The organism is Ktedonobacterales bacterium (assembly GCA_036557285.1).
Classification (GTDB): domain Bacteria; phylum Chloroflexota; class Ktedonobacteria; order Ktedonobacterales; family DATBGS01; genus DATBHW01.
The window spans coordinates 57672-114355 of the sequence record DATBHW010000081.1; the positions used below are offsets into that span (position 1 = coordinate 57672).

General features: G+C 59.1%; 55 protein-coding genes and 1 tRNA gene (1 of these 56 only partly in view). 32 read left to right on the forward strand and 24 right to left on the reverse strand.

Annotated features, from left to right (window positions below):
* From VH599_22035 to VH599_22045, 3 genes are all read left to right on the forward strand, one after another.
* Window positions 1–1393, forward strand: partial view of an SMC family ATPase gene (locus VH599_22035; GenBank protein HEY7351005.1) — the 3' end only. 1739 nt of this gene lie to the left of the window's left edge; only the last 1393 of its 3132 coding nucleotides appear in the window; its start codon lies off the left edge, out of view; the stop codon is at window positions 1391–1393.
* Window positions 1394–1414: 21 nt separating this feature from the next.
* Window positions 1415–2752 carry a DNA double-strand break repair nuclease NurA gene (locus VH599_22040; GenBank protein ID HEY7351006.1) on the forward strand — a complete coding sequence of 446 codons (1338 nt, stop codon included), beginning with the start codon at window positions 1415–1417 and terminating at the stop codon, window positions 2750–2752.
* A 153-nt stretch (window positions 2753–2905) separates the two neighbouring features.
* Entirely contained in the window at window positions 2906–4138 is a 1233-nt protein-coding gene (locus VH599_22045) for a tetratricopeptide repeat protein (GenBank protein HEY7351007.1), read from the forward strand.
* A 121-nt stretch (window positions 4139–4259) separates the two neighbouring features.
* Here VH599_22045 and VH599_22050 read toward each other — a convergent pair whose 3' ends face one another.
* Together VH599_22050 and VH599_22055 are read right to left on the reverse strand one after the other, a co-directional pair.
* Entirely contained in the window at window positions 4260–5591 is a 1332-nt protein-coding gene (locus VH599_22050) for an exonuclease SbcCD subunit D (GenBank protein HEY7351008.1), read from the reverse strand.
* 97 nt (window positions 5592–5688) lie between these two features.
* Entirely contained in the window at window positions 5689–6180 is a 492-nt protein-coding gene (locus tag VH599_22055; protein ID HEY7351009.1) for a hypothetical protein, read from the reverse strand.
* Between the two features lie 321 nt (window positions 6181–6501).
* On the opposite strand from VH599_22055, the gene VH599_22060 reads away from it, so the two are divergent.
* Both VH599_22060 and VH599_22065 read left to right on the forward strand, forming a co-directional pair.
* A complete protein-coding gene (locus VH599_22060; protein ID HEY7351010.1) occupies window positions 6502–8037 on the forward strand; it encodes a serine protease in 1536 nt (511 codons plus the stop codon).
* A gap of 160 nt (window positions 8038–8197) precedes the next feature.
* Window positions 8198–9175 (forward strand): hypothetical protein, encoded by a 978-nt coding sequence (locus VH599_22065; GenBank protein ID HEY7351011.1) that lies wholly within the window; start codon window positions 8198–8200, stop codon window positions 9173–9175.
* Here the strand turns inward: VH599_22065 and VH599_22070 are convergent.
* Both VH599_22070 and VH599_22075 read right to left on the reverse strand, forming a co-directional pair.
* Window positions 9172–9456 carry a YtxH domain-containing protein gene (locus tag VH599_22070; GenBank protein ID HEY7351012.1) on the reverse strand — a complete coding sequence of 95 codons (285 nt, stop codon included), beginning with the start codon at window positions 9454–9456 and terminating at the stop codon, window positions 9172–9174. The two genes, VH599_22065 and VH599_22070, sit on opposite strands and share 4 nt — an antisense overlap.
* A gap of 226 nt (window positions 9457–9682) precedes the next feature.
* Window positions 9683–10081 (reverse strand): response regulator, encoded by a 399-nt coding sequence (locus VH599_22075; protein ID HEY7351013.1) that lies wholly within the window; start codon window positions 10079–10081, stop codon window positions 9683–9685.
* Window positions 10082–10626: 545 nt separating this feature from the next.
* On the opposite strand from VH599_22075, the gene VH599_22080 reads away from it, so the two are divergent.
* The 3 genes from VH599_22080 (at window position 10627) to VH599_22090 (ending at window position 13689) form a co-directional block, all read left to right on the forward strand.
* Complete coding sequence (locus tag VH599_22080; protein ID HEY7351014.1) at window positions 10627–11289, forward strand: sigma-70 family RNA polymerase sigma factor; 663 nt, start codon at window positions 10627–10629, stop codon at window positions 11287–11289.
* Window positions 11261–12499: a hypothetical protein gene (locus VH599_22085; protein ID HEY7351015.1), complete on the forward strand. Its 1239-nt coding sequence runs from the start codon at window positions 11261–11263 to the stop codon at window positions 12497–12499. The genes VH599_22080 and VH599_22085 overlap by 29 nt, the downstream gene beginning before the upstream one ends.
* A 371-nt stretch (window positions 12500–12870) precedes the next feature.
* Entirely contained in the window at window positions 12871–13689 is an 819-nt protein-coding gene (locus VH599_22090) for an RNA methyltransferase (protein ID HEY7351016.1), read from the forward strand.
* Here VH599_22090 and VH599_22095 read toward each other — a convergent pair.
* From VH599_22095 to VH599_22105, 3 genes are all read right to left on the reverse strand, one after another.
* Window positions 13640–14791, reverse strand: coding sequence for a glycosyltransferase (locus tag VH599_22095; protein ID HEY7351017.1), 1152 nt, complete (start codon window positions 14789–14791; stop codon window positions 13640–13642). The genes VH599_22090 and VH599_22095 overlap by 50 nt on opposite strands.
* A 68-nt stretch (window positions 14792–14859) precedes the next feature.
* Window positions 14860–16407 carry a sugar transferase gene (locus tag VH599_22100; protein ID HEY7351018.1) on the reverse strand — a complete coding sequence of 516 codons (1548 nt, stop codon included), beginning with the start codon at window positions 16405–16407 and terminating at the stop codon, window positions 14860–14862.
* A gap of 38 nt (window positions 16408–16445) precedes the next feature.
* Entirely contained in the window at window positions 16446–17612 is a 1167-nt protein-coding gene (locus tag VH599_22105; protein ID HEY7351019.1) for a glycosyltransferase family 1 protein, read from the reverse strand.
* Window positions 17613–17849: 237 nt separating this feature from the next.
* Between VH599_22105 and VH599_22110 the strand changes: the two genes are divergently transcribed.
* The 3 genes from VH599_22110 to VH599_22120 all read left to right on the forward strand — a co-directional run bounded on the left by VH599_22110 (window position 17850) and on the right by VH599_22120 (window position 22685).
* Complete coding sequence (locus VH599_22110) at window positions 17850–20087, forward strand: Stp1/IreP family PP2C-type Ser/Thr phosphatase (GenBank protein ID HEY7351020.1); 2238 nt, start codon at window positions 17850–17852, stop codon at window positions 20085–20087.
* A 178-nt stretch (window positions 20088–20265) separates the two neighbouring features.
* On the forward strand, window positions 20266–22050 hold the full coding sequence (aspS, locus tag VH599_22115; protein HEY7351021.1) for an aspartate--tRNA ligase: 1785 nt from the start codon (window positions 20266–20268) through the stop codon (window positions 22048–22050).
* A gap of 350 nt (window positions 22051–22400) precedes the next feature.
* Window positions 22401–22685, forward strand: a complete 285-nt coding sequence (locus VH599_22120; protein HEY7351022.1) for a helix-turn-helix transcriptional regulator — start codon at window positions 22401–22403, stop codon at window positions 22683–22685.
* A 73-nt stretch (window positions 22686–22758) separates the two neighbouring features.
* On the opposite strand, the gene VH599_22125 is transcribed toward VH599_22120, so the two are convergent.
* Complete coding sequence (locus tag VH599_22125) at window positions 22759–24525, reverse strand: methyl-accepting chemotaxis protein (GenBank protein HEY7351023.1); 1767 nt, start codon at window positions 24523–24525, stop codon at window positions 22759–22761.
* 314 nt (window positions 24526–24839) lie between these two features.
* On the opposite strand from VH599_22125, the gene VH599_22130 reads away from it, so the two are divergent.
* Window positions 24840–25178 (forward strand): DUF5658 family protein, encoded by a 339-nt coding sequence (locus VH599_22130; protein HEY7351024.1) that lies wholly within the window; start codon window positions 24840–24842, stop codon window positions 25176–25178.
* Window positions 25179–25186: 8 nt separating this feature from the next.
* Here the strand turns inward: VH599_22130 and hflX are convergent, their stop codons facing one another.
* The gene (gene hflX, locus VH599_22135; protein HEY7351025.1) at window positions 25187–26497 is read right to left on the reverse strand and encodes a GTPase HflX; all 1311 of its coding nucleotides are present in this window, start codon (window positions 26495–26497) and stop codon (window positions 25187–25189) included.
* A 258-nt stretch (window positions 26498–26755) separates the two neighbouring features.
* Here hflX and VH599_22140 point away from each other — a divergent pair, with 258 nt between their 5' ends.
* On the forward strand, window positions 26756–27631 hold the full coding sequence (locus VH599_22140) for a hypothetical protein (GenBank protein ID HEY7351026.1): 876 nt from the start codon (window positions 26756–26758) through the stop codon (window positions 27629–27631).
* Window positions 27632–27759: 128 nt separating this feature from the next.
* A complete protein-coding gene (locus VH599_22145; protein HEY7351027.1) occupies window positions 27760–28503 on the forward strand; it encodes a class I SAM-dependent methyltransferase in 744 nt (247 codons plus the stop codon).
* 11 nt (window positions 28504–28514) lie between these two features.
* Here VH599_22145 and VH599_22150 read toward each other — a convergent pair.
* Window positions 28515–28600, reverse strand: a tRNA-Leu gene (locus tag VH599_22150).
* A gap of 564 nt (window positions 28601–29164) precedes the next feature.
* Here VH599_22150 and VH599_22155 point away from each other — a divergent pair.
* The 3 genes from VH599_22155 (at window position 29165) to VH599_22165 (ending at window position 32930) form a co-directional block, all read left to right on the forward strand.
* A complete protein-coding gene (locus tag VH599_22155; protein HEY7351028.1) occupies window positions 29165–31174 on the forward strand; it encodes a tRNA uridine-5-carboxymethylaminomethyl(34) synthesis enzyme MnmG in 2010 nt (669 codons plus the stop codon).
* A gap of 110 nt (window positions 31175–31284) precedes the next feature.
* Window positions 31285–32031: a response regulator transcription factor gene (locus VH599_22160; GenBank protein ID HEY7351029.1), complete on the forward strand. Its 747-nt coding sequence runs from the start codon at window positions 31285–31287 to the stop codon at window positions 32029–32031.
* Between the two features lie 98 nt (window positions 32032–32129).
* Window positions 32130–32930, forward strand: a complete 801-nt coding sequence (locus VH599_22165) for a HAMP domain-containing sensor histidine kinase (protein ID HEY7351030.1) — start codon at window positions 32130–32132, stop codon at window positions 32928–32930.
* Window positions 32931–32932: 2 nt separating this feature from the next.
* Here VH599_22165 and nfi read toward each other — a convergent pair whose 3' ends face one another.
* The 5 genes from nfi to VH599_22190 form a co-directional block, all read right to left on the reverse strand.
* Window positions 32933–33670, reverse strand: coding sequence for a deoxyribonuclease V (gene nfi / locus VH599_22170; GenBank protein HEY7351031.1), 738 nt, complete (start codon window positions 33668–33670; stop codon window positions 32933–32935).
* 91 nt (window positions 33671–33761) lie between these two features.
* The gene (locus VH599_22175) at window positions 33762–34529 is read right to left on the reverse strand and encodes a class I SAM-dependent methyltransferase (protein ID HEY7351032.1); all 768 of its coding nucleotides are present in this window, start codon (window positions 34527–34529) and stop codon (window positions 33762–33764) included.
* 136 nt (window positions 34530–34665) lie between these two features.
* The gene (locus VH599_22180) at window positions 34666–35055 is read right to left on the reverse strand and encodes a hypothetical protein (GenBank protein ID HEY7351033.1); all 390 of its coding nucleotides are present in this window, start codon (window positions 35053–35055) and stop codon (window positions 34666–34668) included.
* A 183-nt stretch (window positions 35056–35238) separates the two neighbouring features.
* Window positions 35239–35565 carry a hypothetical protein gene (locus VH599_22185; GenBank protein HEY7351034.1) on the reverse strand — a complete coding sequence of 109 codons (327 nt, stop codon included), beginning with the start codon at window positions 35563–35565 and terminating at the stop codon, window positions 35239–35241.
* A 613-nt stretch (window positions 35566–36178) separates the two neighbouring features.
* Window positions 36179–36442, reverse strand: coding sequence for a YtxH domain-containing protein (locus VH599_22190; GenBank protein HEY7351035.1), 264 nt, complete (start codon window positions 36440–36442; stop codon window positions 36179–36181).
* Window positions 36443–37070: 628 nt separating this feature from the next.
* On the opposite strand from VH599_22190, the gene VH599_22195 reads away from it, so the two are divergent.
* The 8 genes from VH599_22195 to VH599_22230 all read left to right on the forward strand — a co-directional run bounded on the left by VH599_22195 (window position 37071) and on the right by VH599_22230 (window position 43308).
* The gene (locus VH599_22195; GenBank protein HEY7351036.1) at window positions 37071–39416 is read left to right on the forward strand and encodes an AAA family ATPase; all 2346 of its coding nucleotides are present in this window, start codon (window positions 37071–37073) and stop codon (window positions 39414–39416) included.
* Window positions 39409–39576 (forward strand): hypothetical protein, encoded by a 168-nt coding sequence (locus VH599_22200; GenBank protein ID HEY7351037.1) that lies wholly within the window; start codon window positions 39409–39411, stop codon window positions 39574–39576. The genes VH599_22195 and VH599_22200 overlap by 8 nt, the downstream gene beginning before the upstream one ends.
* Before the next feature lie 16 nt (window positions 39577–39592).
* Window positions 39593–39856: a hypothetical protein gene (locus VH599_22205; protein HEY7351038.1), complete on the forward strand. Its 264-nt coding sequence runs from the start codon at window positions 39593–39595 to the stop codon at window positions 39854–39856.
* Between the two features lie 242 nt (window positions 39857–40098).
* Complete coding sequence (locus tag VH599_22210) at window positions 40099–40758, forward strand: hypothetical protein (GenBank protein HEY7351039.1); 660 nt, start codon at window positions 40099–40101, stop codon at window positions 40756–40758.
* Window positions 40739–40993: a hypothetical protein gene (locus VH599_22215; GenBank protein HEY7351040.1), complete on the forward strand. Its 255-nt coding sequence runs from the start codon at window positions 40739–40741 to the stop codon at window positions 40991–40993. Before VH599_22210 ends, VH599_22215 begins: the two co-directional genes overlap by 20 nt.
* A 196-nt stretch (window positions 40994–41189) precedes the next feature.
* Window positions 41190–41405 carry a hypothetical protein gene (locus VH599_22220; GenBank protein HEY7351041.1) on the forward strand — a complete coding sequence of 72 codons (216 nt, stop codon included), beginning with the start codon at window positions 41190–41192 and terminating at the stop codon, window positions 41403–41405.
* Between the two features lie 327 nt (window positions 41406–41732).
* Entirely contained in the window at window positions 41733–42167 is a 435-nt protein-coding gene (locus tag VH599_22225; protein ID HEY7351042.1) for a hypothetical protein, read from the forward strand.
* Window positions 42160–43308: a tyrosine-type recombinase/integrase gene (locus VH599_22230; protein HEY7351043.1), complete on the forward strand. Its 1149-nt coding sequence runs from the start codon at window positions 42160–42162 to the stop codon at window positions 43306–43308. Before VH599_22225 ends, VH599_22230 begins: the two co-directional genes overlap by 8 nt.
* 75 nt (window positions 43309–43383) lie before the next feature.
* Here VH599_22230 and hemL read toward each other — a convergent pair whose 3' ends face one another.
* Window positions 43384–44679: a glutamate-1-semialdehyde 2,1-aminomutase gene (gene hemL, locus VH599_22235; GenBank protein HEY7351044.1), complete on the reverse strand. Its 1296-nt coding sequence runs from the start codon at window positions 44677–44679 to the stop codon at window positions 43384–43386.
* A 168-nt stretch (window positions 44680–44847) separates the two neighbouring features.
* On the reverse strand, window positions 44848–45432 hold the full coding sequence (locus VH599_22240; GenBank protein HEY7351045.1) for a hypothetical protein: 585 nt from the start codon (window positions 45430–45432) through the stop codon (window positions 44848–44850).
* A 193-nt stretch (window positions 45433–45625) separates the two neighbouring features.
* Here VH599_22240 and VH599_22245 point away from each other — a divergent pair, with 193 nt between their 5' ends.
* The 4 genes from VH599_22245 to VH599_22260 all read left to right on the forward strand — a co-directional run bounded on the left by VH599_22245 (window position 45626) and on the right by VH599_22260 (window position 49819).
* Window positions 45626–47062, forward strand: a complete 1437-nt coding sequence (locus VH599_22245; protein HEY7351046.1) for an FAD-linked oxidase C-terminal domain-containing protein — start codon at window positions 45626–45628, stop codon at window positions 47060–47062.
* 194 nt (window positions 47063–47256) lie between these two features.
* Window positions 47257–48267, forward strand: coding sequence for a BON domain-containing protein (locus VH599_22250; protein HEY7351047.1), 1011 nt, complete (start codon window positions 47257–47259; stop codon window positions 48265–48267).
* 45 nt (window positions 48268–48312) lie between these two features.
* Window positions 48313–49296 (forward strand): hypothetical protein, encoded by a 984-nt coding sequence (locus VH599_22255; protein ID HEY7351048.1) that lies wholly within the window; start codon window positions 48313–48315, stop codon window positions 49294–49296.
* Between the two features lie 49 nt (window positions 49297–49345).
* Window positions 49346–49819: a GNAT family N-acetyltransferase gene (locus VH599_22260; protein ID HEY7351049.1), complete on the forward strand. Its 474-nt coding sequence runs from the start codon at window positions 49346–49348 to the stop codon at window positions 49817–49819.
* Window positions 49820–49857: 38 nt separating this feature from the next.
* On the opposite strand, the gene VH599_22265 is transcribed toward VH599_22260, so the two are convergent.
* Window positions 49858–50655: an alpha/beta fold hydrolase gene (locus VH599_22265; GenBank protein HEY7351050.1), complete on the reverse strand. Its 798-nt coding sequence runs from the start codon at window positions 50653–50655 to the stop codon at window positions 49858–49860.
* Window positions 50656–50718: 63 nt separating this feature from the next.
* Between VH599_22265 and VH599_22270 the strand changes: the two genes are divergently transcribed.
* Together VH599_22270 and VH599_22275 are read left to right on the forward strand one after the other, a co-directional pair.
* The gene (locus VH599_22270) at window positions 50719–51432 is read left to right on the forward strand and encodes a hypothetical protein (protein HEY7351051.1); all 714 of its coding nucleotides are present in this window, start codon (window positions 50719–50721) and stop codon (window positions 51430–51432) included.
* An 89-nt stretch (window positions 51433–51521) separates the two neighbouring features.
* A complete protein-coding gene (locus VH599_22275; protein ID HEY7351052.1) occupies window positions 51522–52301 on the forward strand; it encodes a recombinase family protein in 780 nt (259 codons plus the stop codon).
* Between the two features lie 129 nt (window positions 52302–52430).
* Here VH599_22275 and VH599_22280 read toward each other — a convergent pair whose 3' ends face one another.
* The 6 genes from VH599_22280 to VH599_22305 form a co-directional block, all read right to left on the reverse strand.
* The gene (locus VH599_22280) at window positions 52431–53462 is read right to left on the reverse strand and encodes a hypothetical protein (protein ID HEY7351053.1); all 1032 of its coding nucleotides are present in this window, start codon (window positions 53460–53462) and stop codon (window positions 52431–52433) included.
* Between the two features lie 55 nt (window positions 53463–53517).
* Window positions 53518–53811 carry a hypothetical protein gene (locus VH599_22285; GenBank protein ID HEY7351054.1) on the reverse strand — a complete coding sequence of 98 codons (294 nt, stop codon included), beginning with the start codon at window positions 53809–53811 and terminating at the stop codon, window positions 53518–53520.
* A gap of 230 nt (window positions 53812–54041) precedes the next feature.
* On the reverse strand, window positions 54042–54728 hold the full coding sequence (locus VH599_22290) for a hypothetical protein (protein ID HEY7351055.1): 687 nt from the start codon (window positions 54726–54728) through the stop codon (window positions 54042–54044).
* Window positions 54729–54761: 33 nt separating this feature from the next.
* Window positions 54762–54911, reverse strand: a complete 150-nt coding sequence (locus VH599_22295) for a hypothetical protein (GenBank protein ID HEY7351056.1) — start codon at window positions 54909–54911, stop codon at window positions 54762–54764.
* A 161-nt stretch (window positions 54912–55072) separates the two neighbouring features.
* Window positions 55073–55336: a hypothetical protein gene (locus tag VH599_22300; GenBank protein ID HEY7351057.1), complete on the reverse strand. Its 264-nt coding sequence runs from the start codon at window positions 55334–55336 to the stop codon at window positions 55073–55075.
* Between the two features lie 480 nt (window positions 55337–55816).
* Window positions 55817–56191 (reverse strand): hypothetical protein, encoded by a 375-nt coding sequence (locus VH599_22305; GenBank protein HEY7351058.1) that lies wholly within the window; start codon window positions 56189–56191, stop codon window positions 55817–55819.
* A gap of 244 nt (window positions 56192–56435) precedes the next feature.
* Between VH599_22305 and VH599_22310 the strand changes: the two genes are divergently transcribed.
* Window positions 56436–56684, forward strand: a 249-nt coding sequence (locus VH599_22310) for a transposase (GenBank protein ID HEY7351059.1), incomplete at its 3' end; no start/stop codon positions are given.

Consider the following 56684-nt stretch of genomic DNA (forward strand, 5'->3'; position numbering starts at 1 on the left):
ATATCGTCAGCATTTGCTCAATGCCCAGGACCAGCAAGCGCGCACACACAAGGAGGTTCAGCGCCTGGTGGCTCGTGAACGTGAACTGGCGGCGCTGCTCAAGGCGGCCAGCAAGAGCGCAGAGCGGTTGATCGAGCTACAGGCGCTCTGGAAGCGGAGCGATGAGGCTGATAAGCAGGTGCGCATGCTGGCGGGGCTGATCAGTCAGCAAGAAAGTCTGCAACGCCATCTGGACGAACAGACACGGAAGCTGGAGGCTCTGCGCACCGAGCAGGCTGCCCTGGCGGACGCTCCCACGAGCGAGATGGAAGCTGCCGGGAAGTTGAGCAAGTTGGGCGATCCACGCCGCGATTATGCTCAGCAGGAAGGGATTGCCGCGCAGGAGCAAGACACCAGGGACGCCTTGAACAAGGCGAGCCAGATGGTCACGCTGGCGGATGAGGCGCTGGCCGCGCTTGAGGCGCAGCTAGCGCCCTATGCCGGGCTGGACGAACGCATTGCGGGGCTGAACAGACAGGCTGAGCAGAGCCGCGCTGGCTATCACACCTATCTGGCGTATGAGCAGATGGCCGACAAAACTCCAGAGCGCCAGCGCGCCTATGACGCCGCGCTGGGGAGTGAGCGCCAGGCATACGAACAATATGCGCTGGCGGATCAGCGTTATGCCGAAAAGGCGGCGAACTATGATCCGCAGGCGCTGGCGGAGGTCCAGCAGCATTTAGATGACCTTCTTGAGGCGCAGGCCGGGTTGCGCGAGAAGCTGCGCGCTCTGCGCGAGGAAATTGGCAAGAAAGAGCAGCAGATCGCTCAGGCACAGGATAAGCTGGCCGAACTAGAAGCGGCGAAGGCTGAACATGCGGAGGTAGGCGAGACACGCGAAATGCTTCAGCAGTTCCGCGAGACGATCAGAGACGCTGGGCCGCACGTGATGAAGGAACTGCTCAAGCAGATTTCCAAAGGGGCCAACCGCATCTTTGGCGATATTCTGGGGGACCGCTCGGTGGAGCTTTCCTGGCAAGAAGACTACGAGATCGTGCTGCGCACACGCGGCCAGGAACGCAGTTTTGCCCAATTGAGCGGCGGCGAACAAATGAGCGCCGCGCTGGCGGTGCGGCTGGCGCTGCTGAAGACGCTGGCAAAATTGGATGTGGCTTTCTTTGACGAGCCAACGCAGAATATGGATGAGCTGCGGCGCGGCAATCTGGCCGAGCAGATTCGGCGGGTGCGCGGCTTTAACCAGTTGATCGTGATCAGCCATGATGATACCTTCGAGCAGGGGTTGGATAGCGTCATCTATCTGCAAAAGCGCGACGGCGAAACGGTGGTGAGCGATGGTGATCTGGCGCTGGCAGGCGCTTTCGCGGAGATTGGCTTCGATGGCGCGGGCGACTAAAGAACCGCAGGGGAGAATCTGATGCTCTACGCTTCCAAGGTGCTGGCGGCCCTGGCCGAGAAGCGCGAACATTTTCAGGGATTCGGCGCTGATTTTGGCAAGCAGATCAGCGGCTACCGTGAGGCGCTGCGTCAGCTTGGGCCGCGCTACCCCACCGCTGCGAGCATCAGCGCAAAGCTGGCTGGGCGGACGGATGCCGCGCCAGCGGGCGCTCTGCCGACGCAGGAGTATGATCGCTGGCGGGCGCTGGTGGGCGACCCTGCCGGGAGTCTGATACCCGCCATGAACTTTCGGGAGCAGTTCGAGCATCATCAGCAATCGCGCGCCTGGGCCGAAGGCATTCGCGGCATTACGACGCTGGCCGTTGATGGCAGCCAGCTTCCGCCCTGGCGCGATGCTTCCTTGCCGGTGGGACTGATCCAGGTGGGCCTTTTTGAGAACCCCCATGACCCGGCCCGCCCGTATGTGAAGGATGTGCTGGTTGAAGTCCTCTCGCCCGCCGATCTGGCCGAGGGCGAAAACCAGAGCCAGCGCGCCCCTGCGCAGGGGCAATCCTCCTCCGACCAGAATGGCGCAGGTACAGAAAGCGGGCAGAGCAGGCAGGCGCCAGGGCGCGCACATCATGAAAGCTTTGCGTACTCTGAGCAGATGGTGAACCTGCGCCGCTTTGAGTTGGAGACGCAGGCGCTGGTCAACTGGATGCGTCGCTATCAGGAGCGGCCAGCCGAGGCGCGCGGGGCGTTTCCGCTGGTCTTCTACGATGGCTCGCTGGTAGTTTCGTTTGCTTTGACGATGCCACCCTTCTATCGAGAGCGTTATGTTTCGGCGGCGCTGTCACTGCTGGATGCCTCGCAAAACTGCCACGTGCCGCTGATCGGCTATATTGATACGAGCTACGCGCGCGATGTGACGACGCTGCTGGGGCGGCTCTTCGATCAGTTACCTGAAACCAAGCATCTGCACGACGCCTTGCTCTGGCAAGGGGCGCTGGAATGGGGTGATCGCACTCCGGCCTTTATCTCGGCGCGCGGCGACGTGCTGGGCGGCTATGGGCGCTTTCACGAGCAGGTTGCGTTTGTGTATATGCAGACGGTGAGCCATCGCCCCCCGGCGCGGCTGGAGTTTCCGCGCTGGATGCTGGAAGAAGGTATACTCGACGCCGCGCTGGATGTCGTGCGCGCTGAAGTGATTATCGGCAATGGCTATCCCTACGCCATCGAGGCGGCTGACGCGGTGGCTGTGATCTCTCTGCGTGACCGCGAGGAGTTTTATCGCCTCTTCCAGGAGTTCGCGGCCCGCAACGATCTGGGACTCTCTTTCTCCTCGAAAGCCCTGAGCAAAAGCCGCCGACGGGTATAACCGCAGAGTCATAGGGATGCCGCGCGTGCTATAATAGGGCAGATTTTCCTGGGTCAGCATACGCTGACTCGTTTATCATACGTGGTCTATGTATCAACAGCACATGCCATTGAAACCTGAAGCCCTCGATGGCATGGCGCAGGGGTGAGGAATATGGCGCGAATTGCTGGACAATTCGGGGGCGGCGGAGCGATGCAGGGAGGCGGGGGCAACCCGGTGATGCGGGCGCGGCAGGCCCTTGGTGAAGGCCGATTTGATGAAGCCGAGCGGCTCTCTCGTCGTCGGCTGGAGCGTAAGCCCGATGATTTTATGGCGCGGCTGGTGCTGGCGCAGGCGTTATTACAATTGCAGCAGGCAGATGAGGCGGCTGAGCACGCGCAGCGGGCGGCGGATGCCCAGCCAAACAACGCTGACGCGCAGTTGACGCTCGCTGCGGCGCTTTCTCAGACCCAAAACCGGGCGGCGCTGGTACGCGCGGAAGCGGCGGCGCGTAAGGCGTGCGCCTTAAGGCCGCGCGATGCGAAACCACGAGTGCAGCTTGCCGAGGTGGCGATGGCGCAGCGTCACATGAAAGAGGCGAAGGCGGCTGCCGATGAAGCGATCAAGCTGGACCCGCGTCTGGCGGAAGCCCATCTGGTTCGCGGGCTAATCCTTTTGCAAGATGGCGACACCGAGGGCGCTGCGGAGGCTTCGCGCGCTGCTACCCGCGCGAAGCGAGACCTGGCCCCAGCCTATTTTACACTGGCGCTCTCGCTGAATAAGTTGAAACAGGCAGACGAGGCAGAGCAGGCGCTGGACAAAGCGCAAGAATTGAACGCGCCTATCCCTCCGGCTCAGTTGTATGGGCTGCGCGGCCAGATTTATCTGAAGCAGAACAGGTTTCGGCAATCGGCGGGCGCTTATGCGCTGGCACAGCGATCATCCGGGCGTCCAGGGTTTATCGCGTGGCCGCTGGGTGTAGTGATTACCTTTTTTAGTTTCTTCAGCAGGTTTGGCTCCTGGGGGCCGCCAGTGGCAATTGCGGTGGTGGCGCTGGCGATTCTCTTTGGCCTGAACGCTATCCCGGTAGCCGGACACTGGCTGGTGGCGGCAGTTCTGCTGGCGCTGGTCGGCTCGTTGATCTTTGGCTATGTGCGCGGCGTGCAATCGGGCGCGCTGGGCCTGGGGCGGTTCTTCAGCATCACCGGCGTGACGCTGATCAGCCTGATTATCGCGCTCGTTATGGGGGGCGCTGCGTTCCTGGCGGTCTTTATCCCGGCAGGCTCGTTGCAGGCGACAGGGTACCCTGACTGGGCAGTACCAGTCGGCCTGGCAGTGGGCGCGGCCTTTGGCTTGATTGCGGCGGGCCTTTCCGCGTGGCAGTTGCTCAAGATAGTTCGCTCCTAGCGAGGCGGCAGAAGGAGAAACGCAGGGGCGCTGGCTGAACACATCTCAGCCAGCGCCCCTGCGTTTCTCCGCTCTATCCCGCTGAACGCTGCACGCAACAACGATTCAACAGGATGTGGCATCAGCCGCGCCGCAAGAGCCGGGCGCGCGCTTCGCGCAGCCGCGTGGCGATGGCGGCGGGGTCTTCGCCTTGCAGGGCCAGTTGCTTGAGTTCAGAGAGGGTATTGGCCCAATCGTTGGCGGCAGGAAGATAGCGGGCATCGCGTGAGAGGATGTCCTGAAAGATTTTGTGTTCAAGTTGATGCCAGGTATCCCGGTTGCGCCCATCCAGGCCCTCATCATCGGGGTCAAAATCCACATCACGAGTCAGATTATGGACGCGCCTGACGAGCGGATGAAAATGAGTTTCGATGATCTCTTCGAGGCGCGCCAACTCTAATGAGCCAGCATCAAAATCAAGGATGCCGAGCAGCATGACATGGACAACGGGTTCCAGGCCATTGTCTGCTATCTTCTCGGCCTCCTGGCGACAAAACTCCTCGAAACGTTCTGCCAGCAGGTCAGGCTCACTGATACCATCAACACGGAAAGTGAAGCGCCAGAAGGGCCGCCGCTGATTAATCAGATGATGCGCCGTATGCTTCTGCCCTTCGGCTTCCTGGTCGCTCGCTGCTGCTCCCCCGGTGTCGATCTCGACATAGTAATAGCCGCGATCTTCCCAGGCGGCTTCTTCGGCGCTACAGGTCTCGATTGAGCCGGGGTTGTATATCCAGCCCGCGCGCTCGAAGGGCTTATGCACATGGCCCAGCGCCAGATAATCAACCAGACCATGCAGCGGCTCAAGCTGCGCCTGGGTGGGCAGGCCATGCAGTTGAGGCACAATGCCTTCGATGCCAGTATGCATCAGCACGGCGCGGTACTCGACACCTTGCTGGTCTTCATCGGCGCGGGCCTGTCTGAGACCAGCAGCGAGACCTTCAATGACGCGCGCTGTGCTGGCGCCAAACCAGGGCAGGCCATAGATGCGCAGGCGGCCATCGAGCAGATCGATATACGCGCCGCGCAGGGTGCTGGCGTCCCAGGGCGCAAGCTGAGGCGCGCCATCGCGCATGACAGGGTTGAGCAGGGAGAGGAGGTTCTGCCAGGCCAGAAACTGGAGCCAGGACCGGCCATCCCGATAATAGGAGCGGTCATGGTTGCCCTCGATGGCAATGACGGGGATGCGCTGCTTTTTCAGCTTCTGAAGGCAATCGTATGCCTGTATCAAGGTCTGCGCGTCAATGGCGCGCTTGTTGAAAAGATCGCCCGCAATCAGAACCGCATCAACGTTGCGCCGTATGGCGTCATCCAAAATATCCTGGAACGCCCTGGCAAAATCGTTGTAGCGAACTTTAGAGCCGTACTGGTCATAGCCGAGATGGACATCGGCCAGGTGAATAAAGCGTGCGCGCATCGTTGCCTCCGCTGGCGACAGACCACCAATACCCGATACTACGTACTTCTGGCGCGGCTTTCAGAAAATGGAAATGGACCTGCGCGGCTTCAAGCGGCTAGAACTGGAAGCCGCCGGTCAGAGCAGCCCGCACAGCCGCTGCCGCCACGACAAGCGCGGCGAAAGCCAGCATAAGCAAATCGCGCCGGATGTGTTCTGGTTTGCCGCTGAGGTAGATCAGGGCCGCTGGAATAGCGAACAGCACGACCAGGCCATAGACATAATGCAACTGATCTGGTGGGCGATTGCCGATGAGAAAGAGCGCGGCCCCGATGATAGCCTGAAGGAGCGCCAGCCCCGCTGTGACTCGCAGCGCGCTGCTAAAGATCGGGTTAATCAGGGGCTGGCGTGGCTGCGCAGGTGTCTCGGTAGCTGCTGGCGTGTTGCCAGCAGCGTCCTGCTGCTCGCTGGCGCTTGCGCCCTCTGGAGCCGCTTTCTTCATGGCCTGATTGCGAGCGATGAACAGTGCCAGACCCCAGATGGTACAGATGGTTCCGGCAACAACCAGGGCGAAGAACATGGTGATGTGAAGATTTATTAAAAATTGCATAGAGCCTCTCTTTGGAGCGCGTTATTCAAGCCTGATCTCCTTGTATTGGCAGTACTTTTGCTGGCGTGGGGAGATCGCGTTGCCTATTGGTTCTGTAACTATAGCGCGAGAATGCGCCCAGGCGCAAGGGCTGCAAAGAGGTGGCTCCGCCAATAAATTAGACGCTGGCAGGCGTCACTACGAAAACGAGCGGCCACCTGTTCCTGCCCCCGTTCCTGGGGATAATCTGCTTGAGGTTGGTACAGACAAGAGGAGCAGGAGATGATATGATAGGAGCGGCCTTTTTCTTAGACGTATGAACTGAAAAAGGGGATGAAGAGTATGAATGGCATGCGCATGCTGAAGCGCGCCCAACGCCGGGAATGGTTCTGCCGAATTGCAGTTAGCTTACTGCTGGGCGTTGGGGCGAGTGTGCTGACGTTTGGGGCGACGGTTCAGGCGGCGAGTTTCGTCGGCAACGGACTCTGCACAGCGGCCAGGCGCGGGGTCGCTCTGGCGCTCCCGGCGGTGGTGCGGATTGCCACCACCTATCAGGCGCAGCTATTCTATACGACTGCTGATGGCACTGGCGTGACCTTTCCCCAGGGAGGCGGCACGTATACGCTTTCGACGACGGCTTCAGGGGCATTCATCTCGGCCAATGGGGATGTGTTGACTGCCAATAGCGCGGTGAACGAGTCCCAGAACGCGCTTGACCTGTTACTGGCCGCGCGCGCGGCGCCCGACATTGCGCAGGCGCTCAATGATTCTAATCCGAGCCAGACCGTGACAGCCGCCGATGTTCTCAATCAACTGCTCACCGATTCTTTCATCTGGCGGCCCAGCATTGAGACACCTCGCTCAGTTCTCTACCTGAGCAGCCAGTACAGCGGCCCAACCGAGGCGAGTTCACCGCAAAACCTGCAAAGTTATCCGCTGACGATCCTGGCGCCAGGTTTGCCAAACCAGCAGGCCAATAACGACCTGGCACTTCTGCACGTTGATGGCTTGCGCGACCTGCCCACGATTCCGCTGGGCGATTCAAGTCAGATCTTTCAGGGTGATACCTTGACGATCATAGGCTATCCTGACAGCGCGGACCTGCCGCAGTCTAATGGCTTAATTGACCCGAACAATTTCCTAACGGCTTCAGTGAAAACGGTCATGGTGAGCGCCTTCAAGACCGCTCAAGATAGTTCGCAGCTTGTTCTGGTGGATGGGAACGTAGAGCAGGGCAATGGCGGCGCCCCGGCGCTGAACGCGGATGGACAGCTAGTAGGGGTGGTGAGCTTTGCTGCTGGAAATAGTAACGGCAGCGGGCAGGCTGGCTTATTGCAAATGGGGAATGCAGCGAAGAGCATGGCGCAGCAGGCGAAAGTGAGTCTGGCCCAGGATGCGTTTGATGAGCGGTGGGCGGCTGCCTATGATGCCTGCGCGAGCAGTGCGCCGGGCCACTGGCACGATGCCTATGCTCAATATACGCAGATCGCGCGTTTGTATCCCAATTTCAAGGGCGTCCAGCTCTATGTCAATTATACGAAGGCGCAGGCAGCCCACGAGCCTGCTCCTGGCAAGCTGCCAGGCTGGGGGATCGCGCTGATCGTGGCGCTGATTCTGGCTTTTGCTGTTGCTGGGTTTATACTGCTCAGGCGGCGCAGTTTGCGGGGGAGAGGCGCTTACGCGGGTTATGGTCCAGGACTCAATAAGGGTGCACCCTATAGTACTACTGACTATAGCATTGGAGCGCCGCCTTCAGGGCAGCAGTCGGGGCCTCCGGTGGCCTCAGAACAAATAGGCGTCACGGTTCCGGCAGGTGGCGATCTTTCGACGCCGCCCGATCCCGTGACGCCAGCAGCGCCCGATGCGCCGCCTGGCTGAGCGGCGCAACGCTGCCAGACGACTGACCTGTTCCGATGAGTACTATGGGGAGGCAGTGGAGCGATGCGATGATGTATAATTGGCGTGATTTGAATGCAAAGGGTTGTCTGGAGTAGATGTATTGCGTACAATGCTGTCCTTCATATAACCAGGGAAATACATGAGCATTGATCGGCAAGAGTCTTTGCGAAATCTAGGAGCGATGGTCGCTAGAATTCGCGCCACAGGGGGAAATGGCCGTCTGGCGTTGCGCAATACAGTGCGAATAGGAACGCTTCATCTCTATTTTGAGCAAGGTCAACTGGTGCATCTTGCAGGGAGCCGCGCCAGCATTGATGATGCTCTGGTCGATCTGGCTGGCTGGAGCGAGGGACTGGTCCGCTTCGATGCGGGGGTGTTGTCTGAACGCCAGACAGTCACAGCCGCGCAGCAGGATTTTTTCCACCGTACCCTCCTGCTGTTGCAACAACGCGGTGTGGTGGAGGCAGTACCACGGTTCACCTCGCAGATGCCTGCCCAGCCAGCGCCGCCTGCTCCATTGCCCCCTCGTTCGCGGTCTTTGTCTCCAGCAACGCCAGCGCGATTGCCCGTGATACCAACTTTGCCCCTACGAGCGCCAGATCAGCTTGATCCGAGGATTGGTGCGCTGCTCTCGTTAGGGGAAATCCAGCGGCCTGCGTATAGGCCGCCGCCGCCTCAGCGGAATTTTTCTGGCCCCATGCCAGCAAGCCCGCTCCCTGGTCCGGTGGTACCGGGTACGGCAGAGGTGCTGCTTGCGGCCAGGCAATGGGAGATGCTGGTGGAGGTGGTGAACGCAATGCTGGAAAGTGTCGGACACCTTTTTGGTCAGCGGCAGGCGCAGAATATCCTCCAGCATGTCCTGACGGAGCGAAGTAGAGAGTCGGATGTGCTGGGATTGCTCCAGGTGGATCGACAGGGATGGCTGCGCGAGCTGCGGCAACACGAGATGCTGACACAGTCAGTGCCGCAGGTGGCGTCGGCATTCGTCTTGCTCATCACCGATTTCGAGCGGCGCTGCGCGGCATTGCTGGGCGAAGAGAAGGCCCGGCAAATGATTGCGCGGGCCTTGTACCCCTATCATGATAGTCTGGCCGAGATCGGCATTGCGCTGAATTAGTATTCGCCGGTCTTGGCGCGGTTGTAGCGGGCGCTCAGATCCTCTTTGGTCTGACTATAGACCTCGCGCCCGGCAGCCACCGCTTTGTTAAAGCGATCTCTTGCCTGATCAGAGAGCTGGTCAATGGCGCCTTCAGTGCGCTTGCGCAGATCACCGCTTTGATCGAGAAGCAGGTTGCGCGTCTTTTCGCCTTCCTGCGGCGCGAACAGAATGGCAAGCGTTGCGCCAACCACAACCCCCAGCACCAGGCCAAGGAAGAAACCAGAACCGCGACGACTCATTAGTGATACATCCTTTCTGTTGATCTCCATGCAATATGACGGTACGATACGCTGTTGGTGCGTTGTTGTATCCAATAAGCAAGAACACAACAAACGGCGTCGGCAAGGAGCGCTTCCCTGCCGACGTGGTATAGTCAACCAGTTCTCATCTGTAGCCTGCGCTGCGCTGCGGCGCGGATTCTTGGAGCGGTTTCTTAAGAAAGACGGGCCAGGCGGGCGGCTCTGCTCAACAGAGATCACCCGCGCCCAACACTTCCTGCACCAACCCCAGCAGCGCGTCCAGTTCAAATGGCTTTTGCAGGACTCGGACGCCATGATAGCGCGACGGGTCGCTGGCGATGAGCTGCGAAACCTCTTCGGCCTCCAGAACAGCGGCTGTGTAGACGATAACCGGGATGTCCGCGGTGGCGCGATCAGCCTTGAGATCGCGGAGTATATCCAGACCCGATGAGTCAGCCAGTTTCAGGTCCAGGATCACCAGATCGGGCAAGCTTTCCTTCACACGATCAAAGGCTCCTCGGCCTTCCTGAAGGATAGAAACCTGATAGTGTTCATCCTCCAGAATCATGCGCATCAAGCGCAGCAGATGAGCTTTGTCGTCAACCACCAGAATTCGTTTGGTCACAGGGTATCCTCTGCAATCAAGGCGCCTCACGTCATTGGTAGCTGCCCTACGGATGGGCGCGCTGGCCCGCTGTGGCCGTCTCCGGCAGAAATGATGCGAGCGCGACATGGAATCAGCGAGATAGCCCCACGGGCACTTGCTGCACGATGGGATTGCTTGCTCCGAGCTTCCGCATATAGTGTACCATGTCCTCAGGAAACTGGCAACAAGACCTCTCTTTCATAGTACGGATGGTTTCAGCAAACCGGCAAGAACCCTCTTGACTTTTTGCTAGATTCAGGTAAGATGAGCTTGTACGACGCTCCCGTTAAAAAACCGAACCGGGTGTGAGTTTCTTTTTACTGATGACGTATATTCTAGTAGTTGCCGTCTTGTCAGTAGAAGAGGATGAAGGCGTCTTCTTCGCTGTCGGGCAGGCATAGGACACTGAGACGAGATCTGCACCAGGTCGGATGCACACAAGGAGAAACCGGCAGGCATGGCGCCTGACCACCAGCGCGAGGCAATGGCGCCTGGCGTCCCGGCGAAATTCCACAAGGAGAGGCATGGTGCAAGACGGTTGGTTGGATGAGCATAGACTCATTCAGGGGTTGCGCGCACGCAATCAGCGCATTCTGGAAACCCTGATTGCACAGTATTCCCATGAGCTTTTTTATTTCATTCGCCTGGTTTTAGAAGGAGTGGGTTCGATACAGGATGCCGAAGAGTGTGTGAATGACCTCTTCGTCACTGTTTGGCAAGATTTCGACTCCTTCGACCAGGCACGGGGTTCGCTGCGTACCTGGCTCACCATGCGCGCCAAGTATATTGCCCTGGATCGGCGCCGCCATCTCATGCGGCGAAACCCGTCCGGGTCGCTGGTGATGAGTCAACTGACCGATCAAAGCGCCAGCCAGGATCTCCCTGGTTTCGATGATCTGAACACCGAGAGAGCCAGTATGAACCAGCGAATAGATACCAGTCTTGATACGCTGCTGGAGGAGCGCGAACGCCGCGATGAAGTGCGCCGCGCTCTGGAGCGTTTGCCGGATCTTGATCGCTTGCTGGTCTATTTACGGTATTTCCAGCTCGCCAGCTTCGACGAGATCGCGCTGCGCACGGGCTTGTCCAAGCACGCGGTAGATACGCGGCTGTGGCGTGTGCGCAAGAGCCTCCGAGAGGTTCTTCGGGAGCAGGTTCATGGTACCCGGCTCAAAACAACCAAATGATTTTGACTTCTTCTCTGATGCCAACCAGGGACCAGAGGAGTCGGAGATGGAGTGGTATCTTTCGGCAGAGGCTGAAGATGATACCTTCTTGCTGGCTGACCAGATGGGCGCAGCAGACTCAGGTGGGGATCAACTGGTGACGGAGGGGGGGCAGCTATCGCCCGCCGATTTTTCTGCTGAGGAGCTGGCCCTTGCCCGCGATTTGCAGAGTCTTTTCCCCCTCGAAGAAGAGCAGTTGCCTCCGCGCTTTGTTCAGACCCTGACCACGCAGCCAGGGGATTGGATTGCTCCTAGCAATCTGACGCATCGTGTGACTTATCGCGTCCTGCGCCGCTTGCAACTGCCTCGGCGCCTGTTTGCTGGCGATGAGCCAGTTTTGACGCGCCGTCCGCGCGGCTTCCTTCCTCTGGGACGAGCGCCAAGGACGGCGGCGCTGGGTACGCTGCTGGCGGTAATGCTGCTCTCGCTGATTACTGTCGCTCCCTCCTTTGCTCAGGGGCTGCGCATTTTCTTGGGCCAGACCGGTGTCCAGGTCGCTCCGCGCTATCCACACCCCACCCTGTCCCCCCAGGAGCAGGTTCAGGAAATCTCTCTTCTGTCTGTACACCAGAATGTCCCCTTTGATGTTTTCTGGCTGGGGCCGACCCTGAACGGCTATGGGTTCCAGAGCATGGTTTTGCACATCGGCCAGCCCTGGGCCAATGGTCCCGTTGTTGAACTGCAATATAGTCGGCCTAACAGTATAGGCCGTGGAAGCCTGCTGGTGCGGGAGTTCCGCCCGGCCCCTGGAGCAACGGTGTTGCAGGTGGTGGCGCAGGGGGCGGCTCATCCCGCGCATGTTAGCGGCCAACCGGCACTTTATATTGATGGGCAATGGATGTATCGGCAGAAGGCGATTGTATGGCGCTATGGGACACAGGCGGAACTGCTCTATCAAGCCAATGGGTTGATTTTCTGGATTACCGCCGACCAGCGGGACGGGGTAGATCAGGCGGCGCTGGAGAACTGGGCGCAGCAGTTGGGGCAGTTGTATCTGGGGCAGTTGTTGCGCATGCAGCCAGACTCGTCGCAGCAAAGCAGCGCCCTGGTGGCAGCAGCCTTGAATTCAGATAGTCTAGGAGAAGTGGTTGCTTTGATTCCCGCCGGTATCGCCCCCGATACCGGGGCCGCTGTCTATATCGCCCTGGGCCACCCTCCTGAAGACCTTTAGGCGAAGCAGCCACCCGCGTATGTCACCCACCGAAGGCATGGGTCATCCCGGATTTTCTAGACCGTCTTGGTCAATGCTCCTGGCTGGTAGCTTCGCTGGCGGAAAGCCGCACCGTACCGAGCGGAGCGCCGCCGGGACGGCGGCTGAACGCCTCACTGGCGACCAGGGCTGCCCGTTCAGCGTTTCCACGTGCCAGCGTTTGGCCGCCGTCCCGGCGGCGCTACACAGGCGGCCTTCGCGCATCCTGCCAGCAAAACAACACAGCAGAGAGAATTCGGGATGACTCATGTTTGCTTGTCATCCCAACACGATATAATGAAGAATACCCTCCAAAGAGGGTAAGCCGCTATAAGAGAGGCAGGAGAAAGCCTATGCGCCCGGAGACACGTCGCTGGGAGGCGCGAGTGCGGCGTCTGGCAACACGCCGCTATCGAGAGCAGGAGGGCGTGTGCTATGTGGAAGGTATTCGCCCGGTGCTGGATGCGCTGGAAAGCGGGTTGAGTGTGGAGGCTCTGCTGGTCAGCCCCGAGTTGCTGCGCAGTGAAGTGGCTCAGCGGATGGTTCACGAGCAGCAAGGAGCAGGGACGCTGGTGGTGGAGTTTGCGCGGGCGAGCTTTGAGCAATTTTCAGACCGCGATAACCCGATGGGCCTGGCGGCGATTGTGCGCTGGTCGCCGCTGAGTCTGGAATCCCTGCCTGCCGGACCAGACGCATTGGTGGTGATGGCCGAAGAGATGCGCGACCCGGGCAATCTTGGGACACTGCTGCGCACGATGGATGCGATTGGCGGTACCGGTGTGGCGGTGGTTGGCTCCAGTACCGATCCGACCCACCCTAAATGCCTGAAAGCCAGTATGGGAACGATCTTTCGTGTACCCCTTGCCCGCGCTGCCAGCGTCGAAGCGTTTGTCCAGTGGGCAAAGGCGCGGCACATCTGGACGATTGCGACTACCGCCAGGCGCGGCGCCTCTTTCTGGTCGCTGGAGTACCGGCGGCCTCTGGCGCTGCTGCTGGGCAATGAGGGCGAGGGGCTGCGCCCGGAGACTATCCAGATGGCCGATGTGGTGGCGCGCATCCCGATGTGGGGTACGGCCAGTTCGCTCAATGTCAGTGTCGCAGCCGGGGCTTTGTTATATGAGATCAGGAGGCAGGAGACGGCAGGCGCGGAACGCTCACCTGGCGGGTGCTAACCTGCTGCGCTCGTGTGCCAGAACGGACCCTGGCGTCAATGAATTCGGTGATGCGCCGCTGAAAGCGAGCGATGTCAAAGTCTTCGGCGTGGCGACGAATCACCAGCGGATCAAACTGATCGGGCCGGAAGGCTGCTACTGCCTCGGCCAGCGCGCCAGGGCTGCGCTCATGAAAGAAGATGCCGGTGACGCCATCAAGCACGCTGGTCAGCGCGCCGCCCGCTCCATAGGCGATCACCGGGCGGCCACTTGCCTGGGCCTCCAGAGGGGTCAGGCCAAAATCTTCGGCGCCAGGATGGATGAGCGCCTGGCACTGCGCGAGATACTGCCGCGCCTGCTGATCGGGAAGCCAGCCAAGAAACTCGATGGTTGGTCCGGCAAAGCGTTCCAGCCGCGCCCGGTCGCGCCCGACGCCAATGATTTTGAGCGGGAGACGCAGGCGATTGAACGCCTCAATGGCGATGTCGATCCGTTTATAGGGCGCCAGCCGTGAGATCACGAGAAAATAGTCATCCTGGGTCGGCGAGATGCTGTAGCGCGCCGTTTCCACAGGCGGAGGGATGACAGTAGCATCGTGCCGATAGTAAGCGGCGATCCGCTGAGCTACCCCTGGCGAGTTGGCAATAAAATGGTCAACACGCCCGGCGGTGGCCTGGTCCCACTGGCGCAGGCGACGAATGAAGAAGGGGAGGAAGACGCGCGCCGGGGGGCAAAGTTTTTCGTGTTCGATATAGTCCTGGTAGGACCATGCCCAGCGCATCGGCGTATGGCAGTAGCAGATATGCAGCGCGTCGGGCCGCGAGACGACACCCTTGGCAAAGGCGCTGCTGCTGCTCAGGATCAGGTCATAGTCGCGCAGGTCGAGGCGCTCAAAGGCCAGGGGATAGAGCATGAGAAAGGATTGGTGATGTTTGCTGACGAAGGGGAGCCGCTGCATGAAGCTGCTGCGAATATCGAGCCGACGAAAAGCGGGATCGACGCGCTCAGGGTCATAGATCGAGGTGAAAATTGGCGCATGGGGATAGAGGCCATGCAGGGCCAGCAAGACTCTTTCGGCTCCGCCCATCTGGTTCAGGTAGTCGTGGACTAATGCAACTTTCATGGTGGCCTGTTTCTGATTGCCTGGCGCTCCCGGTTCCTTGCTCTCGCGTCCGTTAGCGTCGTGGCCTGTCAGTAGGCCCCACGGCTGAAGAGGACGGCGGGAATGGTTTGTAGTAAGATTTGTATATCCAGGCGCAAGGACCAGTTTTCAATATAATAGAGATCGAGCAGGACCATTTCGTCAAAGTCCAGTTCGCTGCGCCCGCGAACCTGCCAAAGCCCCGTCATTCCTGGCCGGACCTCCAGCCGCCCTTTTTCCCATTCCTCATACTGGGCGACTTCGCTGCCAAGCGGTGGGCGTGGGCCAACGAGACTCATGTCACCTTTTAATACGTTAAGCAGTTGCGGAATTTCGTCAATGCTAGTTTTGCGGATGAGCTTGCCTACGTGCGTCCTGCGGGGGTCGTCTTTTAACTTAAACATGGGGCCGCTGATTTGATTCTGTGGGCGCAGGCCCGCCATAGCTCTTTCGGCGCGGTTGTGCATGGAGCGAAACTTGTAGAGCATGAACGGCAACCCTTGATACCCCAGTCGCTCTTGCTTGAACAGGATCGGCCCCCTGGAGTCAAGCTTAATCGCCAGGGCAGTGAGCAGCCAGATGGGCGACCCAAGCAGCAGGATCAATCCGGCAATGCTGATGTCCATGCCGCGCTTGAGGGTATATTGCCACGGGCTAATGCCAGCACTTTTGATGCCGATGAGCGGAATGCCTTCGATGGTGTCTATATCAATGCGCGAGAGACTGAGTTCGTGCAGGTCGGGGATCAGTTTGAATTCAGCGCCCGCGCGCTCGCACAGGCGGACGCTGCGCACAATTTGTTGATGCTGGTTGGAAGGGAGCGCGATCAAGACCTCATCAATATGGTAGATGTGGATAATGCTCTCCAGGTCGCTGATGCTTCCCAGGGCCTTAAAGCGCCCGAAATGGGGCGTGGGCGTGTCCTCGACATCAATGTAGCCAATGATGTGATAGCCAAGGCGTGGGGTGGCGGCAATATGCTGCATCATCATTTTGCCCAGGCGGCCAGCGCCAATAACGATCAGGCGCGCCCGCCGCAAGCCATGACGATACGCAAACGCTAACCCCATGCTGACGAGTTGCCTCCCCAGGAAGAGCAAGAACGTCGTACCGATCCAGGTATAAAGAATCAACCCGCGCGAGGCCGAGTTGCTGCTGGAGAAGAGCAGATTCGACGATTTAGTAAAGAAGTATTCGTAGATGCTGAGTGTTACCAGGCCGGTGGTGGTCGCGCCAAGAATAGCCGAGAAATGACTCACCCAATGGCTGGTGAGGCGTATCTGGTAGATGCCTTTCAGCCAGAGAATCAAGAGCATGCCGAGCGTGATACCGATTTCAAGGGAGATGTAGTCCTGGTAGGGCGTGGGATAAAAATCGGGGCCTTCGCTGGTCAGATTGTAACGGATATAATAGGCGCTCAGAAACGCCAGGTTGATGAGGAGCGTGTCACCTATCAGGAAGAGGAACAGGGTGGCTGAACGCTGAGGCCGAGGACGCCTGCGCCCCGATGACCGCAGCGCGCGCAGCTGTAGTGTGGGTTGGTCTGGAATAGGTAATGTCACCGGCCTGCTGGTGGACTGTACTGGCTGTTTTTTCATATGCTCCCTCCCCTGGCTCAACTCCACTCCTTCGAGTGTCACGTAAAGTGCGTGGCATCCTGATAGGCTTGAATAATTTGTTGGACAATTAGACTGGGTGCGAAGCGCTGCACCCTCGCCAGACCACGCGCGCGGAATTGCTGGCGGAGGGCGTTGTCGCGCAATCCTTGCTGCATAGCGCGTGCCAAAGATTCAGTATCGGTTGGTTCTATCGTCAGCGCGGCGCGGGCGCCAAAGGCGCCATCATCCCCAACTACCTCCGGCAGACTGGATGCGTTTGAGGTGACGACTGGCACACCACAGGCCATCGCTTCAGCGACCGGCAGACCAAACCCTTCATAGAGACTGGGGTAGACGAAAAGGTCAGCGGCATGATACCAGAGCGTTTTTTCTGCTTCGGGTACATAGCCAACAAAGCGCACGTCGTTTTGAATACCCAGTGAGTATATCTGCTGCTCCAGCGTTTGTACAGACCAGCCTTTCGCCCCGGCAAGCACCAATGTATGGGGCAGGTTGGTTTCGCGCTTGAGCAGCCGAAAGGCATCAAGCAGGCGCGAGACGTTCTTGCGCGGCTCCAGGGTGGCAAGAAAGAGGATCAGGTGTTCGGGGAGCCGCCGCCGCTGCCGCAATGCCTGGACGGCTTCGGCTGAACAGGGGAGCGAAAATCGCTCTTCTAGCATGGGATAGATGACGCGGATGCGCTCTTCTGGAACCTTCAGGAGTTCGATCATATCGCGGCGCGTATGCTCAGAGATAGCAATAATGAGCGCGGCGCGCCGGGCGCTGCGGCGCGTAAACCAGTGTTGATAAGCGCGCCGGGGGGGCCGGAAGAAATCGGGGAAGCGCAGAAAGGCGAGGTCGTGGATGGTGACGATGCCAGGACAGGGCAGGCGCAGGGGTAAAATATTCATGGGAGCGTGCAGCAGTTGCAGGCCATGTCGGCGTATCTCGCCAGCCAATTGCAGGTGCTCCCACAGAACTCTGCCAGCAGGATGTGTGGCGCCCCAGCCTACCAGGACGGCAGTGCTGCTGGCTGTGGAGGGCCATTGCTCGGCTACCGCGCGTTCGCTGACAAACACAGTGTATTCATGGTCGCCGTCAAGAGTGCCCAGCGCGTTCAGCAGATTGAGCGTATAGCGGCTGACCCCGGCGTTGCGATAAGACTGCGCCGCTGAAGTGAGCAGCGCGTTGATTCCAATGCGCATCGATCTGGCAGACGCCCCCTCTTCCTGGTAAAGACGATTGAGCATGCGGCGGGTAACGGTACTTTTAAGCCCTGCTCTTGCTCAGAAAGGGGCGCGCTGGATGGGACATTCGGCTGGAAAGGGTCCGGGTTCGTTGCGTTTTTCAACATGCTAGTGTATCATACTACCCGAATATAAAGACCTTCCTGTCCCCGCCAAGGAGATCCTATTACCCGGCAAGAGTTGAGGAGCATGGTGTTGTCCAAACAACTCCGTCTGGAAGTTGCGGAATTAAGCGATGTTGGTCGCAGGCGCGATTCTAACGAAGATAGTATGACCCGCCTGGTCCCCAAAGACCCCAAAGTTATGGAACGCAAGGGGGCTATTTTTGTGGTGGCCGATGGCATGGGCGGGCATGCCGCTGGCGAAGTCGCCAGCGAGATCGCTGTCGAGACGATCCGGGAAGAATACTATGAAGCAGCATCGGATGAGGTGTTGGAGGTGCTCGCGCAGGCGATCAGACAGGCTAATCAGGTTATCTATGATCGCGCTATCGAGCAAGCCACTCGCGCCGGAATGGGGACGACCTGTGTGGCGGTGGTGGTGCGCGGCGCGTTGGTCTATGTCGCCAATGTGGGCGACAGCCGGGTCTATCTGATCCGCGAAGGGCAGATTCGCCAGCTAACCTACGATCACTCCTGGGTGGCCGAGCAGGTGCGCGCGGGGATGTTGACCGATGACCAGGCGCGCACCCACGCGCATCGCAATGTGATTACGCGCGCCCTGGGGACTCAGCAGGAGGTCGAGCCAGACCTGTTTGTCGAGCAGCTTCAGGATGACGATCTGCTGCTGCTTTGTTCGGATGGTCTTTCTGGCCCGGTCTCCGATGAGGAGATGAGTCAGATTGTTACTTCTTCCCCGCCCCAGGAAGCGGTGCGGGAGTTGATTGCCCAGGCCAATGAGCAGGGTGGGCCAGATAATATTACGGCGGTGCTGGTGCATGTGGCGGAGGCGCCAACGCTTGAGCCAGAGATGCAAGAACAACTGGCAACGCTGGCTGACGCATCGGCTCAGCAAACAGCGCGGCTAAAGCCCGTGAAAAAGCCGCCCAGGCGGCTCTCGCCGGTCTCGATTGCCCTGCGCGTGTTTGCGGCGGTGGCGATCTTATTTCTCTCGCTGGCGATCTGGGATTATGGATTTGGCCCCATCGCCTGGACCCGCAACGCTCATAACCAGCTCAGTGCTGATCTGGGGCGCGTTCAGCCGCTGATAGCGCAGGCAAAAAAAGAAGCGCCTCAACAGGCGATCAATACGCTGGCAGCGGCGCAGCATCCGCTGCTCAACGATCTACGTGATCGCTGGCTGAGCAGCGATGACCGCCAGCAGGCGATAACGACTCTACAACGGGATCTGGGTTCGGCGATTCGCCAGACGCTGCAAGCCTATAATGCGGCGGCGCGAGTCCAGCCACTTGATGCCCTGCATCCACAGCAGTTCTCGGTTTCCTGTAGCCCTGCCCCTGGCGGGCGGCTCGATCATCTGGTTGCGGTACAGGGCAATGCGCCGGGCGCGGGGCTGCCAGCCCTCTTTGCCCGCGCGGCGGCTCAGAGCGCCTCGCCCGCCTATGCGCTCAACCTCGATCCGTCGGGCACATCGCTCACCTGCGGTGCGGTCATTGATCCGGCAGTGGTTGACCTGACCACTGATGGCTCGCAGCTTTATCTGTTGCATAAAGAGAGCGAATCGAGTTTTACGGTTGAGCAACTGGCGGCAACCCCTGACGCGAAACCAGAGCGGCTGCTGACCTTGCCGCCGAACTCCGCTGGCGCATTCCCCGCGCTGCTGGCTGTTCATAACTCGCAGGTGTACATCATCTATCGCGGAACGAATGACGCCATTTCCGTCTGCTCAATAAGATCCTCCAGCCCCTGTAAACCCTTTGGGCCTTCACCGCTGCCTTCCCAGGCGCATAGTATGACGGTTGCGCCCAACGGCACGATCTACTTGCTGCTTGTGGATGGCAGCATCGGAGTATTGACGCCAGCCGGGGCGCTGCACCCGGCTAACCTTGCCTCACTCTTGCCCGCGCTGCCCGTAGCCGATCCTTCCTCGTTCAATCCGCTGACTGCGCTGCCGACGGTTCCAGTGACCCCGACTTTTTCGGCGACTCCAACGCCACCTCCGGCGAATGGGACGCCGACGCAAACGCCTGACGGGAATGCTCCGTACTCGCCAACGGGCGTGAAGCTTGCCAATGCAACGGTCCTGGTGAGCGATCAGCGAGATCACCTCTTTATCGGCGATGGCGCTGATCACCGGATCGTGCAGTTGGATACGCCAGAGACGGGGAACGGTGATCCTGCTCCGGGGCAGCAATATGCAGCGGCCTCCACACTGGATAGTTTGCAGAGTGTCAGCGCGGTGGCTCATGGGGATCAGGGCTTTTCGCTCTATGTGCTGGGCGGCCACTCGCTGCTAGTGATTAGCTCGCCATAATTACTTCGCCATAAGAAGTTGCTGGCAAGCGGCCCACTGACGATCAAGAAACTCCTGAAAGTCTGCTGCTGATGGCACCCTGTCTATGCAAGCGGGGCTGCCCCTGGCGCTTCTGCTCTTTTCCGATAGAATGTGCTAAACTTCAGCATCACGTTGTTTGAGACGAGGGGTAGAAACGATGGGTTTGGAGACGACGCTGCGGACGGTGACCTGCGGCGAACTGACGGCGGCCAATGTAGGCCAGCAGGTGACGCTGACCGGCTGGGTCAATCGGCGGCGCGATCATGGTAAATTGATCTTTCTTGATCTGCGGGACCGCTACGGCGTGACCCAGCTTATTTTTGACCCCGAACGTGGCCCTGGGGCGAGCGAGGCGCACGCGATTGCCGAGTCGGTGCGTCTGGAATACGTGCTGCGGGTACAGGGGAAGGTGGAAAGACGCCTGCCCGGCTCGGAGAATCCCGACCTTCCTACGGGAGAGATTGAGGTAGTGCCCAGCGCGGTAGAGGTGCTGAACCCGGCTCGCTCGACGCCTTTTGTCATCAGTGATCAGGCGTCTGCGGATGAGCCGCTGCGTCTGAAATACCGTTATCTGGACCTGCGGCGGCCCTCGGTACGCGAGAATATCGTGCTGCGCCATCGGGTGGTGAAGCGGATTCGAGACTATCTGGATGCGCGCAGCTTTTTGGAGGTGGAGACACCGATTCTCACGAAGAGTACGCCGGAAGGCGCACGCGATTATCTGGTGCCGAGCCGCCTGTATGCGGGCAAGTTCTACGCGCTGCCTCAAGCGCCGCAGCAGTTCAAGCAGTTGCTCATGGTTGCGGGGCTGGACCGCTATTTCCAGATTGCGCGCTGTTTCCGCGATGAAGACCAACGCTCTGACCGCCAGCCAGAGTTCACCCAGTTGGACGTAGAGATGTCGTTTGTCAGCGAAGAGGATGTGATGGGGCTGATCGAGGGGCTGCTAATCGATCTGGTGCAAGCCCTGACCCAGAAGCGCATCCAGCAGCAGCCATTCCCGCGTCTGACCTTTGCAGAGGTGGTGGATCGCTATGGTACCGATCACCCCGATATTCGCTTTGGGCTGCCGCTGGTGGAGATCAGCGATCTGGCGGCGACGAGCGATTTTCGGGTGTTTGCCGAGGCGGTGCGCGCGGGTGGTATGGTCAAGGGCTTGCGGCTGCCCGGCGCAGCGAGCTATTCGCGCAAAGAAATTGATGAATTGGGCGAGCAGGCGCGTGTGCTGGGCGCAAAAGGGCTGGTGACGGTGGCGCTGGGCGCCGATGGCGTTCGCTCGCCGTTGACCAAAGCCATGAGTGAGGCGCAGCTTGGGGCGATCATCACCAGGATGGAGGCGCAGACTGGCGATCTGCTGCTCTTCGTGGCCGACAGCGCCAAGGTTTGCAACGATGTCCTGTCACGCATGCGCGCGCGGCTGGGCGAGCGCCTGGGGCTGATCCCCAATGAGGTGATGGGCCTCTGCTGGGTGGTGGATTTTCCGCTGCTTGAATGGAATGAAGACGAGCGGCGCTATCAGGCGGAACATAACCCCTTCTCCGGTATGCAGGCTGGCGATGAGGCGCTGCTGGAGAGTGATCCGTTGAGGGTGCGGGCGCGCCAATATGATGTGATCTGCAACGGCTATGAGATCGGCGGGGGCAGTATTCGTATCAACCAGGCTGAGTTGCAGCGGCGCGTTTTCCGGCTGCTGGGGCTGTCGGACGAACAGATTCAGGAGCAGTTTGGGCATATGCTGGAGGCGTTTGAGTATGGGGCGCCGCCGCATGGCGGCATTGCGCTGGGCCTGGACCGCCTGGTGATGCTGCTGGCGGATGAGGAGAGCATCCGCGAGGTGATCGCTTTCCCGAAGACGCAGAGCGCGCAAGACCTGTTGATGCAGGCCCCTTCGTCGGTTGCGCCGGAGCAACTGCGCGAACTGCGTCTGCGTGTGCAAGAGTAAATGGGGCAGGAATAAATGGCAAGGGATTATGCTGGCGGGCAGCGTGGAAACCAGTTCCACCACCTATCGGGGGTTGCCACTTGTAGCGCCGCCATCTTGGCGGCTCAACGCTGGCCTGCTGGTGTGTTGGCCCGCAGGGCAAACGCTCGCCCTGGCGCAGCGGTGGCCGCCTGGAAGGCGGCGCTACCAGTACCATGCCTCGCTTGCCACCACCTCATTTTTGCTAGAACCGTGGAAACCATAGGACTGGACGAGCAGGTTCTGAGATGGTATTATGGAAATACAGGTAGTGCTTCAACGAGGCAACGGGGCCTTGTTGAAAAGAGCCGCCTCAATGCGGAGGATTGGTTATGAAGCTACGGGGCCTGCGACTGGCGCGCCAGCGCCAGGGACTGAGTATCAGCCAGCTCGCCGAGATGACCGGCTTGCGTCGGGAAAGCGTTAGCCGCTTTGAACACGGACAGGAAGAGCCACAACCATATGCGCTGCGGCGACTCTCGACCGTGCTGGAAACCTCTCCGGCGGAACTTTGTGGGGTGGCGCCTGTTGATGAGGTAAACACCTATTCCACTCTCGCCAGCAGGCGTGGCTGGGTGTTGGAAGATCTCCCTTCTTCAACGCCGGTGAGGCGCTGAGATACCTGAGAGCGCATCTCGGAATAGGCTGCTCCCCTAACCGTTGAAAGTGATTTCAGCAGTTAGGGGAGTATTATTTCTCGCGGGCCGCGCCTTCCTCTCGAAATTCGAAAGAGTGCAGTTCCCCGGTCTGCCTGGCAAACGATGGGTTGCTGATCGTTCCAGATGTTTTTCCTGTGATGCTTTCGCGCTTGGAGGTATCTTCTTCGGAAAGCTGGAAGACCCCAACGCGCTTTTGCAGCGATTCGGCCAGTTCGGTGAGGCGGCTCATTGAGGCGTGCATCTGGTCAATGTTGCGGGCGGTGTAGACGGTGATCTGGGCAATGTCGCCCATCGAACGCGCCACAAAACCGCCAGCGCGTGCCTGCTGGGCAGCCGCGCTGCTGATCCCCTCGATGTGCTGCACAATGCGCTGCATGACTGCATCCATCGCCTGAAGTGCTGATCCGGCATGCGCGGCCAGGTCCGATTGAATCACGACCTGCTGTGTGCTTTGCTCCATGCTGACGACGACGGCGTTTGTCTCGTTCTGAATGCCTTTGATCTTCGCGGCAACCTGTTTGGTGGCTTCGGCGCTGGAAGTGGCGAGGTTGCGAATCTCCTGGGCGACGGCAGAGAAGCCGCGACCATGTTCGCCTGCGCGTACCGCCTCGATGGAGGCATTGAGGGCGAGCAGGTTCGTCTTGCTGGCAAAATCAGAGATAAGCTGGACAATTTCTCCGATCTCCTGACTACTTTCGCCCAGCCGTTTGATCTTTTTGGCGGATTGCAGCACCATCTCGCGCACCGCATTCATGCCCTGGACGGCGCGCTCTACTCCCTGACGGCCCTCGTTGGTGATTTCCAGCGCCTGATGCGTTACGCCAGCAGCAGTAACGGCATTATCTGAGACCTGCTGCACCGAGGCAGCCATCTCTCGGATCGCTTTGAAGATGTCGTTAACCTGGCGCTCCTGCTGCTGAGCGCCGGTTGCCAGCCGCCTGGCGGCGATCTGCAAATCGGCGGCGCTCTTGCTGACTACGTTCGTGGCCTGGCGTACTTCCGACAAGACCGTGTTGAGGGCGCGGAGCATTTCGTTCAGTGAATCGGCTACAGCGCCCAGGCTGGTCTCGCTGATGCGGGCGCGCACGGTCAGATTCCCCTGCCGGGCTTGCTCCACTTCTTCCAGAAGGTCGAAGATGGCTAGTTCAAGCGCCTGACGCTCTTGTTCGCGCTGCTGGAAAACACGGGCGTTATCAATGCCTAGCGCCGCCTGATTGGTGAATAGCTCGATGACCTCGATGGTCTCAAGCGAAGGTTGCAGCCCGTCTTCGGGATCGTCAATGGAGAGGATACCCAACAATTTGTTCTCGCGCGGGCTGACCAGAGGAACCAGCAGTATATCCTGGGGGTGCCAGGTATTCTCCCCGTGCCAGGTGATGGTTTTGGTGGTGACAACCTCCATCCCTCTGGTCAGATGCGAATGCTCGTGGGGAATGAAGTAGGATTGGCTCATGCGAAATTCGGGGCGCATCATCGCCAGCAATTGGTTGAGTGCTGGTGGTGATGCGCGCATACGCTGCTCGTCTTCCTGACTGATGCCGACAAAGGCTGCGCATTCCAACTCAGGGGGATCACCATGCACCAGATTGAGAATAGCTACGCGGAAGCCAATACAGGTGCTGATGGCCTCGACGATCTGCCGCAGGAGGATTTCTAGCTGGAGTTCTGCGCGCATGGCGTTGCCCAGACGCAGCACTTCTTTAATTTGCCTGGCGCGGCGCGCTGCCTCGAACTCCTGCATAGCAGATAGTGATTTTGCGTTTAATTGATTGGAAGTCTGAGAGAAGATACGCCTCATCAGTTTGCTATCCTTCTCGCGCTCCTCTGATGCGGTATGCAGAAGAGTACAACATGCCCAAGAGCAGGCTTTTTCCATAGCCCAGCATAACACATCTCGACGCCGGTTACAATTGTGTTCTGGCTGGAGAAACACAGGACGGGCTTGTCTCTGGCTGCTCTGACGATGCCCCTGAGTTCGTTGCCTGGCATGATTTGTGTATACCCCTTTCGAGAGAGAGCAGGCGCCTGGAGGGTTGGCGGCTGGTCCGCCAGATTGATTGACGCTCCTCCAACGGCCTTGCCTGTCTGCTGTGAAAGGATTGTCTGGCTGCGATGATGTTGCGTTCGGCTCCTCGCCAGTCACGGCGCGCGCGCTTTTCGACGCCGTTCTGGCTGGCATTCTTTGCTGTTCTGAATGCGTTTGACCTGATTACAACCTATGTTGATCTCCAGGCGGGCATGCGTGAAGGTAATCCGCTCATGCGGGCGCTGCTCGACCAGGCGGGATTTAGCGCGCTGATTGTCTATAAGGCGCTGATGATCCTGGCTGTCTCTGCCGGGATTCTGATACTCAGCCGCAGCTATCGTGGTCTGGCGCGCCTCGCGCTTGTTATATGTAATGTGTTGGTGTTGGTGGTTGTGCTCTCCAACTTTATCCAGTACCAGTGGTAGCCAGGAGGTTAACTGTGGCGCTGCAACTGAAACGGCTCAAAGAGCGGGTGCAGGGCTTGCGGCAGGCTGCCTTCGATGATGGCGCCTTTGTCGGTGTGGCGCTCGCGCAGCACGCGCCCGCGACGATGAAAGAGTTCGACCATATGACCGGCTTCATAAGGGATGCGCACCCGCACCGGCTTCATTTCTGCCGCGACGACCTGCCCCACCTTTTGCAGCAAGGCATCCAGCCCGCGACCTTCGCGCGCTGAGATAGGTACGGCGTTTGGGAAGAGGCTGAGATCAAGCTGCGCCACATCTTCTAGCAGGTCAATTTTGTTGAGGGCCGTGACACGCGGCTTCTCGCTGGCCCCCAATTCAGCCAGGACTTCATTGACGGTCTGGCTTTGTTCAATCGCGTTTTCGTGGCTGATGTCAACGACTTCGATCAAAAGATCGGCTTCGCTGACTTCCTCCAGCGTGGCGCGAAAGGCGGCCACCAGATCGGTGGGCAACTTCTGGATAAAGCCGACGGTATCGCTCAGCAAAATCTCCTGGTGGCTGGGCAGCACGAGATGGCGGGTAGTCGGATCGAGCGTGGCAAAGAGCTTGTTTTCGACCAGCACTTCGGCCAGGGCCAGGGCGTTGAACAGGGTGGATTTGCCGGCGTTCGTATAGCCAACAATGGAGACCACCGGCATGGCCTGTTCCAGACGCTCGCGCCGCTGCTGGGTGCGCTGTCTGCGCACGCCCTCTAATTCGTGGCGCAGATCGCTGATGCGCTTGCGAATGCGCCTGCGGTCCACTTCCAGTTTTGTTTCGCCGGGTCCGCGCACGCCGATAGCGCCCCCCAGGCCGCCTCCGCCCGCGCCGCGCGAGCCACCGCCCACGCGCGAGAGGGCTGTGCCGCGTCCGGTGAGCCGGGGCAGGCGATACTCTAACTGAGCCAGTTCGACCTGCAATTTGCCTTCGCGGGTGTGGGCATGCTGGGCGAAGATGTCCAGAATCAAGGCGGTGCGATCAATGACGCGGGCGTTGACTTCGCCCTCCAGGTTGCGCTGCTGTGAGGGCGAGAGTTCGTCATCAAAGATGACCAGATCAAAGCCCAGTTCTTGCTGAAGCTGCTTCAGTTCGGCGGTGCGCCCTTTGCCCAGATAATAGCGCATGTCCGGCGCTCGCAGCCGCTGGATCATGCTCCCCACCACTTCGGCTCCGGCGGTGCGCGCCAGCGCGGCCAGTTCTTCCAGCGAATCCTCGGTACTCCAGAGGCTTTCGCTGCTCGCCACCTCTACCCCGGCCAGGAATGCCTTTTCTGCGGCCCCTTCTTGCAGATCGATCAACCGCGAGTTTTTACTCGTAAGCGCCTCCTGAATATATCTACTTGCTCTTTATCGCGCCAGCCAGGGACGTTTCCAGAGAGCTTTGTCTTCGGCAGTATCTCACTCCATACTCTACATGTCAAGCTGACGGTAAAGTATGGAGGCCCGAAAGTTGCTTATCATCTGGCGCGGCAGTGTGATCTATTCCCTTGACGCAGGCTTAGCAGCGACTTACACTGATTTGGAGAATGATAGTTTTCAGAAGAGGAGAAGCCCGGTATGCTCTGCCAGCGCTGCGGCACCGTTAACAACGGGGGAGATCAGTTTTGTGGGAATTGTGGCGCGGTGTTGCCGACGGCCAGCCAGCCAGCTAGTTACCCGGTGAATGCAGCGCCTGCCTGGCCTTCGGCGCCCTATGGAAGTTCGATGGACGCGCCAACGGTGGATCACCCGCTGTATGGTGGTCAGCCGACCCAGTATGTGCCGCCCGCGCAAAGCCCTGCCGCTGGCTGGGCCACGCAGCGGGATGGTTATGCTCCTCCTCCGCAGATGACCTGGGCTGGCGCGCCAACGGCCCAGTCGGTCTTTCCTGCGTCGCCAGCGGGGGCGCAGGCGCTGCCGACGAAGCGACGGCGGCGCTGGCCCTGGTATCTGCTGCTTTTTCTGGTGATCTTTGGGCTGGTGGTCGCTGGAGGCTGGGTCTTGCTGATACGCCCGGCTGTGCATCAGTCGGTGGACGCGGAGATTCGCCAGGGGTTGCAACGAGCTATCGATCAGGTTCCTGCTCTGCCACCGGAGGCGCCAGCAGGCGCTTCTTTCCCGGTGACGGAGGGGCAGATCAACGATTATCTTGATAGGAATAGCACTCAGCTTGCGCCGATCACACATATGCAGGTTGCCCTTCAGCCGGGCGTGATGGTGGTGACGTTCCAGGCGTATGGGTTTGGCAGTATGGTGCGTCTGGGGCTGGCTGTGGAAGGCGGCACGCTGGTGGCACGGAATGTGGATGTGTCGGGCTTGCTCTGGTGGGTTGAATCTGACGATGATTTGACGGCGCGCTTGAATGATGCGCTGAGCCAGATTCCTGACAAGCTGGGGCATCAGCTAGCTTCGGTTGCCATTGAAGATGGAATGCTTCAGCTTACCTTAGCCTAGCTGGCGTCTTCTTGGGCTTCTTCGGAGTTGGTTTTGCGGCTTAGAACTGGTGATAGGTTGGAGAAGCCCTTGTCTGCTTAATAGCGGTGCTTCAGGTGTCCCTCGTCCTCCAGGAAGGAGGCATAGATTTGGACCATAGAGCTTCGTCGGTGGAGTCGCGCGCCCTCAATCGGCAGGAGTTTTATCGCCGCGCCTATCAACGCCTGGCGTCAGGATGGAGAGATAGCCTGGTCCTGTACTGCGAGGCGATTGACGCGCATGTCCAGCCGGATACGCATGTGCTGGATATTGGCTGTGGACACGCGGACTTTCTGGCGTCTGTCTACGCGAAGACGCCTTATACCTATGGCATTGATCCCGATGCCGAGGCGCTTAGCAAAAACACGACGATTACGCACGCGGTGGTGGGGACGGTGGATCATCTGCCGTTTGAGGATAATTCGTTTGATTTGATTGTGGCGGCGTGGGTCTTCGAGCATCTGGAGCGGCCCGAACGGGCCTGCCAGGAAATCTATCGCGCCTTGAAGCCAGGGGGCAGGCTCATTTTCTTAACGCCCAATAGCTGGAATTACAACGTCTGGATCATTCGCCTGATCCCCCACCACTTTCATGATTTCTTCACCCGCAGGCTCTATCAGCGTCAGGAGCATGATACCTATCGCGTCCAGTACAAAATCAATTCACCCCGGCGGATACCGGGCATCCTTTTGCCTATCGGCTTCAAGGAAGAACAGGTTATCTTGAACGGCGACCCCTCCTACATCAGCTTCAACAAGCCGCTGTTTATGTTCGCCTGCCTTATGGAGCGGCTGCTCGATACCAGGCCCCTCCGGGGCACCAGAGTGCATATCATCGGGGTGTATCAGAAATAGGGGTCTGTGTCTGGTAGGGCGGGTGGGACTCGAACCCACACGGGAGTTACCCCAGAGGATTTTAAGTCCCCTGCGTCTGCCATTTCGCCACCGCCCCGTACTTCCTTCAGCATATCATATGTTGGGCCTGGGTTGCAATCAGTCCGGCTGGCCGAGTTCCACCACCTATCGGGGGTTGCCACTTGTAGCGCCGCCCCCCTTCGGGAAGGGCTTCGCCAGAGCCGCTTGACCGCGCTGGGCGCGGCCATGCTCGCTCCCGTTGGTCGCTCGCGCGTCTCTGTCGCTTGCCTCCCCCTGCGGGGAGCGGCCCTTGCGGGAACCGGGCCTGCGGCCTGGGCTGCTTGCCTCGGCTGGTGCCCCGTCCTCTCGCTCCCGGTGGTCGCTCGCGCGTCCCTCTTGGCGGCGCAACGCTGGCCTGCTGGCGCCGTGGCCCGGAGGGCGAACGCTCGCCCTGGCGCAGCGGTGGCCGCCTGGAAGGCGGCGCTACAAGTACCATGCCTCGCTTGCCACCACCTCATTTTTGCTAGAACCGGCTGGCTGGATTGACAGCGACTCAGGCGGTACGCGATAATACAACGGTTATGATGTGTAGTCACAGACGCGTAGACGATGACGCTGCTGGCGGGGGCCAGCGCACAAGGGCGAGGGAGACATGGCTGAGATGGCTGATCGGGAGAGAGCGTTGGGCGATGGCGCGCGGCTAGCGGGCGCAAGCTATGACGTGATTGTGGTGGGAGCGGGACACGCGGGCTGCGAGGCGGCGCTGGCGGCGGCGCGGATGGGCTGCTCGACGCTGTTAATTACGATGAATCTGGATAGTATCGCGCTGATGCCGTGCAATCCGTCAATGGGCGGGCCTGCCAAAGGGCATCTGCTGCGCGAGATTGACGCATTGGGCGGCGAGGCGCCGCGCAACACTGACCGCACGTTTATTCAGATTCGCATGCTTAATACCGGCAAAGGACCAGCCGTACAGGCGCTTCGCGCGCAGTGCGATAAGCAGGCGTACCGGCTGGCGATGAAGTTTGCGCTGGAGGCGCAGCCGAACCTCGATCTGAAGCAGGCATCGATCACGCACTTTATCGCTGAGGCCGGGCCGGATGGTCGCCCGGTGATGCGCGGCGTTATCACGGCCCAGGGCTGGGAGTATCGCGCCAAAGCGGTAGTAATGACGACCGGTACGTTTATTAACGGGCGGCTGGTGGTTGGTGAAAAGACGCAGCCTGGCGGGCGCGCGGGCGAAGGTCCGGCGCTGGTCATCTCCGATTCGCTGCAACAGCTTGGCCTGGCGATGGGGCGACTGAAGACGGGAACGCCGCCGCGCATTGATGCGCGCACGATTGATTTTAGCAAGACGATCCCACAGCCAGGCAGCCCGAAGCCCCTCTATTTCTCGGCTGATCGCGCGGCGCGTGAAGAAGTGCTGCTGCCGCCTGGCCGCCCCAATCCGCTCTATCCTATTCCAGCAGAGATGCAGACGACCTGGCGGCCACAGCTTCCCTGCTATCTCGCGCACACCACTCCTGAAACGCACGCGGTTATCCGCGCCAATCTGCATCGCTCGCCGCTCTACAGCGGGCTGATCGAGGGGGTTGGGCCGCGCTACTGTCCCTCTATCGAGGATAAGGTGGTGCGCTTCGCGCAGAAGGAGATGCATCAGGTCTTTCTGGAGCCGGAAGGCTGGAAGACTGGCGAAGTTTATGTGCAGGGGATGAATACCAGCCTGCCAGAAGATGTGCAGCTTGCCATGCTGCGCACCATTCCGGCGCTGGAACATGTGGAGATGATGCGCGTCGGCTATGCCGTCGAATATGATTTTGTGCCTTCCGATCAGATTACGCTCGCGCTGGAGGCAAAGCCGGTGGAGCGGCTCTTCCTGGCGGGCCAGATTAACGGTACATCGGGGTACGAGGAGGCGGCGGCCCAGGGTTTGATCGCGGGCATCAACGCGGCGCTCAAAGCGCAGGGCAAGGCGCCATTTATTCTGGCGCGCCACGAAGCCTATATGGGCGTCTTGCTGGATGATCTGGTGACACAGCCTATGAAAGAGCCATATCGGTTGCATACGTCGCGGGCTGAGCATCGTTTGCTGCTGCGCCAGGATAACGCTGATTTGCGGCTGAGTCAGTACGGACGGCAATTAGGGCTGCTGGATGACGCGCGCTGGGAAGCGGCTGAGCGCAAGCGCCAGGCGCTTGAGGAGGCGATGGAGGGATTGGATATGGTGGCCTTCAATGCGAATCAGGCCCAGGAGGACCGGGCGCGCGAGGTGGGGCTGGCGCCGCTGGGGCAGCGGCTGACCGGGCGGGAATTGCTGCGGCGGCCAGAGTCACGCTACTGGCAGGTGGCGGCGCTGGATAGTCGGCTGCCGACGTTGGAAGAGGATGTGGCGGCGGAGGTGGAGGTGCAGGTGAAGTATGAAGGCTATGTGCGCAAGCAAGAGCGGGCGGTGGAGCGGGTGCGTCGCTTTGAGGAACTGCTGATTCCCGAAGCAACCGATTACGCGGCGGTGCCTAATCTGCGAACCGAGGCGCGTGAGAAATTGGCGCGAGTCCGTCCCTATACGCTGGGGCAGGCGGGACGGGTCGGCGGAGTGACGGCGGCGGATATTGCGGTGCTGCTCGTCTATCTAGAGCGCCAGCGCCGCCAGCAAAGCGCGTTACCCGCTTGAGCAGGTTGACAGCGCGTTTCGCGCTGAGTAGTATAGGCGCACACATCATGAGGCGTTGATGGGCGCTTGCCGAACCGCAGCGCAGCATCTAAGCCAACGCGCAAGGAGGGATGCGGCTTCCCTTTTTCCCGATTCTGCGGACACAGGGCTTCTACCGCGCAGCAGCTATGAGGATTTTAGTCGTTGATGATGAACCTATCAGTACCAAGCTCGTGCATTTTATTCTGAGTGAAGAAGGCTACGATGTGACCTCGGTTGATAGCCCGCGCGGCGCGATGGCGATGATTCAGCGACAGTTACCAGACCTGATTCTGCTGGATGTGAACATGCCGCAGATGAACGGTTTTGTGTTCCATAAGCACCTGCGCGAAAACGACTATGATATTCCGGTCATCTTCGTGACCGCGAAAGGAGAGCTGGAGGACAAACTCAATGGGCTGCGCCAGGGGGCCGATGATTATATTGTCAAGCCCTTCGATCCGGCTGAGCTGCTGGCGCGTGTACAGGCGGTCCTGCGCCGCTATCGTAAAGCAACCGCCCAGGCGAGCGAGAAGATTTTGCGGGCAGGCGAATTCGAGTTGAACATGGCTGATCTCCAGATGTGCCTCCCTGATAAACGTACCGTTCTGCTGACGCCCAGGGAGATGAAAATCATGCTGATTCTGGCTGGACGGGTCGGCCAGATTCTGCGGCGGGAAGAACTGCTTGATGCCATCTGGGGCGAAAATTATCCAGGAGAGAGCAATATTGTTGATGTCTATATCCGGCGTCTCCGGCGCAAGATTGAGCATGACCCAGCCAACCCTCAGTATATTCAATCGGCGCGCGGGGTTGGCTACAAATTCGTTGGCAAGTGACCTCATTGGATGGAGCATCTGGATGTCGCCTCGCAGTGATCAGTACGCAGCGAGGGATGTGCCAGGCGTCTGAAGAGGAGAGGGGAGGGCAGGGCGCTGTGGAACAGGAAGAACTTGAAGAGATGCTGGTTGCGCCCCCTGAGGGTGTGCTGGCGGTTGATGCGGCCAACCGGGCGCGCAGTCACTTTATCTCGATGGTTTCACATGAACTGCGCACGCCGCTTAATGCGATCAATGGTTTTCTCTCGATAGTGCTGGATGAGCAGGTCGGCAAACTCAATGACCGCCAGCGCGAGTTTCTGGAATATGCGCATGACAGCACCGAACAGCTTATCAGGCTGGTGCAAGACATTCTTCTGATCTCCAAAGCCGATAGCGGGCAACTTGAATTACAATGTGCGGACCTGGCGCTGTTCGATGTGCTTGCTCTGGTTCTGCGCTCCTCTGGCCTGGCGGCGAACAAGGCGGGAGTTACGCTTCAGAGCCAGGTATCGCCTCGTTTGCCTCGTCTGTGGGCTGATGCCGCGCGGCTCCAGCAAGTGTTCATGAATCTGGTCCACAACGCGCTGAAGTTTACGCCGCCTGGTGGCTCAGTCACTATTCGTGCGCGGCGCGCAGGCGAACTGGCCGAGGTAAGCGTGACGGATACCGGCTGTGGCATACCCTATGATGATCAGCCGCGTATCTTCGACCGCTTCTATCAAGCAGAGGATGCGTTGCTGGTGAAGCATGGAGGCTCTGGCCTGGGTTTGACGGTTGCCAGGGCGATTGTGGAGCAGCATGGCGGGCGCATCTGGCTGCAAAGTGAGCCAGATTGCGGCTCGACCTTCTCCTTTACGATTCCGCTCATTCAGTCTCAAAAGCGCCCGGCGCACCAGCCAGGGGGGCTGGTGCAGTAGGCTCATATGTTCTCCCAGAGCGTTGGCGCTTGAGGCTGATGGGTCTTTTCCTCTGCGCTTTCGCTGGCTGGAGGGTTCCCACTGGCGGCATTGTGCGCCTGGCGCGTTGGCTCTGGCAGGCGATAGCCCCGACAGCACCTGATCACATACTCGACCGCCGCCTCCAGGCTGATCCGATGGCCGATGGAAACGATGAGCGGGTTGGTACGCGCTTTGGTGCGCAGGCCCATCCCCAGCATTTCACCATCGGCTATCAGCGGAACCCGCGCGCCAACTTCCTGGCTCAGATCACCTTTCAGGTGGCCGGTCAGAATGGATTTTGCGCAACCAATGCTGGGCAGGTCCAGCACAAGGCCCAGATGGCTGGCTATTCCCAGCCGCCGAGGATGGGCGATGCCCTGACCGTCAACCATCAGCAGATCAGGCTGGCGCTGAAGCTTCTGGAAGCCTGCCAGGATCGAAGGCGCTTCGCGGAACGACAGCAGACCAGGGATATAGGGAAAACGCAGGGCTTCTTCGTGCCTGACTCGTTCCACGACCTCCATTGACGGATAAGCGAGCGCCACAATGGCGGCGCGTGCCAGTCCTGTGCGGTCATTAGCGGAGATGTCTATGCCAGCAATGATCTTGACTCCTTCTGGCTGGCCTTCTCGAATGACCTTGCTCGCCAGTTCCCGCTGAAGTTGAACAGCCTCCTGGGGGTTCAAGTCCCAGCGATGCAGCAGATGAGGGGCAGACATAACAGGTTCCTTCTTTTTAGTAATGATCGAGGTAGTGAAAATCAAGGTATTCAGTCAGAAGGTATGCAGGCTGAGGTTCTTTTCTCTAAAGCTATGAAGCTGCTCTTGTTGCGACGATAATCAAGCGTTGGCTGGCATCAGCGCAGGGATTGAGATCATAGTCACCAAAGAGATGGCTAATCTGAAAGCCGCAGCTTTCTACCAGCAGTTCGGCCTCCCCAGGGCTGAGCAGTGCCAGCGCATTTTCCACCACAATGCGGCGCAGCGGGCCAGCCTGGGGATGGACATCATAAAAATGCGTCAGATGGAGCGCGCGCGCCTCCGGGTCGCTGACGGCGGCAATCAGGTGGCTGACGATGATCTGCTGGCTCTCGTCGTTCCAGGTTCCCTGGTGGAAGACCTGTCCATCAGCCTGCTGATAGCGGCGCAAGTCGGCATTGGGCAGATCGAGGATGAGCGTGCCGCCCGGAAGCAGGTGCTGATGGATGATACCAAGGACGGCGCGCTGCTCCTGGCGAGTGATGAAATGTGCAAAGCTGTTGAGCGCCACGAACACCAGTCGAAAGCGTCGGTTGAGGCGCAGCGTGCGCATATCAGCTTCAAGCAGTTCGACCTGTTTGAGCAAGCTGCCCTCTTGCAGATGCTGGCGGGCGCGAGCGAGCATGGCTGGTGAAGAATCAACCCCGACTACTTCGATGCCCCGACGGGCCAGCGGTTCCAGCAATCGCCCCGCGCCGCAGCCAAGCTCCAGGACGGGAGCGCCAACTGCTTGAGCGTAGTTGAGATAGAGGTCAACATCCTCCTGGTACCCGGCGTGTTCCAGATCATAATAGGGGGCGATGAGTTCATACATGTCCATACTGGTATGATAGCCCTGGCTGGTACGGATGTCCAGCGATCACCCGAACCAGGTAGAATTGGGTCAGGTCTTGAATGTTGTGCGAGAGGTGCTGGATCGAGGCGTTGTCGAAGTAGTCGCCAGGGTCTGGCGGTAGTCAGTCTGGCCGAACTGTTGCCCACGAAGGTGACAATCGGGGCCGGGCCAGCGCCGTTGACGTGCTGGTCGGCGAAGCCCATCCACATGGGCGAGGTCGGGTTGATTTCCTTTGCATAGGCAAGCGAGCGATTTTAGCGATTTTGCGCGGCAAACCCGGCTGCACGAACATGAGACGAGCAGAAGTGAATCTGAACAGCCCCCTGAAGTGAGGAGAGAAGATAATGTGGTGGTTCAGGATGTTGCTGCCCTCCAACCAGCCCAGAACCTCCAGGGCGTTGATCAGACTGTCGCTGCGAATGCTAAAGAGGACATCATTGGATTCGATGACCACAGGAATGTTGTAGGTTTGCCTGGTGATCTTTGGATTTTGAGGCGCAACGTCGGTCACACTGGGTACAGCCTCTTCCAGAGGGAAGCGAGAGTGGTCTGAAAGCAGGCGAGGCATGTGGCTGGAGACAAGGCTGTGGGGGAGGCGATTGAAATAGGGCAAGCCATAGGCGATGAAGGTGAAGACGCCTCCAGGACTGAAGGCATAGTGAGACTCAATGGTGTTGAGTGCTTTGGCAAGCGCCTATTGATCGCGTTGGCTCGGTGTGCGCCTGAGTTTCGCCGTTGCATAGAGCGTGAACACCGGGCCGAAATGGAACTGAATGCCGTTGATGGTCTGGACCGGAGCGATGAAATTGCCGATGTCGAATTGGATGTCGGGCAGGCTGCCCCCAGCAGCCTGCGCTACCCGTTTGGGCAGGAAGGCCAGCGCATCCAGGGCGCTGAGCGTCGTCGCGGAGGCAAAGCTCAACGCGCCGATCTTCAGGACGCTGCGCCGACTGAGCGTTCGCTGCTTTGGCTCGGTCACGATCTCGTCAGGGGAAGTGGGCTGCCGGGGTTGGGATTCCATGCTAACTCCTTTGCTGATGCGTCTGCGGTCTGGCCTTCGACAGCGAAGGATGGCGCCTACCGCAGAACGGGCCTTGCCTGCCTGAGCGGCTCTCAGTGAGGAGAGCCAGGCAGGCTGCGCAGGGACGCGATGTAGCTTCTGGAGAGTGTTGCCCGCCTGAGCCTGGCATCATATAGCGGAGTTTGCGACAGGGGCGATTGCGCCTGGGAGCAAGTATAGGGTCGGCGCAAAACACTGTCAATTTTGTGTTCAGGTGGGGAGCGGTGAGAGCATCGGCGCTGTTTTGGCAGATACTACCAGTGGGATTGAAGGCGAAGCATTCGGCGCGATGTCAGAAAATGAGCATGGACCGACCTGCTGTTCAGTTTATGCTGCACATTTTTTGGTAGAGATTACACAAGAAGCCCGATAGGAGACAGGAGACATCGGGCGGGTGTGAGGTAGGACATTCTGGCTAGCCTGTCTGCTTCTGCCTGGCTGCCTTCAAGCTGGCGGATGAGCAAAGATTCTGGCCCACTGAAGACGCTCAGGGGCCAGAGAAGCAAACGGCTGGAAGAAGCGCGGAGCAGGTTCATACTGTTTGATGGGCTGCGCTCCGCTCAGGTGGTCTGACCTATCTGGTTTCGGCTGTGTCTGCCGCCCGGCTGGCGGCGCTCTGCGCTTTGCCAAGCGTGGTGTTCACGCCCTGGCGACCTTGATCGATGGCGGTGGTAGCCCTGCCGCGCAGTTCGGTCATGCGCTCCTGCGCCTGGCCCTGTAACTGATTGAAGCGGCTTTGAAGCTCGGCGCGGGTCTCTTCACCCCGTTTGGGCGCAAAGAGCAAACCAAGGACAGCGCCAATGGCCCCTCCCCATAAAAATGCTCGGAAACTGCTCATGAAATGGACCCTCCTCCTGGTGCAAATGCAACACAACGCGCGGGGACGAAGGTGGCCTGCGAACCCCGCGCCGCTCGTATCTCGCTGAGACTCCTGTTGCTGTCTGCAATATATATGCCAATTCGCAGTCTGTCAACTTGCACCAGCATTCACCCGATTTCAGGGACTTTCAGCAACCAGGCACTATAGCGGGTATTTCCCTGGTTCTGCCTGGCGTGAAACGTTCAGAGGCATTCATCCTCTTTCAGCCGCATTCATCCACCTGAGAACCCTTTGGGCGCACATTGGGCGCATGGCTTCCCTCTCCAGAGCGCCCCCCACAAAGTCCTGACGAGTTTTCCTGCGAATATTTTGTCTCTTTTGTTAGCTGGCAAGTGTTCAGGAACATTCACAGGCTTTCAGGCGCATTCAAGATGCGCTCTAGCTAACACTTTTTGGCAGCTATGAGGCCAGATGTAGCCTGCTTTCGCGGGTTGCACTAAAGCATGTTTAGGTGTAGACTGATCGGTAAATCAGGACCGATTCAGTCCGCATTGACCCACGCGCGCCGATCTGGCGCTGCGCATAAAAAACCGCCGCTGACTCAGGGACGGCAAACCTGAGAGTCAACGGCAGTAAGGATAAGTACATGGCGAGTATACCACACGCCGCAAACTTCAAGCAGCGACATACGCCACACTTCCGCTGCTCGATCTGCGGAGGCGATACCCACGATAGGCGCGGCCAGGGCGTGCGCTGCGCGGGGATGACTACTGACACCAACATTTACTGCACCCGCGAACAATTCGCTGGCAGCCTTCCCTTAGACGAAAGCACCAGCCCGCCCAGCTATCGCCATTGGCGCTATGGCAATTGTCCTTGCGGTGTGGAACATAACCCAGCCAGAAACAGCCAACAAGGCACGCGCAAAAGCGATGCGTACCTGAAAGAGCTGGGTGAACCATCAGCCATTTTTGACTACTGCGATGAACAAGGCCAGCTTCTCTTTCAAGTGCTGCGTTATCCCCTGCCCGGCAAGAACCAGAAGGGCAAGGACAACAAAACGTTCAAGCAGCGGCGTCCCAATGGCAAAGGCTGGTGGATATGGAAGCTGGATGATGAAGCAACAGGCTTCACCACGCGGCGTGTGCTCTATTGCCTCCCTGAACTGCTGGCGTCTGGGAAGCAGCAAGTGTTCATCGCGGAAGGTGAGAAAGCGGTTGATGCGCTGCGCTTGCGCGGCCTGGTCGCAACGTGTAACCCTCATGGGGCCAAAAAGTGGGAAGATCGCTATAGCAAATGGCTCAAAGATCGCCAGGTGGTCATCCTGCCCGATAATGACAAGGATGGGCGCGACCATGCGCAAATGGTCGCGCGAGCGCTCCATGGCATTGCAGCCTCTGTGCGTATCCTGCCCCTGCCCGATCTGCCCGAAGCGGGCGATGCCGGCGAATACTTCGCCGCCGGAGGCACGAAAGAAGCGCTGCTGCAACTCGCCGACCAGGCCGAAGAATGGACGCCCGGCCAGGATGAGCCAGAAGCAGAGCCAGAGGAAACTCGACGCCCGCTCACCCTGCGTGAATTGCTAGCGCGGCCCAGGCCAGAGATGCTGATAGGGGGCTTGCTGCGCTGCCAACGTATCAGCCTGATCTACGGCGATAGTAACAGCGCCAAAACCTGGGTAGCTGACGATCTGGGGCTAAGTGTTGCCACTGGGCAAGACTGGCATGGGCGCAAGGTTCAGCAAGGGCCAGTCCTCTATGTGGCGGCTGAAGATGCTCAGGGCGTCGCTGAGCGCTCTCAGCACTGGTTGACCTATCATCACCAGGATATAGACATCGTGCCCTTCAGGGTCTGGGAGTCGCCCATCGAACTCACCAGCAAAGATGACACAGAGGCGTTTATCTCCGCTGTGCAGGCTTCCGAGTTTGCGCCTGTTCTGGTGATTATCGACACCTTTGCTGATTGCTTTACCGGCGATGAAATCAGCAATCAGCATATGGGCGCGGCCATGCGCAACCTGGAACGCATTCAGCAGGCGCTCAATGCCCACGTGACCACCGTTCACCACACCAACAAAGCCCAGACCGCCTATCGCGGGCATTCCAGCATGCGCGCCAAGATGGACACGATCTTAGAGTGTTTGCTGGATGATGAGACGCACCTGCTCACCTTGCGCCAGGACAAGCAGAAGGGCATCCGCAAAGGCGAGGACATCACCTTGAAGCTCAAAGTGCTCTCCCTCTCTGCTGACCCTGATGATACGACCTGCGTGCTGGTCACTCCTGACCAGGGCGAAATCAAGCGCCAGCACGATAGTCAGCAAATGGCCGTCTTGCGCCTGATCGCGGGCTATGGCGAACAGGGCGCATCTGCCGGGGTTATCCAAAAAGCTGGGATAGAGCTGCTGGGCAAAAAGGCGGCCAAAACCGTCAAGCGCATCTATGAAGCGCTGGCGCGCGCCGGGGATGTGCTGCTTGAGGATGTTGGCGGCGAGAAGCAGCGCCGCTACCATCTCACCATCACTGAGCAAGGGCGCGCCAAAGTTGGCCCATCGCCGGACCCTGAACCTGGCAATTCATCGGACACATCATCGGACATGACCGGACAGGGCGAAACGGTGTCCGATGAAACCCAAGAGGAAAATCATCGGACAGACCGGACAAACACTAGAGAGAGTGTTTGTCCGTCCGATGAATTGAGGGCAGAAACAGAAGATGCGCTTGATAATTTTACCGACGATCTGACACCCAGCGGCAAGATGCGCGCGCTCACCCGCGAGGACATTGAACGCCACAAGGAAAAGCGTCTATTTGAGCAAGCGATGGGCGATATTGACGCCTGGCGCGATGCGCACGACTATGTCAACGTGCTGACGCCCTACGGCAAACTGGAGGACATTCGAGAAGCGCTTGAAGCACGCCCATCCGCCCAATTGATCGCACTGTTTGACTATCTGCGCAACAAATCGCAGGAAGGAGATTCCGATGCTTGATGTGAAGCCGCAAACTCTGGACACGCTCTTAACCGATGCCCAGAACGCCTATGAGCGCGCGAAAGCCGCCGGCGACGATAAGGCGCTGCTGGCCTGGATGCGCATGATTCAGAGTCTCTTGAAGCAGCAGCGTTCACCAATAGGTAAACATATGTGCTGAATTTTGAGGGTGTTCTGTGTCAACACTGACTCCGCTGGAATGGACGGCTTATGCCGATGACGAGACGGTAGCGCGCCGGGCGGCTGGCCGGGCGCATTATAACAGTGTTCGGCGCGCCCGCGCGGTTGAACGCCGCCGCCAACTCTGGTGTGAGCGGCGCAAGCTGCGCGCCGTTGGTGAGGTGTGGGGCTGGCAGAAACGGATGGCGCGGGTGTTCGGTGTTTCGCCGGCCACGATCTGCCATGATTGGCGGCTGATTCGTTTAGGAAAAGTCTGGTAGTCTGCCAGGCCGGGGGCTTGACCAGACGCCAAAAGTCGGGTATGCTTTCCCTGAGCAAGAGCGCGGCGCTCAGGGATTATGGCCCTGAACGCCACTAAGAGCGCACCCTGGCTAGCAGGGCGGCCCTGGTGATAGTGTATCCAGGCCGTGAGAGTCAGCACAAGAGCCGAGCGCCTGTGCATCCTGCAAAAAGGGTGTCCAGGCGTTTTTGTTTGGCCGCGCGGCTCGAGATGAGGTGTTTCATGGCAAAGACGGCGACGACGATTTTTCTGCTGGTGATGAGTCTGGTATTGCTGCTGTTCACCGCCAGCCGGACCTTAGACCTGTTGCAGCAGTTCTTGCCCGATGGGCAGCAGTCGGCCTTTGCTTACCTGGGGCTGGTGGCGTTTGATGGGGGGCTGCTGGGCTGGTCACTCTTTTTCACCTATGGCGCGCGCGGCGCGTATCAGCGGGCGATCAGCCTGATGATGATTATCGTGAGTCTGCTGGCGGTGGGCGTCTCTACTATCGCTGATTTGTACCTGGGGGCGAGCAACAAGGGGCTGCTCTCTACGCTGGCTGATGGGCAGCGCCTGGCGGTGCTGCTCGTCTGTGGGGGCGTGATCGTCTTGAATATCACGGCGTTTTTTCTGGCGCATATCACCGAGCCGGGCCGCATGCGTGAGATGGCAACCGAGAACGCCAAGGATATGATTCATGCTGAAACCCTCAAGCAGATTCACGCTGCCGCGCCGCTGGTCGCCTCAGAAGTAGCGCCACAACTGACCCGCCAATGGGTACAGACGACGGTCAAGGAGTTGCTGCCAGGTGTAAGCGCCGCGCCAGACGCCAAAGAGACGCTGCATCTGCCAGCGGTGAAAGCGGAAAGCGGGGGCAGCGCCAATGGCAGCCGTTCCTTTTGAGGGTGAACGCAAACTGAAGGCGGCTCTGGAGTGGCTGAAGGCTGAACTGGCGGATGGGCAGCCTCACCTGGCGGGTGGACTGCTGATCACGGGCGCTGAACTGGGGCATGCGGAGCGCACGTTGCAGCGGGCGAGTTCGCTCTTGAAGGTCCAACGCCAGCCCACCTATAGCACACGCGGGGCGATTGAGGGCTGGCTGTGGACGCTGGACGCTCACACACCCCAACCTGGCTAGCGCCGCAGGAAAGCATAAGACGCCAGCTAGTTGGCGTCTTATGCCCGGATGCGCGATCTTGTGAAGCAAAAATCCCAGAACCAGGACCATCAAAAGCGTCCCAATGATGCGAAAGTTTTCGCTTTTTATTGCTGTCAAGGGCTTGACTCTTGATGATTTCTCTCGTATGATTGGGTCAAATGTTCCAGGAGGAGGTATGCCAGAGATGACAATCACCGAAGCGGTTCGCAGTCATCCCGATATAAGCGCGGGTCATCTCACACGGCTCTGCCAGAAGGGTGCTATCCTGGCGCGGCGTGTGGGGCCGCTCTGGTTGGTGGATGTTGATAGTCTGGAGTTTTGGTTGGCCCATCGCCCGAAACGGGGCGGGTATCGCGGCAGGAAGCCGAAAGCTGAGGCCAACAGTGAGTGAGAAAAAGATCAAGAAGCTCGCATTATCAACACTCGTGCTTGGGGGCGCCTCGGGAGTCACACTCCTTGGCGGCGTACTGGCAGTAGTGTTTCCGAGTGCTTTGTGGGCTTCCTTTACCCTCGTTGTCGTGGGCGTTGGGCTGACCTGGGTGCAAAAGGCCGTAGGCGACCGCGAACACCTTCAGGAACGGAAGCAAGATCAGAGACGAGCTATCTTCCAAACGCGGTATACGATGCTTGACGGTGATCGAATTCACCTGGAAAGCAACTTATACAGCAGAGGCGCCGCTCTCCCACCGGGCAAGCAGCCGAAAGATAAGGGTGAGGCATGAGTGAGCAGGATGATTTGTCAAAGCTGGTAAGCGAGCAAAACACGCTGCTGCGCGCTATGTGGACGGTGATACGCCAGCTTCGCGCGCACGCGTGGGAAGAGCAAGCACGGCGGAGCGAGGAGACGCACGTCTATCGGGTGCAGCTAGGGGGGAAAGGCCCTTTCCGTCCCTGGACGCGCCGGGATGGGTTTCTTGCTGAGCCAGGCGAACCCGCGCCGCGTCAGCCGAAACGTGCGCGGCAGCAGCAATCAGACCCGTATTCACTCTTCATGACCTGTAAAGAGGTTGAAGCGGTGCTGCATATCTCAGGCCCGACGCGCTGGCGGCTCAAAAAGGCGGGTAAGCTTGTTCCTGCACGGGGGAACAGGTGGTATTCACGCAAGGACGTAGAAGCCTTTGCCCAGCGTAGAGAGGAATGCGACGATGCCTGAGACCAAAACGCGACGCGCCAATGGCGAAGGCACGTTCTTTGAGCGGCCCAATGGGCGTGTTCAGGGCCGCTTGCGCTTACCCGATGGCAGCCGACGCTCGTTCACGGGCCGGAATAAAACGGAAGTCAGCCGGAAGCTAGCAGAGGCTCGCCAGGCCGTGAAGCAGGGCTTGACCTTGCCTAAAGAGCGGCTCACGGTTGGCGTCTATCTCACGTCCTGGCTGGCGGGCAAACGCGCTAAACCCAAGACGCTGGCGGGCTATAGCGATGCGATCCGGTTGCATCTGCTTCCTGGTCTGGGGACAATCCCACTGGCCCGGCTCGATTGGAAACAGGTGGAAGCCTTCTATAAGGCGAAGGAAGAGGCCGGGCTATCCTCAACCTCCGTGCATCACCTGCATGGCGTCTTGCGCCAGGCGCTCAAAAAAGCGCAGCGGGTTGGGCTGGTAGCGCAGAATGTCACCGATCTGGTGGAAGCCCCCAGGATTCGCCCCAGGGAGATGCAGCCGCTGGATCGTGACCAGGCGCGTGCGTTTCTGGAGGCGGCGACAGGGGATCGCTTTGAGGCGCTCTATGAACTGGCCTTATCAACCGGCATGCGGCAAGGCGAGCTGCTGGCGCTGCATTGGAACGAGGTTGATCTGGAGGCCGGGCGGCTCACCGTGCGCTATACCCTTGCCAGTATCAGGGGCAGGCTCACCATCACCGAACCCAAAACGCGTAGCGCCCGTCGCCAGATACTCTTAACGCCGCGCGTGGTTGCGGTCCTGCGCGCGCATCGGACATTCCAGAAAGAGGAGCTGCTGCGCCGGGGGGTCGCGTGGGACAAAGATACCCTGCTCTTCTCCACCTGGCAGGGCAAGCCGTTTCAGGCCACACACCTGCTGCGTGGCTCGTTCTTTCCCCTGCTGAAGTCGGCAGGGCTGCCCCATATCCACTTTCACGATCTTCGCCATACCGCCGCCACCCTGCTGCTGCTCAGCCCCAAGGTGAATGTGAAAGCCATTTCTGAGATGCTGGGGCATGCCAACGTGCGCACGACCTTAAGCATCTATGCGCATGTGCTACCAACCATGCAAGAGAACATTGTCGAGGCAATGGGCGCATTATTGGGCGCAAAGGGAGAGAGCCGCTATGCGTGAGCCAGCGTATCGCCTGGGGTATAGGGAGCAATGGCCTGCTGTATGCCAATCAGCAGGCGCTCGCCCACTATTATATCACCTGACGTCGGCGGCTCCGGCAAAGGCGATCCTGGCCGCCTGAATGGTGCGCTCGATCTCGGCCTCGTGGTGCGCCAGCGAGAGGAATCCGGCCTCGAATTGCGATGGCGCAAGGTAGATGCCCTGGGCCAACATCGCCCGAAAGAACTGAGCGTAGCGTTCAACGCTGGCCGTTTTAGCGGTGGCGTAGTCTGTGACTGGCTGATCGGTGAAAAAGGCGCAGAACATGGAGCCGACACGTGTCTGGGTGATGGGTACACCAGCGGATTTCGCTGCTGCCCCTATGCCCGCGACCAGGTGGGCCGAAAACGCCTCAAGCTGCTCGTAGATGCCAGGCTGCTGCAGCAGTTCAAGCTGGGCGATGCCTGCGGCCATCGCCAGCGGATTGCCGGAGAGCGTGCCCGCTTGATAGACCGGGCCAGCCGGAGCAATCAGGTTCATGATGTCGCGCCTGCCGCCATAGGCCGCCGCTGGCAGCCCACCGCCAATGATTTTTCCAAGGCAGGTGAGGTCAGGAGTGATGCTATACAACTGCTGTGCCCCGCCGTAGGCGACGCGAAAGCCTGTCATCACTTCGTCGAAGATGAGCAGCGCCCCAAAGCGCGTGGTCAGGTCACGCAGCCCTTGCAGATAGCCTGGCTCCGGGGGTACGCAGCCCATATTCCCGGCGACTGGCTCGACAATCACGGCGGCAATACTTTCAGGGAACTCCTGAAAAAGCGCCTCAACTGCTGGCAGGCTGTTATAGGGCGCGACAAGCGTATCTGCGGTGGTAGGCGGTGGGACGCCTGGACTATCGGGGATACCCAGCGTCATCGCGCCGGAGCCAGCCGCGACGAGCAGAAAATCGGCGTGGCCGTGATAGCCGCCCGCAAATTTGATGATCTTATGGCGCCGGGTAAAGGCGCGCGCCAGCCGCAAGGCGCTCATCGTCGCTTCGGTCCCCGAATTGACGAAGCGCACCATCTCTACGGCGGGCAGGGCTTCGATAACCATCTCGGCCAGGCGCACTTCGAGCGCGGTGGGCGCGCCATAACTGGTTCCACGCGTGGCTGTTCGGGTGACAGCCTCGATTACGTGCGGGTGGGCGTGGCCGTGAATCAGCGGCCCCCAGGAGAGTACGTAATCAATATAGCGGTTGCCGTCAACATCATAAAGATAGGCACCCTCGCCGCGCTCGATGAAGCGCGGCTGGCCGCCTACCGCCTGGAAGGCGCGCACAGGGCTGTTGACTCCGCCGGGGATGATCTCGCGGGCGTGGGCAAATAATGTTTCGGATCGCTCGGTATTCATCGGGAGGATTCCTTCCGCTGCTGGCTCATTGTGAGCGCCAGGCAAACCCTTGAGCGCCCAGGCAAGCGCGCCAGGGAACAAGACGCTGTATGGATAAAAGCAGCATTTTGGGATAAGCATAGCAAAACTACCGGAAGCGCGCCATCCCGGCGGTGCTGAGCGGTTTGCTCAGAAGGCGACGGTCAGGATGCCGTAAACATCGGCTACCTGCCCGGTGGAAGGAACAACCACTTCCCACCAGCTATACTGCGTGCCATCGGTAATGATAGCTCCGGTTGAGGTGGAGCCGCGCCCCTGCGCTCGCTGCCCAAAGGGGAGGATAAAGAGAATCGGCGCGGCGCTGTCGGGGCCTGCGCGTAGATTGCAGCCTGAGTGAAAGACACAGAGGACGGAGTTGGTTGCCCGGTGGATGCTGAATACCGGGACATAGCCGCTTTGCGTGTAGCCCGTCTCCGAGGGATAGGCCACATGCTCACAGGTGGAAGTGGCCGGGCCGAGGTCAACCAGATTAACTCCCTCTTGTATAGTGGTTGCCGTTGGGCCATTACAATTAGCCGCTACAAAAATGGCCTGGGTCTGGTTGACAATGACAATCGGGCTGCCAGAATTGCTGATCCCCGTGGAAGCCAGAGAGATATTACATCCGGCAAGGAGCAGCGCGGCGAGTGGCACAATGGCCGCCGCGCTGCGTTTCCAGGCAGCCGCCCTGGAAAACGCTAGCGCCGGGAGACATAATCGGACTTTGCTCTTCATGGTATTCGGTGCGCCTTGTTCTGTGTTCTGCATGGCGGGCTTGCGGAAAGGCATCGCCCGCGCCTATGCTTATTGGTATGGTGCTGCTGACATCAAGGAAGCCAGCAAAGCCTTTTTGCAAACTCTGTACCACCGACTGGGCGCTGTGCTCAAGCCCTCTCAACCGCTAGATAGGCCAGGAAGGGTCGTTTCAATGGATAACCTCTCCTCCCAACAAAGCCCCGGCGTGGCAGACCTGCCCTCGCATGTGCTCCAGGCGCTGAGGGCGATTGTCGGGCCTGAATATGTGCTGCGCGACCCTGAAGATTTGTTGGCTTATGGGATCGATGGCACCTGGGTCGAGCGCGAGCCGCAGGTGGTCGTCCTGCCCAACAGCGCCGAGGAGATCAGCGCGATCTTGCGGCTGGCGAATGCCGAGCATATCATCGTCACGCCCAGAGGATCGGCGAGCGGCCTTTCTGGTGGGTCGCTGCCGACAGCAGGAGGCATTGCGCTCAGCCTGACTCGCATGAATCGCATTCTGGAGATAGATGTCGGTAACGCGGTCGTGGTCGTCCAGCCCGGCGTGATTACCGGCGATGTGCAGAAGGCGGTCGAGCAGGTGGGATTGTTCTATCCGCCAGATCCATCCAGCCTGAGCGTTTCGGCCATCGGTGGGAATGTTGCCGAGAATGCTGGCGGGGCGCGCTGCCTGAAATATGGCGTGACGAGCGATTACGTGATGGGTTTGCAGGTTGTGCTGCCAACCGGCGAGATCATTCGCACTGGCGGGCGGATGGTCAAGAACGTGACGGGCTATAACCTGCGCGCCCTCTTTACCGGCGCGGAGGGTACGCTGGGCGTGGTGACGGAGATTACGCTGCGACTCTTGCCCAAACCGAAATACGCGCTGACGGCGCTGGCTCTCTTTCCGCGATTGGAAGATGCCGCGGAAACGGTAACTGATATTATGGGGACCGGCATCATTCCGGCCAGCGTGGAACTGATGGATCAGACGACGGTACGCTGTGTGGAGGAACTGCTGCATATCGGCTTGCCGGTGGAGGCCGAGGCGCTCTTACTGTTTGCGGTGGACGGCGCCTATGAGCAGATCGTGCGCGACGAACTGGAGAGTATTGCCGCTGTCTGCCGGGCGCGGGGCGCGGCTGAGGTGCGCGTTGCTGAGAGTGCGGAAGAAAGTAACCAACTCTGGAAGGCGCGACGCTCGATTGCGCCAGCATTGGCGCGGCGTCGGCCTAATAAGTTGGGCGAAGATGTGAGTATCCCGCGCACCGCGATTCCGGCGATGGTCCGGGCTGTTCGGGAAATTGCCGCGCGCTATCAACTGGCGATCCCTGTCTTCGGGCATATTGGCGATGGCAATCTGCACCCCAACATCCTGTGTGATCGGCGCGACCGCGAGGAGATGGCGCGGGTTCGCCTGGCAGCGGCGGAAATCTTCGAGGCAGCGATTGCGCTGGGCGGGACGCTCTCAGGCGAGCATGGCATTGGCCTGCTCAAAAAAGAGTTTTTGGAGCGTGATCTGGGCGCGGCGCAGGTCACGGCGATGCGGCGCATCAAGGCGGCGCTGGACCCACAGATGATCTTGAATCCGGGGAAGATTTTTCCTACCGGCCAGAGCGATTGGTAAGCGTTTCTTCAGTCTGATGGGCAGTGGTCTGGCGCTGCGCAGCCAGCTACTTCTCTTGCGAGGCGCTGATAAGCGTGCTACACTTTCAATGCAGCGATCTTCATAACTCCCCTGGTTATGGAAGTACAGAGCGCTGCGGCAATGTTTTCCGTCTTTTTCATCCCATGTCGTAATAAAGTGGAGAGAGTTCTTACATGGTAGCAACGCATGTTCCTATTCGCCCGCTGCTTCAGATCAATCTGGGCAGCGTGGCAAATGCAACCGATGATACACTGGGCAAAGTGGCGCAGGTGCTGGCGCACCGGCAAACCTGGCAGATCAGCCATATCGTTGTGCAGCGTGGGCTGTTCATGAAAAAGCTGCTCACCCTTCCGGCGGAGTTTATCAAAGAGGCGCGAGCCGATGGACTGTACCTCTCGCTGAAGGTAGATGATCTGCTGCAAAAGGCGCAGGCGCCCAAAGAACCCCTGCTGGCCCTCCAAGACGATCTACCAGTGGTTAGCAACTCGGAAAAACTGGGCGACCTTTCAGAACTGTTCTTTGATGCCGAAACCCGCCGCCTGGCCTATCTGGTCGTTCATCGCCACGCCATCGCGGGCGGGGACGTTTTACTGAGTGGCGATCAACTCGCTGACCTGCAAGCTGATCGCCTGGAAGTGAACGTTTCTCCCAAAGACTTCGCGCTGCTGCCGCGTTATCGCCCGGACCCGGAACTGGAGGAGGACGTGCGCCAGGCTCTCTGGGATTATCCTCGCCTGCGCATTGATCTTGGGGCTGTCAAGGCACATGCCCAGTGCAATGAAGTCTGGCTGCTGGGTCATGTCTCCAGCGACATCAATCGGCGTCTGATGGAAGACCTTACTCGCGCTGTGCCAGGAGTGCGCGACGTGCATAATGAGTTGATCGCGGATACTGATCTGGCGGTTGCTGTCGCTGGTGCGCTGGCGGAACACGAGGAGACGCGGGGCCTGCCAATCGGTGTGTACCCAACGCTGGGCGAGGTCTATCTGCGAGGTCTGACGCCGACGGAAGAGGCGAAGCAGGCTGCCGAGAAGGTGGCAACCGAGGCGCATGGCGTCAAAGCGATACATAATGAATTGATCGTAAGCGCCAGGACGGATTATCTGCCCACGCTGGCGGGCGTGAACAATACCGAGGATATTGTTCCTGGCGGCGAGGGCGTCAAATCGAAACGATCGATCTAATGATTATTCCTGGCTCTTCTTGATATAGCTGAGGGTTCATCAATCATGCTTGCACTGGCGCTTCCACTCTCCTTTTTTCTGGTGATATTAGAAACGGCGATTGGCTCGTTTATTGTGCTGTTTCTGCTTGATGTCTACGGCGGAGTGAGAACCGCGCGCCTGGTCGCGGCGACGAACGCCAAAGCCGTCAAAGCAGAGTCCGATGAATCGGCGGATGATGAGACCAGGGAAAGCCCTAAGCCGCTCTCAGCCGCGCTGGCGGAAAAGCGCGGCGGGGTCACAAAAGGCTTTCTGGTTTTTCAGGGCATCCTGTATCTGCTGCTGGCGCTGCTCGCCTTCTGGTTTGGCTCTGTCTTTGCCACGGCAGAGGTCTTTGATGGGGTGAAGGGTTTTTATCAGCAATACCCCCTTGACCGGACCTGGCTGGCCTATCAATTTACGCCGCTGCTCATTTTTATGGGGCTGCTGCTGGTCTATAATGTGCTGCTCTGGTTGAATCGCAGGCTGGCGCGCTGGGTGATCGGTGGGCTGGCTTGCCTGGTCGGCATAGCGGAATTGCTGGTGATTGGCATGGCTTATCGCCCGCTGGCGGCTGAGAGCCTGGGGGGCGCGCTGACGATTGCGAGCATCTTTGTGGGCGCGCTGGCGCTGGGCGGGGTGCTGACGGCGATGCTGCTGGGCCACTGGTATCTGAACACGCCTACCGCCTCTGGCAAGCCGTTGGAGTTTGCCACGCTGGTAATGCTGGTTGGGCTGGGGCTGGAACTGATCTTCAGCTTTTTTATCCACAGCACCATTCCCGCCGGATTGCCGCAGACGGGAACGCCGCCGATCTCAGCGGGGGGGCTGGATGTTATTCGCTTCATCTTTGGCTTTATCTTCACGCTGGGCCTGGGTATACTGGCCTTTCGCCTGACGAGAGGGCGGTCCTTCCAGTCGGCAACGGGCATGCTCTATCTGGCGGTGGCGTTTGCCTTCACCGGGGAAATCATGACGCGCGGCCTCTTCTTCCTGCCGCCCACGCTCTAGCCGGGCAGCCGTTGAAGCGAGCGAGGGCGCAGCGAAAGGGCGGTCTTTCGTGTCTCAATTGACTATTCAGGCAGTGACCCGCGCGAACTGGCGCGCCGCTTTGCAACTGCGCGTCCTTCCTGAGCAGCAGCGGTTTGTCGCGGATTATTCCCCCATTGCGGCTCTTGTCCTGGCGAAAGCCTATGTTGGCGCTATGGGGTTGCAGTGGCTGCCCCATGTCTTCTACCGGGCAGAGGAGATGATAGGGTTTGCCGCGCTGGCACGCCAGGCCGAGGACAGCAGTTTGTACTGGGTGCTGCATTTCTTCATCGACGCCCGCTATCAGGGCCAGGGATATGGCAAAGCGGCGTTGGAACTGCTGCTTCAAGAGGTTGAACAGCAGCATTCGGGCTGTCAGGTCATCCAGCTTACGGTCCATCCAGAGAATGTGGCAGCCCAGCGCCTGTATACTCAAGCTGGATTTCTTCCTGTCGGGGAGACGTTAGAAGATGAGCCAGTCTATCGGCTGCGTCTGCCACGCTAAAGTGGACCTGTGCTATCCCTGTGCTCTCTCCTTTGCCCCTATGCCTGCTCCTCCAGAAAGGCGTCGAGCGCCTGATTAAAGACTTCAGGCTGCTCAAGGTTGGCAAGGTGCGCGGCGTGTGAAATGATGGCAAGGCGGGCATTGGGGATACGCTCGGCCATGAAGTGAGCATCGGCAGGCGGCGTAAGTGTGTCCTCTGCGCCTCCCAGAACGAGCGTGGGGCAGTGTATCTGGGGCAGCAGATCGGTGGAATCTGGGCGAAGGGCCATGCCACGCAGCGTCTCCGCGATGCCGGTGGGAGTGGCGGCTTCCATCATAGCGCGCAGCCGGGCCGTTATTCCAGTTGGCTCTTGCAAGGTTTCAGGGGTGAGCATCAAGGGGAGTTGGCGCTCGGCTATTGCCTCGCTCCCCTGGCGCTCGGCCAGTTGGGCCATTTCCTCGCGGGCCGCTTTGCGGTCCTGGCTATCAGCCTGGGGGCGTGTATCAGCCAGAATCAGCGCCCGCACGCGCGAGCTATATGCGCGGTAGAAGGCAAAGGCAACGTAGCCCCCCATTGAAAGCCCTCCCAGCACGCAATCTTCTATCTGGAGCGCGTCGAGCAGCGCGGCAATATCATCGGCCAGGGTTTCCATCAGGTAAGGGCCTTCCGGCACGTCGGATTCGCCAAAGCCGCGAAAATCGGGGGTGATGACACGACGCTTGCCGTTCTGCACCAGCGCGTTGATCTGGTGCGCCCACATCGAACGGTTACAGGGGAAGGCGTGCAGAAGAACCAGTGGTTTTCCCGCGCCCCACTCATCATAACCGAGGTGAATGTCATTTGCCTGGATGCGCATTGATGCAATTCTCCTTCCTCCGATTTATTGCTTGATCATCAAGTAATACAAAAGGAGCAACCCATGCGCCAGTTCTCAAGTATTGCAAAGCTTGATGCCTTCATTCTCTACACCCTTGAACTCGCATCAAGTCTTTCCGTGATTCTTCTTGCCTTTGGGCTGATTGCATCAATGGCAAATGTGCTGACCAAAGGTAGCGTCCTCACCGATAACGAGATCATGCGCCAGATTTGGGCCTGGAGTCAATGTGCAGCCATTGATGCCAGTGTGCCAGGCACAATTATGCGCAGTTTTCATTACTGGTGTCAACACGAATGGGCGAAGGCAACGTTGTACACCTTGCTTTCAGCTCTTTTACTGTTCACGGCAGCCATTGTGTCAAACATTGAAGCGGTTCAGCAAACACTGAACATCACCCTGGACAGTGCCTACCTGCATGTGTTCGTGTCAGTGGAGGCGCTCATCTGGATACGCTCCATTGCTATTGTGCTGATTATTGTCGCACACGCGCTGCGCCATGTTGGACAGGAGAGCGTACAGCAGATTAAAATTGTCAACCCAAAGCACTTACAGTCTACACTAACCATCGCACAGGCTGTACCGACGAAACCTGCACAGCGAATACCCAAAGAACCAACACCCATCCATCATAACTTCAACCGTGTCAAGGAGTATTTGGCCGACCATCCCAAAGCGTCAGCCCGTGAGGTTGGCCGCGCATTAGGGATGAGCGCCACAACAGCGGCGAAATGGGTTAATAAGGTTCGCGCTGCCTAGTTGCTACAATGATGATACTATTGCAGTGTTAGAGCCATACGTCTTGCCGTCGAGCATTTGCAGAGGAGTGCGCCTGAAGCTCATCAGGCATAACCCCTGGCTACGCACGAGTCTCGACCCAGGACCAGACGCTGGATTTGCAGCAGGATGCGCTCACAGTTGCTGGCTGCACCCGCATCTTCACCGATACCATGAGCGGGGCCAAGGCGGAGCGGACTGGACTGGCGGAGGCGTTCGATCATCTCCGTGCGGGCGATACGTTGGTCGTCTGGCGCTTGGACCGGCTGGGGCGCACGCTGAAAGATTTGATCGATCTGGTCGCCCGGCTGGAGCGCGAGGGGATCGCCTTCAAGAGCCTGACGGAGCAGCTTGATACGACGCCGCCGACGGGCACGCTGATCTTTCACCTCTTCGGCTCGCTGGTCGAGTTTAAGCGGGCGCTCATTCGGGAGCGTACCCAGGCGGGCCTGGTCGCGGCACGCGCTCGTGGACGGAACAGGGGGCGGCCCGGGCGCTGCGCGGGAAAGACCCCAAGCTCGTCGAGGTGGTGCGACAGCAGTACCTGGAACAGCGTACCCCAGTTAGCGCCCTCTGTGAGCTGCTGGGGGTTTCACGTTCGACGTTCTATCAGCGCGTCTTCGGGAAGCAACCCGTTTCCGAGCAGACCTGAAGGCCGCGCAAGGGATGAAACGGGACGACGGCGCCATTCACGAAACGAGCGCACTGTGAATCCCAGAGCCGCCTGGGAGGTGTGGGGAGAGCGCAGCACATGGGAGTCGGCACGGGCCACTTGCCCACTAGCCGAAACTGTGAGCCGGGGTACAATCCGCTCACAACCAGCATACCAGCGAGCGAACGCCCCTGTCTAATCAGACCCGTGGTGATGATACATCTGCGTCATATCTCGGCGTCGGCCCCAGGCGAGGTAGAAGTTCCGCAGCGTGAGTGGCAGGCAAATCCCAAGGCGCGTTTCCTGCCCTGCTGAGGGAGGGTTCTCTTTACTCGCTCGCCTTATCCGCCTGGGACCTTTCCCATCTCTGCGCGTGGAGCCACGCCTGCGTCACCTCCTGTAAAAGATGGTGAAGGCGTTGCTGCTGCGCTTGGTCGTCTGGGCGCTTTGATCGCTCCACCTCAGCCAATCGACGAGCCAGGGCGGTCATAAACTGCGTATACGCTGCGGTGAGGGCTAGCTCGTGCTGCTCCTCCTCGGGGTAGGCTTCCGGTTTGCTGTAGCGGAGCAGCGCATGCCCCACATCTCTGAGCACTCCCACCACGCGCTGAGACTCTTTGGGCTGCGGACGTTCTGGCTCGCGCAGTTCGGCCAGGCGGCAGTTGATGGTCCCCATAAACTGCATCCAGGCTTCAGTGAACGCCTGCTTTCGCTCCTCCTCGCTGGGCACGCGCAGCGCCGCAATCACGGCCTCATCTCGCAGCGCCCAGCACAGGGGGCTGTAGCGCCGATAGGCCAGGATGACCCTCCCCTCATCCTGCTCCGTCGGCTCCACGACGACGCGTTCCTCACTCAAGGGGTAGTAGAGGTCGCGTGGCAAGCCTTCCCGCTCCCAGGCGGCCTGCACCTCTGCAAACTGCTCAGCGGTCAGTATCAGCAGGCCCGGCATGCCATTATGCTGATAGAAGATGGCCTCCTCTCCCTGGTAGAGGTCCACCTCCGCGATATTAAGCCAAACATCCAATCGCTCAAACCAGGCAAAGAGGTCCGCGATCAGGGCTGCGCGTGCCTGCTCATCAGTTGGAAGCGCCCCTGCTCGCTGCCACTCCTCGGGAGGGATGCCTTCGTGAAGGAAGGGATAGGCGACATAGCGGTCTGCCCACTGCGCCACACACCGCACCGTCACGAATGCCGCCTGCTTGAGCAGCGTCGTGGCCTCCTGCAAGCGCTCTGGGGTGAAGTCTGCCTCCAGGCCGAAGTAGTAGCCCTCCGGCAGATAGTAGGCTCGCCCAGCGGGAGGCGGAAAGGCCGGGCGCACGACCCGACTTTCTAGCATCCACCGCTTACTGACACGTCTCATCCTGATCCTCCCTCCAGGGATAGCCAACAGCGAGCGGCCATCAGCGCGAAGACGCTCAAGGCAAATCCATCAACGCTTGCAGGCGCGGCAGCACGTTGTCATAGAACCACGTATAGATGGTATCACCATTCGCGCCACGTGTCGCGTTCAGAAAGGCCTTCATTGCGTCAGAAGCAACCGACAATGCCATGTTGTCGGCATCTACGATGCCTTCTGTTGGAATAAGGTTCTGATAAAATAACCCATTACGATAGGTGATATGTATGTCCACATCCAGACCACCCCCACCCCCACTGACTTGAACGTTCACATGGCAGCCATGTTTAGCATCAGATTCGGGGCCGCGCACATGCGCGTATATCTTCCCTGAAGGCCCCTTCCTAGTACGTGTCGCCTGGCCGCCTGGAGGATTGCCTCACCATACTCATCGCCAGGCTGCCAGGGACGATAGAGCGAGCGAATGTGGGGAGATTGCTCCGACCAATCGAGTTCCATCAGTGCTTCCTTTTCAGCTTCCTCGGGCAATGAACATGTCTGCAAAACAGGGCTATGGAGCAGCCACAGCCTTCTTTCTCCCTTTTACCCAAACAGTGAGTAAGCGCGTCTGAGGAAGGCAGTAGACACCTCTGGTTTGGGAACAGGGAACGGATACCAGTAGGCTGAGGCCAGGGTCAGCCACTCGACCAGTCGCCCCGGTGTCACATGCAGAGCGGTTCCCCCATCGCCTCCGCGAAAGACGCCCATCTCGGCAGTGAATTCCAGATTGAAGGGATTATTCCCAATCAGCAACCCAAAGGCGTTTGGACGCAGATGGAAATCCCACGCTGCTGGGTTTTTGCGCAGGGGCATATCAATCAGAGGGCAACTATCCCCCCACCGCCAGAGCGTGCGCGCGCCCGCGGCACAGGCATATTCCCATTCATCCGAGGTCGGAAACCGAAAACCTTCCTGAGCAAGGTGTTCCTGCGTCTGCGGGTAAGAAATACGACGGCCAGGAAAGCGATAGACCCGCTGCCCGTTCTCGCTGGTGAGCGAGGCTAAGTCCGTCGCTACCGTCTCCAGCAGGAACGGCTGAAATGTTACGTGGCGCGGCGGGGTGAGGCGGTTCTCCAGATACTTCTCAAGCGTTGGACTCTGGAGGAGCATCTCCGGGTACTCGCGGCAGGTCTCCTCCCAGCTTTGTTGTTGTGCTGCTGTGGGATGAAAGCTGCCCGGGGCATAGCCTAAGGTGGCATGACCGCCAGGAATCAGAGCAAAACGCGCCACCTGCCACCTGAAGAAGGCCACACGATGGCGCTGCTAGCCCAGTTCGTGTGTTTCCAGGCCATCGAAGCGAAATGGTTCTGGCAATCGAGATGCACCAGCTAGAGCCGCTTCCTCTTGTTCAGCAGATGTGAGCTGATCCCAGCGACGGAGCATGAGCAGTTCCTTCAATTGAGCATCTTTCATTTCCTGTTGCTCTTCACTGTTATTCCAGGACCAGCTTTCGACCCCTCGCTTCTTTCAGAGGACAGAGCGGGCAAGACATGTTGCCCACCTTCAGTGTATCCGCTCTTCTAGGACACAGCTTCAGCGACCTTCCCGGGAGATCCCAAGGGGATCTCTGAGAGTCAGGTTAGCTTCTCCAGCTTTTCCATCATCGCTTGCAGTTCGCTATCTTCCAGCTCCCACTCTGGCCCTTCTGTCAGAAAGATCAGTTTTAGTATAGCATCACTAATCTCGGGGAGGTCGCGATGCTCGAAACGCACCCACCGACTATCATGTTTGGCGTTCATTTCTAGCGCCCAACGACCAAGCTCTTCTTTGGTGCGTTTCCCAGCTAGCGTCTCTTGAATGGCACGGACAACATCACTGGTTCGTAAGATGCGCTCCATAGCCTGCTCCCATTGTCAAAAACAGCAAGTCTTCCAACCTTTGGTCATTTCGGCTGGCTACTATTGCCGCTCTAGAACAAAAAAAAGGCTTATGGTTCTTAAGAAGGAGTGGACTTACCATGCTGTGCCTCTCGCTTGCGCGGCCATTTCTGGGCGAATGGAGCATCCTCTTTCTATCTCTGAGAGGCCAGCGCCATCAGCATCATGGGAAAACATCAGATCCTTCTGGCCCTGGCCAGTAATACTTTTCAATAATACCATTATCCATGAGGAAGTGCGCTAATTCATTGTTGAATATATAGTTGTTGTAATCCTTCGGGCTAATAACGCGTGTACTTCCATTTGCCTCAAAGCCTCGCATCCACCCCCACTTATTGAAAGACTCAGGATCCCAAGACCTTACAAACTGATACCCAGCAACTCGACCAGGTCTATCGGATGGGGTAGACTTCCCAGAGAAGCGCATCTCCCCGTTTGACATCACCTCTGGCTCACCGTACCTTTGACAGTATGTGTAGTATTGGTTGAGTCGCGCAGCATTAGCCGCGTTATGGGCTTCCCCATACCCACCAGCCCCACTTGATCCATCATCGCACGGGTCTGGCGAGGCCGACGCGGCCACAGGCGGCGGCCTAATGCCCCCTCCAGCGCCCCACCGGGGGCAGTTACCGGCTCTGTTGTCGTGCTCGACCCATCATCTGTCCCATCGCCGCCATCATCGCCACAATCACTCGTACAAGGTGGAGAATTGGGCGATTTATGCCCCTTCATCGACCGCAACTGGTCATCGGTCAGGGGTCCATACTGGTCCAGCGGATGATACCACTTCAGCATCCGTAACTGGTCATCGGTCAAGGGTCCGGTCCGGTCCAGATCCAGTAGTCTGGCGCCTGGGCCGGCTTGGCCCGGGGGCTGCCGTTTCCCGCCTGGAGGTAAATTTTCACCTGGCCAGGCTCCGCCACCTCCTCCTTCCCATTCCGGGGGGTACCAGTCGCAGCCTGGAGTGGAGTGAACCCCTCTGACCGGACCACCCAGGCAAGTCAACTGAGCCGTAACCCTGTGGTAGACTGACCACAGCGGAAAGGTCAGGTGACGAGTTATGCCAGGACGAACCTTTAGCCGGGACTTCAAACTGGAAGTGGTCCGCCAAGTCGCAGAGGGACGCAAGCGCCCAGCACAAGCCTGCCGGGAATATCAGTTGGCCGAGAGTGTGTTGTCGCGCTGGCGCAAAGAGTACGAGGAGCGTGGCGAAGCGGCTTTTACGCCCAAAGAAGGTGGGCAGCCCAGCGCGCTGGAAGCCCGCATCGCCGAGTTGGAACGGTTCTGCGGGCAGTTAGCCTTGGAGAAT

Bases quoted from the DNA above. Each gene is read 5' to 3' on its own strand.
- hemL (HEY7351044.1), bottom strand. From the start codon at position 44,679: ATGAATACCGAGCGATCCGAAACATTATTTGCCCACGCCCGCGAGATC.
- VH599_22280 (HEY7351053.1), bottom strand. From the start codon at position 53,462: ATGAGACGTGTCAGTAAGCGGTGGATGCTAGAAAGTCGGGTCGTGCGC.
- VH599_22080 (HEY7351014.1), top strand. From the start codon at position 10,627: ATGGTGCAAGACGGTTGGTTGGATGAGCATAGACTCATTCAGGGGTTG.
- VH599_22250 (HEY7351047.1), top strand. From the start codon at position 47,257: ATGGTAGCAACGCATGTTCCTATTCGCCCGCTGCTTCAGATCAATCTG.
- VH599_22120 (HEY7351022.1), top strand. From the start codon at position 22,401: ATGAAGCTACGGGGCCTGCGACTGGCGCGCCAGCGCCAGGGACTGAGT.
- VH599_22265 (HEY7351050.1), bottom strand. From the start codon at position 50,655: ATGCGCATCCAGGCAAATGACATTCACCTCGGTTATGATGAGTGGGGC.
- VH599_22060 (HEY7351010.1), top strand. From the start codon at position 6,502: ATGAATGGCATGCGCATGCTGAAGCGCGCCCAACGCCGGGAATGGTTC.
- VH599_22140 (HEY7351026.1), top strand. From the start codon at position 26,756: ATGCTCTGCCAGCGCTGCGGCACCGTTAACAACGGGGGAGATCAGTTT.
- VH599_22105 (HEY7351019.1), bottom strand. From the start codon at position 17,612: ATGCGCATTGGAATCAACGCGCTGCTCACTTCAGCGGCGCAGTCTTAT.
- VH599_22270 (HEY7351051.1), top strand. From the start codon at position 50,719: ATGCGCCAGTTCTCAAGTATTGCAAAGCTTGATGCCTTCATTCTCTAC.
- VH599_22040 (HEY7351006.1), top strand. From the start codon at position 1,415: ATGCTCTACGCTTCCAAGGTGCTGGCGGCCCTGGCCGAGAAGCGCGAA.
- VH599_22200 (HEY7351037.1), top strand. From the start codon at position 39,409: ATGCTTGATGTGAAGCCGCAAACTCTGGACACGCTCTTAACCGATGCC.
- VH599_22055 (HEY7351009.1), bottom strand. From the start codon at position 6,180: ATGCAATTTTTAATAAATCTTCACATCACCATGTTCTTCGCCCTGGTT.
- VH599_22220 (HEY7351041.1), top strand. From the start codon at position 41,190: ATGCCAGAGATGACAATCACCGAAGCGGTTCGCAGTCATCCCGATATA.
- VH599_22300 (HEY7351057.1), bottom strand. From the start codon at position 55,336: ATGGAGCGCATCTTACGAACCAGTGATGTTGTCCGTGCCATTCAAGAG.
- VH599_22225 (HEY7351042.1), top strand. From the start codon at position 41,733: ATGAGTGAGCAGGATGATTTGTCAAAGCTGGTAAGCGAGCAAAACACG.
- VH599_22095 (HEY7351017.1), bottom strand. From the start codon at position 14,791: ATGAAAGTTGCATTAGTCCACGACTACCTGAACCAGATGGGCGGAGCC.
- VH599_22295 (HEY7351056.1), bottom strand. From the start codon at position 54,911: ATGAAAGATGCTCAATTGAAGGAACTGCTCATGCTCCGTCGCTGGGAT.
- VH599_22240 (HEY7351045.1), bottom strand. From the start codon at position 45,432: ATGAAGAGCAAAGTCCGATTATGTCTCCCGGCGCTAGCGTTTTCCAGG.
- VH599_22070 (HEY7351012.1), bottom strand. From the start codon at position 9,456: ATGAGTCGTCGCGGTTCTGGTTTCTTCCTTGGCCTGGTGCTGGGGGTT.
- VH599_22185 (HEY7351034.1), bottom strand. From the start codon at position 35,565: ATGGAATCCCAACCCCGGCAGCCCACTTCCCCTGACGAGATCGTGACC.
- VH599_22255 (HEY7351048.1), top strand. From the start codon at position 48,313: ATGCTTGCACTGGCGCTTCCACTCTCCTTTTTTCTGGTGATATTAGAA.
- VH599_22090 (HEY7351016.1), top strand. From the start codon at position 12,871: ATGCGCCCGGAGACACGTCGCTGGGAGGCGCGAGTGCGGCGTCTGGCA.
- VH599_22245 (HEY7351046.1), top strand. From the start codon at position 45,626: ATGGATAACCTCTCCTCCCAACAAAGCCCCGGCGTGGCAGACCTGCCC.
- VH599_22230 (HEY7351043.1), top strand. From the start codon at position 42,160: ATGCCTGAGACCAAAACGCGACGCGCCAATGGCGAAGGCACGTTCTTT.
- VH599_22210 (HEY7351039.1), top strand. From the start codon at position 40,099: ATGGCAAAGACGGCGACGACGATTTTTCTGCTGGTGATGAGTCTGGTA.
- VH599_22130 (HEY7351024.1), top strand. From the start codon at position 24,840: ATGATGTTGCGTTCGGCTCCTCGCCAGTCACGGCGCGCGCGCTTTTCG.
- VH599_22160 (HEY7351029.1), top strand. From the start codon at position 31,285: ATGCGGCTTCCCTTTTTCCCGATTCTGCGGACACAGGGCTTCTACCGC.
- VH599_22045 (HEY7351007.1), top strand. From the start codon at position 2,906: ATGGCGCGAATTGCTGGACAATTCGGGGGCGGCGGAGCGATGCAGGGA.
- VH599_22195 (HEY7351036.1), top strand. From the start codon at position 37,071: ATGGCGAGTATACCACACGCCGCAAACTTCAAGCAGCGACATACGCCA.
- VH599_22050 (HEY7351008.1), bottom strand. From the start codon at position 5,591: ATGCGCGCACGCTTTATTCACCTGGCCGATGTCCATCTCGGCTATGAC.
- VH599_22190 (HEY7351035.1), bottom strand. From the start codon at position 36,442: ATGAGCAGTTTCCGAGCATTTTTATGGGGAGGGGCCATTGGCGCTGTC.
- nfi (HEY7351031.1), bottom strand. From the start codon at position 33,670: ATGTCTGCCCCTCATCTGCTGCATCGCTGGGACTTGAACCCCCAGGAG.
- VH599_22215 (HEY7351040.1), top strand. From the start codon at position 40,739: ATGGCAGCCGTTCCTTTTGAGGGTGAACGCAAACTGAAGGCGGCTCTG.
- VH599_22065 (HEY7351011.1), top strand. From the start codon at position 8,198: ATGAGCATTGATCGGCAAGAGTCTTTGCGAAATCTAGGAGCGATGGTC.
- VH599_22100 (HEY7351018.1), bottom strand. From the start codon at position 16,407: ATGAAAAAACAGCCAGTACAGTCCACCAGCAGGCCGGTGACATTACCT.
- VH599_22125 (HEY7351023.1), bottom strand. From the start codon at position 24,525: ATGAGGCGTATCTTCTCTCAGACTTCCAATCAATTAAACGCAAAATCA.
- VH599_22175 (HEY7351032.1), bottom strand. From the start codon at position 34,529: ATGGACATGTATGAACTCATCGCCCCCTATTATGATCTGGAACACGCC.
- VH599_22085 (HEY7351015.1), top strand. From the start codon at position 11,261: ATGGTACCCGGCTCAAAACAACCAAATGATTTTGACTTCTTCTCTGAT.
- aspS (HEY7351021.1), top strand. From the start codon at position 20,266: ATGGGTTTGGAGACGACGCTGCGGACGGTGACCTGCGGCGAACTGACG.
- VH599_22155 (HEY7351028.1), top strand. From the start codon at position 29,165: ATGGCTGATCGGGAGAGAGCGTTGGGCGATGGCGCGCGGCTAGCGGGC.